This is a genomic window from Methylobacterium sp. E-025, from assembly GCF_022829705.1.
Lineage (GTDB): Bacteria > Pseudomonadota > Alphaproteobacteria > Rhizobiales > Beijerinckiaceae > Methylobacterium.
In genome coordinates this window covers 115,344-169,975 of sequence record NZ_JAKSYR010000102.1, presented here as the reverse complement: position 1 = coordinate 169,975, position 54,632 = coordinate 115,344, and the positions used below count along the sequence as shown (strand labels likewise).

56 protein-coding genes and 1 tRNA gene (2 of these 57 cut by a window edge) are annotated in these 54,632 nt (G+C 71.1%); 26 read left to right on the top strand and 31 right to left on the bottom strand.

Translation table 11 applies throughout. From position 1 onward, the window contains the following. Positions 1-141: the beginning of a lytic murein transglycosylase gene (locus MKK64_RS13040; protein WP_243935366.1), read on the bottom strand. 1,083 nt of this gene lie to the left of the window's left edge; the window shows 141 of its 1,224 coding nt (coding positions 1-141); it begins with the start codon at positions 139-141; its stop codon lies off the left edge, out of view. Positions 142-145: 4 nt separating this feature from the next. Then, positions 146-1,138, bottom strand: a complete 993-nt coding sequence (gene galE / locus MKK64_RS13035; protein ID WP_243935365.1) for a UDP-glucose 4-epimerase GalE — start codon at positions 1,136-1,138, stop codon at positions 146-148. Positions 1,139-1,299: 161 nt separating this feature from the next. On the opposite strand from galE, the gene MKK64_RS13030 reads away from it, so the two are divergent. Next, a complete protein-coding gene (locus MKK64_RS13030) occupies positions 1,300-2,166 on the top strand; it encodes a UTP--glucose-1-phosphate uridylyltransferase (protein WP_243935364.1) in 867 nt (288 codons plus the stop codon). Between the two features lie 491 nt (positions 2,167-2,657). Here the strand turns inward: MKK64_RS13030 and MKK64_RS13025 are convergent, their stop codons facing one another. Then, positions 2,658-3,560 (bottom strand): N-formylglutamate amidohydrolase, encoded by a 903-nt coding sequence (locus MKK64_RS13025; protein ID WP_147841821.1) that lies wholly within the window; start codon positions 3,558-3,560, stop codon positions 2,658-2,660. Positions 3,561-3,773: 213 nt separating this feature from the next. Between MKK64_RS13025 and cpdR the strand changes: the two genes are divergently transcribed. From cpdR to MKK64_RS13005, 4 genes are all read left to right on the top strand, one after another. Continuing rightward, positions 3,774-4,130, top strand: a complete 357-nt coding sequence (cpdR, locus tag MKK64_RS13020) for a cell cycle two-component system response regulator CpdR (RefSeq protein WP_147727374.1) — start codon at positions 3,774-3,776, stop codon at positions 4,128-4,130. Positions 4,131-4,216: 86 nt separating this feature from the next. Beyond that, the gene (grxC, locus tag MKK64_RS13015; RefSeq protein WP_243935359.1) at positions 4,217-4,486 is read left to right on the top strand and encodes a glutaredoxin 3; all 270 of its coding nucleotides are present in this window, start codon (positions 4,217-4,219) and stop codon (positions 4,484-4,486) included. Then, positions 4,479-5,336, top strand: coding sequence for a carbon-nitrogen hydrolase family protein (locus MKK64_RS13010; RefSeq protein WP_243935356.1), 858 nt, complete (start codon positions 4,479-4,481; stop codon positions 5,334-5,336). Before grxC ends, MKK64_RS13010 begins: the two co-directional genes overlap by 8 nt. A 4-nt stretch (positions 5,337-5,340) precedes the next feature. Continuing rightward, positions 5,341-5,811, top strand: coding sequence for a DUF1178 family protein (locus tag MKK64_RS13005; RefSeq protein WP_243935354.1), 471 nt, complete (start codon positions 5,341-5,343; stop codon positions 5,809-5,811). A 53-nt stretch (positions 5,812-5,864) separates the two neighbouring features. Here MKK64_RS13005 and MKK64_RS13000 read toward each other — a convergent pair whose 3' ends face one another. Both MKK64_RS13000 and MKK64_RS12995 read right to left on the bottom strand, forming a co-directional pair. Continuing rightward, entirely contained in the window at positions 5,865-6,353 is a 489-nt protein-coding gene (locus tag MKK64_RS13000) for a disulfide bond formation protein B (protein ID WP_243935352.1), read from the bottom strand. Then, positions 6,354-6,935: a YqaA family protein gene (locus MKK64_RS12995; RefSeq protein ID WP_147727379.1), complete on the bottom strand. Its 582-nt coding sequence runs from the start codon at positions 6,933-6,935 to the stop codon at positions 6,354-6,356. Positions 6,936-7,091: 156 nt separating this feature from the next. On the opposite strand from MKK64_RS12995, the gene MKK64_RS12990 reads away from it, so the two are divergent. Then, positions 7,092-7,176: transfer RNA gene (locus tag MKK64_RS12990), tRNA-Leu, on the top strand. 6 nt (positions 7,177-7,182) lie between these two features. Here MKK64_RS12990 and MKK64_RS12985 read toward each other — a convergent pair. Both MKK64_RS12985 and MKK64_RS12980 read right to left on the bottom strand, forming a co-directional pair. Beyond that, entirely contained in the window at positions 7,183-7,875 is a 693-nt protein-coding gene (locus MKK64_RS12985; RefSeq protein WP_243935348.1) for a glutamine amidotransferase-related protein, read from the bottom strand. 64 nt (positions 7,876-7,939) lie between these two features. Then, entirely contained in the window at positions 7,940-9,133 is a 1,194-nt protein-coding gene (locus MKK64_RS12980; protein ID WP_243935346.1) for a ceramide glucosyltransferase, read from the bottom strand. Between the two features lie 109 nt (positions 9,134-9,242). On the opposite strand from MKK64_RS12980, the gene MKK64_RS12975 reads away from it, so the two are divergent. Beyond that, positions 9,243-10,193, top strand: coding sequence for an NAD(P)/FAD-dependent oxidoreductase (locus tag MKK64_RS12975; RefSeq protein ID WP_243935344.1), 951 nt, complete (start codon positions 9,243-9,245; stop codon positions 10,191-10,193). Next, a complete protein-coding gene (locus MKK64_RS12970) occupies positions 10,190-11,095 on the top strand; it encodes a histone deacetylase (protein ID WP_405042385.1) in 906 nt (301 codons plus the stop codon). The genes MKK64_RS12975 and MKK64_RS12970 overlap by 4 nt, the downstream gene beginning before the upstream one ends. On the opposite strand, the gene MKK64_RS12965 is transcribed toward MKK64_RS12970, so the two are convergent. Beyond that, positions 11,089-11,667: a TetR/AcrR family transcriptional regulator gene (locus MKK64_RS12965; protein WP_147726499.1), complete on the bottom strand. Its 579-nt coding sequence runs from the start codon at positions 11,665-11,667 to the stop codon at positions 11,089-11,091. The two genes, MKK64_RS12970 and MKK64_RS12965, sit on opposite strands and share 7 nt — an antisense overlap. A 166-nt stretch (positions 11,668-11,833) precedes the next feature. On the opposite strand from MKK64_RS12965, the gene MKK64_RS12960 reads away from it, so the two are divergent. The 3 genes from MKK64_RS12960 (at position 11,834) to MKK64_RS12950 (ending at position 17,078) form a co-directional block, all read left to right on the top strand. Continuing rightward, a complete protein-coding gene (locus tag MKK64_RS12960; RefSeq protein WP_409567945.1) occupies positions 11,834-12,844 on the top strand; it encodes an efflux RND transporter periplasmic adaptor subunit in 1,011 nt (336 codons plus the stop codon). Between the two features lie 83 nt (positions 12,845-12,927). Beyond that, positions 12,928-14,010 (top strand): efflux RND transporter periplasmic adaptor subunit, encoded by a 1,083-nt coding sequence (locus MKK64_RS12955; RefSeq protein ID WP_243935582.1) that lies wholly within the window; start codon positions 12,928-12,930, stop codon positions 14,008-14,010. Between the two features lie 2 nt (positions 14,011-14,012). Next, positions 14,013-17,078 carry an efflux RND transporter permease subunit gene (locus MKK64_RS12950; protein WP_313898913.1) on the top strand — a complete coding sequence of 1,022 codons (3,066 nt, stop codon included), beginning with the start codon at positions 14,013-14,015 and terminating at the stop codon, positions 17,076-17,078. Here the strand turns inward: MKK64_RS12950 and MKK64_RS12945 are convergent. The 3 genes from MKK64_RS12945 to tsaA form a co-directional block, all read right to left on the bottom strand. Continuing rightward, positions 17,065-17,604 (bottom strand): MarR family winged helix-turn-helix transcriptional regulator, encoded by a 540-nt coding sequence (locus MKK64_RS12945; RefSeq protein ID WP_243935342.1) that lies wholly within the window; start codon positions 17,602-17,604, stop codon positions 17,065-17,067. The two genes, MKK64_RS12950 and MKK64_RS12945, sit on opposite strands and share 14 nt — an antisense overlap. Before the next feature lie 200 nt (positions 17,605-17,804). After that, positions 17,805-18,512 carry an SGNH/GDSL hydrolase family protein gene (locus MKK64_RS12940; protein ID WP_243935340.1) on the bottom strand — a complete coding sequence of 236 codons (708 nt, stop codon included), beginning with the start codon at positions 18,510-18,512 and terminating at the stop codon, positions 17,805-17,807. Beyond that, complete coding sequence (tsaA, locus tag MKK64_RS12935; RefSeq protein WP_409567944.1) at positions 18,509-19,048, bottom strand: tRNA (N6-threonylcarbamoyladenosine(37)-N6)-methyltransferase TrmO; 540 nt, start codon at positions 19,046-19,048, stop codon at positions 18,509-18,511. Before tsaA ends, MKK64_RS12940 begins: the two co-directional genes overlap by 4 nt. A gap of 113 nt (positions 19,049-19,161) precedes the next feature. Here tsaA and MKK64_RS12930 point away from each other — a divergent pair, with 113 nt between their 5' ends. Beyond that, positions 19,162-20,655, top strand: a complete 1,494-nt coding sequence (locus MKK64_RS12930; protein ID WP_409567943.1) for an AMP nucleosidase — start codon at positions 19,162-19,164, stop codon at positions 20,653-20,655. 9 nt (positions 20,656-20,664) lie between these two features. Here MKK64_RS12930 and MKK64_RS12925 read toward each other — a convergent pair whose 3' ends face one another. Together MKK64_RS12925 and MKK64_RS12920 are read right to left on the bottom strand one after the other, a co-directional pair. Beyond that, positions 20,665-21,825, bottom strand: a complete 1,161-nt coding sequence (locus MKK64_RS12925) for an alpha/beta hydrolase (protein ID WP_243935338.1) — start codon at positions 21,823-21,825, stop codon at positions 20,665-20,667. Between the two features lie 362 nt (positions 21,826-22,187). Continuing rightward, on the bottom strand, positions 22,188-22,568 hold the full coding sequence (locus MKK64_RS12920) for a winged helix-turn-helix transcriptional regulator (protein ID WP_147858081.1): 381 nt from the start codon (positions 22,566-22,568) through the stop codon (positions 22,188-22,190). A gap of 159 nt (positions 22,569-22,727) precedes the next feature. Between MKK64_RS12920 and MKK64_RS12915 the strand changes: the two genes are divergently transcribed. From MKK64_RS12915 to MKK64_RS12905, 3 genes are all read left to right on the top strand, one after another. Continuing rightward, positions 22,728-23,096 (top strand): DoxX family protein, encoded by a 369-nt coding sequence (locus MKK64_RS12915; protein ID WP_147728278.1) that lies wholly within the window; start codon positions 22,728-22,730, stop codon positions 23,094-23,096. Between the two features lie 80 nt (positions 23,097-23,176). Further along, on the top strand, positions 23,177-23,557 hold the full coding sequence (locus tag MKK64_RS12910) for a glutathione S-transferase N-terminal domain-containing protein (RefSeq protein WP_147728279.1): 381 nt from the start codon (positions 23,177-23,179) through the stop codon (positions 23,555-23,557). A gap of 63 nt (positions 23,558-23,620) precedes the next feature. After that, positions 23,621-24,196 carry a hemerythrin domain-containing protein gene (locus MKK64_RS12905; RefSeq protein WP_147728280.1) on the top strand — a complete coding sequence of 192 codons (576 nt, stop codon included), beginning with the start codon at positions 23,621-23,623 and terminating at the stop codon, positions 24,194-24,196. Between the two features lie 83 nt (positions 24,197-24,279). Here the strand turns inward: MKK64_RS12905 and MKK64_RS12900 are convergent, their stop codons facing one another. Then, positions 24,280-26,748 carry a PBP1A family penicillin-binding protein gene (locus MKK64_RS12900; protein WP_243935336.1) on the bottom strand — a complete coding sequence of 823 codons (2,469 nt, stop codon included), beginning with the start codon at positions 26,746-26,748 and terminating at the stop codon, positions 24,280-24,282. 114 nt (positions 26,749-26,862) lie between these two features. Beyond that, entirely contained in the window at positions 26,863-27,498 is a 636-nt protein-coding gene (locus MKK64_RS12895; protein WP_243935334.1) for an HdeD family acid-resistance protein, read from the bottom strand. A gap of 215 nt (positions 27,499-27,713) precedes the next feature. Between MKK64_RS12895 and MKK64_RS12890 the strand changes: the two genes are divergently transcribed. From MKK64_RS12890 to MKK64_RS12880, 3 genes are all read left to right on the top strand, one after another. Then, on the top strand, positions 27,714-28,937 hold the full coding sequence (locus tag MKK64_RS12890; RefSeq protein ID WP_243935333.1) for an HlyD family secretion protein: 1,224 nt from the start codon (positions 27,714-27,716) through the stop codon (positions 28,935-28,937). Continuing rightward, the gene (locus MKK64_RS12885) at positions 28,934-30,595 is read left to right on the top strand and encodes a DHA2 family efflux MFS transporter permease subunit (protein WP_243935331.1); all 1,662 of its coding nucleotides are present in this window, start codon (positions 28,934-28,936) and stop codon (positions 30,593-30,595) included. Before MKK64_RS12890 ends, MKK64_RS12885 begins: the two co-directional genes overlap by 4 nt. 183 nt (positions 30,596-30,778) lie before the next feature. Next, the gene (locus MKK64_RS12880) at positions 30,779-32,521 is read left to right on the top strand and encodes a pyrroloquinoline quinone-dependent dehydrogenase (RefSeq protein ID WP_409567942.1); all 1,743 of its coding nucleotides are present in this window, start codon (positions 30,779-30,781) and stop codon (positions 32,519-32,521) included. A gap of 10 nt (positions 32,522-32,531) precedes the next feature. On the opposite strand, the gene MKK64_RS12875 is transcribed toward MKK64_RS12880, so the two are convergent. From MKK64_RS12875 to MKK64_RS12855, 5 genes are all read right to left on the bottom strand, one after another. Next, on the bottom strand, positions 32,532-32,792 hold the full coding sequence (locus tag MKK64_RS12875) for a hypothetical protein (RefSeq protein ID WP_243935329.1): 261 nt from the start codon (positions 32,790-32,792) through the stop codon (positions 32,532-32,534). A 64-nt stretch (positions 32,793-32,856) separates the two neighbouring features. Further along, positions 32,857-34,185, bottom strand: a complete 1,329-nt coding sequence (locus tag MKK64_RS12870; RefSeq protein ID WP_243935328.1) for an O-antigen ligase family protein — start codon at positions 34,183-34,185, stop codon at positions 32,857-32,859. 123 nt (positions 34,186-34,308) lie between these two features. Beyond that, positions 34,309-35,214, bottom strand: a complete 906-nt coding sequence (locus MKK64_RS12865; protein WP_243935326.1) for an alpha/beta hydrolase — start codon at positions 35,212-35,214, stop codon at positions 34,309-34,311. A gap of 85 nt (positions 35,215-35,299) precedes the next feature. Then, positions 35,300-36,328 carry a transglycosylase SLT domain-containing protein gene (locus tag MKK64_RS12860; protein WP_409567954.1) on the bottom strand — a complete coding sequence of 343 codons (1,029 nt, stop codon included), beginning with the start codon at positions 36,326-36,328 and terminating at the stop codon, positions 35,300-35,302. 379 nt (positions 36,329-36,707) lie between these two features. Continuing rightward, positions 36,708-38,066 carry a CoA transferase gene (locus tag MKK64_RS12855; protein WP_243935325.1) on the bottom strand — a complete coding sequence of 453 codons (1,359 nt, stop codon included), beginning with the start codon at positions 38,064-38,066 and terminating at the stop codon, positions 36,708-36,710. Positions 38,067-38,154: 88 nt separating this feature from the next. Between MKK64_RS12855 and MKK64_RS12850 the strand changes: the two genes are divergently transcribed. From MKK64_RS12850 to MKK64_RS12840, 3 genes are read left to right on the top strand one after another with little or no spacing between them, the layout of a single operon-like run. Then, positions 38,155-39,777: an ABC transporter ATP-binding protein gene (locus tag MKK64_RS12850; RefSeq protein WP_243935323.1), complete on the top strand. Its 1,623-nt coding sequence runs from the start codon at positions 38,155-38,157 to the stop codon at positions 39,775-39,777. Positions 39,778-39,781: 4 nt separating this feature from the next. Beyond that, positions 39,782-40,999 (top strand): phosphopentomutase, encoded by a 1,218-nt coding sequence (locus MKK64_RS12845; RefSeq protein ID WP_243935321.1) that lies wholly within the window; start codon positions 39,782-39,784, stop codon positions 40,997-40,999. A gap of 11 nt (positions 41,000-41,010) precedes the next feature. Beyond that, on the top strand, positions 41,011-41,199 hold the full coding sequence (locus tag MKK64_RS12840; protein WP_243935319.1) for a DUF1192 domain-containing protein: 189 nt from the start codon (positions 41,011-41,013) through the stop codon (positions 41,197-41,199). A 10-nt stretch (positions 41,200-41,209) separates the two neighbouring features. On the opposite strand, the gene MKK64_RS12835 is transcribed toward MKK64_RS12840, so the two are convergent. The 4 genes from MKK64_RS12835 to MKK64_RS12820 form a co-directional block, all read right to left on the bottom strand. After that, positions 41,210-41,929, bottom strand: a complete 720-nt coding sequence (locus tag MKK64_RS12835; protein ID WP_243935318.1) for a cytochrome c biogenesis CcdA family protein — start codon at positions 41,927-41,929, stop codon at positions 41,210-41,212. Between the two features lie 10 nt (positions 41,930-41,939). Beyond that, on the bottom strand, positions 41,940-42,329 hold the full coding sequence (locus MKK64_RS12830) for a thioredoxin family protein (protein ID WP_243935317.1): 390 nt from the start codon (positions 42,327-42,329) through the stop codon (positions 41,940-41,942). A gap of 61 nt (positions 42,330-42,390) precedes the next feature. Then, on the bottom strand, positions 42,391-43,209 hold the full coding sequence (locus tag MKK64_RS12825; protein WP_243935316.1) for a quinoprotein dehydrogenase-associated SoxYZ-like carrier: 819 nt from the start codon (positions 43,207-43,209) through the stop codon (positions 42,391-42,393). Between the two features lie 146 nt (positions 43,210-43,355). Further along, the gene (locus tag MKK64_RS12820) at positions 43,356-43,658 is read right to left on the bottom strand and encodes a hypothetical protein (RefSeq protein ID WP_243935314.1); all 303 of its coding nucleotides are present in this window, start codon (positions 43,656-43,658) and stop codon (positions 43,356-43,358) included. Positions 43,659-43,906: 248 nt separating this feature from the next. Between MKK64_RS12820 and MKK64_RS12815 the strand changes: the two genes are divergently transcribed. The 5 genes from MKK64_RS12815 (at position 43,907) to MKK64_RS12795 (ending at position 47,368) form a co-directional block, all read left to right on the top strand. Then, the gene (locus tag MKK64_RS12815) at positions 43,907-44,533 is read left to right on the top strand and encodes a TetR/AcrR family transcriptional regulator (RefSeq protein ID WP_147727475.1); all 627 of its coding nucleotides are present in this window, start codon (positions 43,907-43,909) and stop codon (positions 44,531-44,533) included. An 83-nt stretch (positions 44,534-44,616) separates the two neighbouring features. Continuing rightward, positions 44,617-45,087 (top strand): DUF2852 domain-containing protein, encoded by a 471-nt coding sequence (locus tag MKK64_RS12810; protein WP_147842950.1) that lies wholly within the window; start codon positions 44,617-44,619, stop codon positions 45,085-45,087. Positions 45,088-45,212: 125 nt separating this feature from the next. Further along, positions 45,213-45,848 (top strand): uracil phosphoribosyltransferase, encoded by a 636-nt coding sequence (upp, locus tag MKK64_RS12805; RefSeq protein WP_243935311.1) that lies wholly within the window; start codon positions 45,213-45,215, stop codon positions 45,846-45,848. An 81-nt stretch (positions 45,849-45,929) separates the two neighbouring features. After that, the gene (locus MKK64_RS12800) at positions 45,930-46,940 is read left to right on the top strand and encodes an NAD(P)H-quinone oxidoreductase (RefSeq protein ID WP_243935309.1); all 1,011 of its coding nucleotides are present in this window, start codon (positions 45,930-45,932) and stop codon (positions 46,938-46,940) included. Between the two features lie 122 nt (positions 46,941-47,062). After that, positions 47,063-47,368 carry a hypothetical protein gene (locus MKK64_RS12795; RefSeq protein ID WP_147842947.1) on the top strand — a complete coding sequence of 102 codons (306 nt, stop codon included), beginning with the start codon at positions 47,063-47,065 and terminating at the stop codon, positions 47,366-47,368. A gap of 25 nt (positions 47,369-47,393) precedes the next feature. On the opposite strand, the gene MKK64_RS12790 is transcribed toward MKK64_RS12795, so the two are convergent. From MKK64_RS12790 to MKK64_RS12760, 7 genes are all read right to left on the bottom strand, one after another. After that, positions 47,394-48,275 carry a 3-hydroxybutyryl-CoA dehydrogenase gene (locus MKK64_RS12790; protein WP_147727480.1) on the bottom strand — a complete coding sequence of 294 codons (882 nt, stop codon included), beginning with the start codon at positions 48,273-48,275 and terminating at the stop codon, positions 47,394-47,396. 213 nt (positions 48,276-48,488) lie between these two features. Beyond that, positions 48,489-49,442: an electron transfer flavoprotein subunit alpha/FixB family protein gene (locus tag MKK64_RS12785; RefSeq protein WP_243935308.1), complete on the bottom strand. Its 954-nt coding sequence runs from the start codon at positions 49,440-49,442 to the stop codon at positions 48,489-48,491. Positions 49,443-49,508: 66 nt separating this feature from the next. Beyond that, a complete protein-coding gene (locus tag MKK64_RS12780) occupies positions 49,509-50,258 on the bottom strand; it encodes an electron transfer flavoprotein subunit beta/FixA family protein (RefSeq protein ID WP_147842944.1) in 750 nt (249 codons plus the stop codon). Positions 50,259-50,468: 210 nt separating this feature from the next. Then, the gene (locus tag MKK64_RS12775; protein WP_147728509.1) at positions 50,469-51,041 is read right to left on the bottom strand and encodes a cob(I)yrinic acid a,c-diamide adenosyltransferase; all 573 of its coding nucleotides are present in this window, start codon (positions 51,039-51,041) and stop codon (positions 50,469-50,471) included. Between the two features lie 47 nt (positions 51,042-51,088). Continuing rightward, on the bottom strand, positions 51,089-51,721 hold the full coding sequence (locus MKK64_RS12770) for an acyloxyacyl hydrolase (protein ID WP_147728508.1): 633 nt from the start codon (positions 51,719-51,721) through the stop codon (positions 51,089-51,091). Between the two features lie 131 nt (positions 51,722-51,852). Further along, positions 51,853-52,038 carry a twin transmembrane helix small protein gene (locus MKK64_RS12765; protein ID WP_147728507.1) on the bottom strand — a complete coding sequence of 62 codons (186 nt, stop codon included), beginning with the start codon at positions 52,036-52,038 and terminating at the stop codon, positions 51,853-51,855. A gap of 92 nt (positions 52,039-52,130) precedes the next feature. Next, a protein-coding gene (locus MKK64_RS12760; protein WP_243935306.1) for a TIGR02302 family protein crosses the window boundary here: on the bottom strand, positions 52,131-54,632 show its 3' portion. Its footprint extends 117 nt past the window's final position; 2,502 of the gene's 2,619 nt are visible here — the last part of the coding sequence; its start codon lies beyond the right edge, outside the window — the gene reads right to left on this strand; its stop codon occupies positions 52,131-52,133.

Genomic DNA, 54,632 nt, shown 5'->3' with positions numbered 1-54,632 from the left:
CGCATCCGCGCGGAGAGCCGCGACGAAGTCGGAAAACGTGTCCACCCGGCCGGCTTGCCCGACGGCGGCAGGCTCGGCGAGGGAGCCGCCTGGAGCGGCGGAGAGGCAGAGGGCCAGGAGCGCGGCGCGGATCGGGCGCACGGCCTCAGTGCCGGTTGCGCTTGGGCAGGGCGTCTTCCCAGTCGAGCGCCTGGCGCACGATCGCGTCGAGGTCGTCGTGCTTCGGGCGCCAGCCGAGCTGCTCGCGGATCCGCGACGCCTCGGCGACGATCCGCGCCGGATCGCCGGGGCGGCGGGGCGAGAGGCGCACCGGGAAGTCGCGACCGGAGACGCGCTTCACCGTGTCGATCACCTCGAGCACCGAATAGCCAGTGCCGTAGCCGCAATTCAGCGTCAGGCTCTCGCCGCCGGCGCGCAGGTGGTCGAGGGCGACCCGGTGCGCCTCGGCGAGGTCGGAGACCTGGATGTAGTCGCGCAGGCACGATCCGTCCGGCGTCGGGTAGTCGGTGCCGAACACCTCGAGATGCGGGCGCTGGCCGAGGGCCGCCTGCGTCGCGACCTTGATCAGGTGGGTGGCGTTCGGCGTGGACTGTCCGGTGCGCCCGCGCGGGTCGGCACCGGCAACGTTGAAGTAGCGCAGGATGACGTAGCTGAAGCCGTGCGCGGCCGCCGCGTCGCGGATCATCCACTCGCTCATCAGCTTCGAGCGGCCGTAGGGGTTGATCGGGTTGGTCGCGAGGTCCTCCGGCACCGGCACGGTCTCCGGCTCGCCGTAGACCGCGGCGGTCGAGGAGAAGATGATGTGCTTCACGCCGGTGCGCACCGCGGTCTCGATCAGCGCGCGCGTCTTTACCGTGTTGGCGAGGTAGTAGTGCAGCGGGTCGGCGACCGAGTCCGGCACGACGATGCGGGCGGCGAAATGAGCGATCGCGTCGACGCGGTTCTGCAGGATCGTCTCGGTGACGAGGCCGCGGTCGCCGACGTCGCCGCGCACGAGCTTCACCTCCGGCGGCAGGGCCCAGTCGAACCCGGTGGAGAGGTCGTCGAGGACGACCGTCTCCTCCCGCCCGGCATCCTGCAGGGCAAGAACCATGTGACTGCCGATATAACCGGCACCACCCGTGACCAGAACCGCCATCGTTGCCCCTGAAAGAAACCGCGCCAACCAGCAAGCGGAAGCTTGCTTTTAACCGATAATGCTCAATCGTGCCGCGCAACGGCGCGAAGCCGTCCGCTTGCCGTGCTAGTGTTGCCCGGAACGCCCGGCCCGTCCAACTCCCACGTTTGGGTTTTTGCTCGATGAAACCGATCCGAAAGGCCGTCCTCCCCGTCGCGGGCCTCGGCACCCGCTTCCTGCCGGCCACCAAGGCCGTCCCGAAAGAGATGCTGACGGTGGTCGACCGGCCGGTCGTCCAGCACGTGGTCGACGAGGCGCGGGAAGCCGGCATCGAGCACTTCATCTTCGTCACCGGCCGCGGCAAGGCGGTGATCGAAGACCATTTCGACATCGCGTTCGAGCTCGACCGGATGCTGCAGGAGCGCGGCAAGACCGCGGCCTACGAGGAGCTGAAGCGCGACCTGCCGGCCGCCGGCCAGACCAGCTTCACCCGTCAGCAGGCGCCGCTCGGCCTCGGCCACGCGGTGTGGTGCGCCCGCGAGATCGTCGGCGACGAGCCCTTCGCCGTGCTGCTGCCGGACATGCTCAGCCGCGGCTGCATGGGCCAGATGCTCGCCGCCTACGAGCGCCACGGCGGCAACGTCGTCGCCGTCGAGGAGGTCGCTCCGGAGGAGACGCATCAGTACGGCATCGTCAGCGTCGGCGAGACCTTCGGCCAGACCTTCGAGGTCACCGGCATGGTCGAGAAGCCGAAGCAGGGCACCGCGCCTTCGAACTTCATCATCTCGGGCCGCTACATCCTCCAGCCGGAGATCTTCGGCATCCTCGAGCATGGCGAGAAGGGCGCGGGCGGCGAGATCCAGCTCACCGACGCGATGATCAAGCTGATGGCCGAGCAGGACTTCTTCGGCATGCACTACGAAGGCCGCACCTACGACACCGGCTCCAAGCTCGGCTTCCTCACCGCCAACATCGCCTACGCGCTCGCCCGAAAGGACCTGGCCGGCCCGCTCAAGGCCGAGATCGCGAAGCTCCTGGCCGACGGTTAGGCGGCTGCGGACGTGCAGCCGGAGCGGGCGGGGTATGCGCAACCGGTAGGGGTATTCCGCTTGCGTTTTGTGCGCCGCAATTTACTTTGTGCATTGCGGGATCGCGATGGCGTCGCGGTCCGGCAGCCCTTCTTGGGCGTTTCCTCCCTAGACTTCGGGCCGCTCCTTCGGGGGTGGCCTTTTTTCTTGGTCGCAGGACTGCCCGACGTGTCTGGTCGGGCCCGGGGTCATCAGTTTCACGCAACCACGGTTCTGCACGCTTCTCGTCATTCCGGGGCGCCGAAGGCGGATCCGGGGATCCGGAACCGCAGGCCGTTCTCGATCCTGCCGTCGTCGGCTCTGGATCCCGGGTTCCGCTGTGCGGCCCGGGATGACGGGAACGGGCTGATCGGTCATGCCCGCTCGCGGGCGAGGATTCCCGGAGAACGATCGGCAACCTCGGAAGGACCTGCGGCGCCCTGCGCCCGATCCGACGAGTGGCCGTTATCGACCTATTCGGCGGCGATGCCGATCGGCGTCTCCGAGCCGAGATCGTCGGCGACCTCGACGATCGCCTCGCCGAGCGTCTTGGCCAAGTCGAAGAAGCCGGGCGTGATCGCGAGGCTCGCCTCGTTCATGTAGAGCGCCCGGTTGATCTCGATCTGCAGCGCGTGCCGGCCGATGTTCGGCTCGCCGTAATGCTCGGTGATGAAGCCTCCGGCATAGGGCTTGTTGCGTACCACCTTGTAACCGCGGGCGCGGAAGGCCGCCTCGAAAGCGTCGATCAGCGCCGGGTCGCAGGCGGTGCCGAAGCGGTCGCCGAGCACGAAGTCCGCCCGCGCATCGTGATCGCGCCCCAGGCTCGACGACGGCATCGAGTGGCAGTCGATCAGCATGCAGCGCCCGAATTCCCGCACCGTGCGCAGGATCAAGCCGCGCAAAGCCCGATGATACGGCTTGTACAGCCCGTCGATGCGCGCCACCGCCTCGTCCACCGGCATGCGCGCGGCATAGATCTCCTGCCCGTCCGAGACGACGCGCGGCACCGTGCCGAGGCCGCCGGCGACGCGCATCGAGCGCGTGTTGGCGAAGGGCGGCAGGCGGCCCTCGAACATCCGCGGGTCGAGCTCGTAGGGCTCGCGGTTCACGTCGAGATAGGCGCGCGGGAAATTGCAGCGCAGCAGCGGCGCGCCGAGCTCGACCACCTGGGCGAACAGCCGGTCGACATGCGCGTCCTCCGACCGGCGCAGCGACAGCGCGTCGAGCCGCGAGGCCTTCAGGAAGCTGTCCGGGTAGACCGACCCGGAATGGCCGGTGTTGAACACGAACGGCAGCGTGTGCCGCGTCGGCTCGTCCACGGCGAAGGCGGGCGAGAAGCCGAAGGCGTCTGTCTGATGCGGAAAGGGGAGCGTCATCGGCGGGGAGGCGCACCGTCGGGAATGGGAACGGCCAACGTCAAGGCCGCACTGTGGGGCGGCGGCGGCGGCCTGTCCACCGTGCCGGCGGGCTCCGGCATGGCCGCGCGGTGCGGCCTGTCACCTCGCAGGGGCGGCAAATCCTAACGTCTTGTTTACCGTTGGCTCCCTTTATGAAAAGAACGTTGCGATTCGAGGGTCCGGAACCGTCCGATGAAAATTCTCTTGGCGGAAGACGACAACGACATGCGCCGGTTCCTGGCCAAGGCGTTGCAGAATGCCGGCTTCGACGTGCTGTCGTTCGACAACGGCCTGTCGGCCTACAATCGCCTGCGGGAAGAGCCGTTCGAGCTGCTGCTGACCGACATCGTGATGCCGGAGATGGACGGGATCGAGCTCGCCCGCCGGGCGACCGAGCTCGACCCGGACATCAAGGTGATGTTCATCACGGGCTTCGCCGCCGTGGCGCTCAACCCGGATTCGAAGGCTCCCAAGGACGCGAAGGTACTGTCGAAGCCGTTCCACCTGCGCGATCTGGTCAACGAGGTCGAGAAGCTCCTCGCCGCTTGAGGCGGCCGGCGTGACGTTCCGGCCATAGGCGATCGGGACCGCCGACCCCTATATGGTCGTGTCATCCGCGGGACGCGAACACGCCCATGAATCCGGTTACGATCTACACGACGGCGTGGTGCCCCTACTGCTCGGCGGCCAAGAGCCTGCTCAAGGAGAAGGGCGTCGCATTCCGTGAAATCGACGTCGAGAAGACGCCCCCCGAGCGCGCCACCATGATGGCGCGCGCGGGCGGACGCACCAGCGTGCCGCAGATCTTCGTCGGCGAGACCCATGTCGGCGGCTGCGACGACCTCTACGCCCTCGACAAGGCCGGCGAGCTCGATGCGCTGCTGAAGGCCTCCGCGAATGCCTGAGACCCGCTTCGTCGCCGCCTGCGTGCAGATGCGCTCGGGTCGCGACCCGGGCGCGAACCGCGACGCGGCGGTGGCCGGCGTGCGGGAGGCGGCATCGCGCGGCGCGCAGTTCGTCCAGACCCCGGAGATGACCTCGCTGGTCGAGCGCGACCGCGCACGGCTCTTCGCGGTGGTGCGCGGCCAGGACGAGGACGAGACGCTGGCCGCGCTCCGCGACGCGGCACGCGAGACCGGGACGGTGGTGCAGATCGGCTCCCTCGCGATCCGCGCCGGCGAGAAGATCGCCAACCGCGCCTTCCTGATCGGTGCGGACGGCGCGATCGTCGCGGCCTACGACAAGCTGCACCTGTTCGACGTCGACCTGCCGAGCGGCGAGCGCTGGCGGGAATCCTCGACCTATACCGGCGGCGCCTGCGCCGTCGTCGCGCCGACGCCGTGGGCCGAGATCGGGCTCGGCATCTGCTACGACATCCGCTTCCCCGCCCTCTACCGGGCGCTCGCCGAGGCCGGCGCCTCGGTGCTGACGGCGCCGGCGTGCTTCACCCGGCAGACCGGCGAGGCGCATTGGCACGTGCTGCACCGGGCGCGCGCGATCGAGACCGGGTCGTTCATGATCTCGGCCGCCCAGGGCGGGACGCACGAGGACGGTCGCGAGACCTACGGGCACTCGCTCATCGTCGATCCGTGGGGCCGGGTGCTGGCCGATGCCGGCGGCGCCGAACCCGGCGTGATCCTGGCCGAGATCGACCTTTCCGCGGTCGCGGATGCCCGCGCGCGAATCCCCTCGCTGCAACATGGGCGCCCGTTCACGGTCGAGCGGGTCGGCTCCTCAGGAACCGCCCCGTCGTGACGGCATGATCCGGTACAGTCTCGTCTGCGAGGCCGGGCACGGCTTCGAGAGCTGGTTTCCCTCGTCCGAGTCCTTCGACACGCAGGCGGCGCGCGGCCTCGTGACCTGCCCGGCCTGCGACACGTCGCGGGTGGTGAAGGGCCTGATGGCGCCGAGCCTCGCCCGTACCGACCGCGGGCGCCCGGTGGGCGGCGCGGACGCGGATTTGCCCGTGCCCGTCGCACCCGCCCCGGTGCCGATGATCGCCGAGCCGGAGCGGCGCATCCGCGAGATGCTGCGGAGCCTGCGCGAGCACGTCGTCGCATCGGCCGAGCATGTCGGGACGCGGTTCCCGGAGGAAGCGCGCAAGATCCATTACGGCGAGACGCGGGAGCGCGCGATCTACGGGCAGGCCAGCCCGGACGAGGCCCGCGCCCTGATCGACGAGGGCATCGACGTCGCGCCCCTGCCGCCGATGCCCGACGATCGCAACTGATCGATCGCGCGGTCGAAGTGGCCGGGCGTTCGGAAGCGATCGCGTCGGATCGCTCAGGGCTTCGCTGCGGCCGTGCCGGCGATGCCGGCGAGCACGAAGGCGATGACCGCGTTCCAACCGGCGAGCGAGACGCCGAGCACCCGCATCGCCGCGGTCGAGCAGTCGACGACCTTCGTCGTCTGCAACGCGTTCAGAAAATCGCCGACGGCCGCCGGGTTCGCGCCCGTGCCGCCGCCGCAATCGGTCGGGCCCGGCCAGAACCCCCACTCCGCGCCGGCGTGGTAGGCACCGAGCCCGGCGCCGTAGAGCAGGCCGGCCGCGGCCAGCCCGAGGGTGAGGCGCGAGAGTCGCTCGGGCAGGAACAGCGCGAGGACGGCGAGCGGCACCGCCGCGTAGTACGGCAGGCGCTCGGTCAGGCAGAGCTTGCACGGTGCGTAGCCGTAGCCGAACTGCAGCACCAGGGCGGCGCCGACCGTGAGGATCGAGCCGATCAGGACGGCGAGCGCGGCGCGGCGCAGGCGCAGCAGGACGGCGTAGCTCATCTAGAGGATCACCTTGAACAGGACGAAGCCGAGGACGATCACCGCGACCGAGATCGCGACGACCGCGTTGAGATGGCGGTCGAGCACGCCGCGGATCTGGACGCCGTAGCGCCCGAGCAGCCCGGCGAGGATGAAGAAACGCGCGCCGCGGGTGACGATCGACAGCAGCGTGAACCAGAACAGGCTGTAATGGGCGAAGCCCGAGGTGATGGTCACGAGCTTGTAGGGGATCGGCGTCAGCCCCTTGAGCAGGATCACCCAGTGCCCGTACTCGGCATAGGATTGCTGGAAGGTCGCCGCCTTGTCCTGCAGGCCGTAGAGCCGGATCAGCCAGGTTCCGAGCGAGTCGAACAGCAGCGCGCCGATGGCGTAGCCGACGAGGCCGCCGAGCACCGAGCCGACCGTGGCGATCAGCGCGTAGAACCACACCCGGTCGGGCCGGCTCACCGCCATCGGCACCAGCATCGCATCGGGCGGGACCGGGAAGAAGGAGCTCTCGGCGAACGCCACGGCGCCGAGGACGTAGGGCGCGGAGGGCTTGCCCGAGAGTGCGAGTATCCACTCGTAGAGGCGGCGGATCATCGGGCCTGTCTGTGCATCGGGTTCCTCGGGGCAGGGCGCCCTTTGAGCACAGCCGGCCCGACCGCACCAGCGTGCCGGCGATCCGCCGCACGCCGTGCGCGACCTCGGGAAAGGGCTTGGCCCGGCCACGGGACCTGTGCGAAAAGGCTCCCCGTCGCGGGTATGGTGGAACTGGTAGACGCGGGCGACTCAAAATCGCCAGCCGCAAGGCGTGGGGGTTCGATTCCCTCTACCCGCACCAACCTTCTCATTCCTGCTCCAGGAATCGTCGGATCCAGCCCGCCACCCGGTGCCGGTCGTCCGGTGCGTCGAGCGAGGCGAGCGCCGCTTGCGCCCGCTCCGGATCGTCCTGCGCATCGGCATGGCCGGCGATCAGGGCGCGGGTGTAGTCGGGCTCGAATTCCAGGTGGAACTGCACCGACAGCGCGGCGCGGTCCCGGTATTCCAGCATCGCGTAGGGCGTGAAGGCGCTCGCCGCGAGCACGCGGGTCGCGGGCGGGGCCACGACGACCTTATCCTGATGGAACGCCGCCACCGCGATCCGCGTCGCGTCGTCCATGAACGGCGCCCGCTCCGTCACCGCGTAGCCGTGCAGGCCGAGGGCGCGCCCCTTCTCCGAACGGATCGCGCGGCCGCCATAGGCCTCCGCCATCACCTGATGCCCGAAGCAGATGCCGACGAGGCGCTTCTCCGGCGGGAGCGCGCGCAGGGCCGCGATCAGCGGCGCGATCCACGGCAGCGGATCGTAGACGCCGGCCGCCGAGCCGGTGACGGCGTAGCCGTCGAACGCCTGCCAATCGGTGGGCATCCGTCCTGCGCGGACGTCGAAGATCGTGCTGTCGTGCGCCGGCCCGATCATCCGGGCCGTCATCGCGCCGTAGGAGGGGAAGCGGTCGAGCCGCGCCGGAGGCGATCCGGCTTCGAGGATGGCGATGCGCACGTGACCGACCGCTGCTGATGATCCGCGACCGGCATCGCGCCGTTCGCGCCGCGATGCAACCGGGTCAGGCGGGGCGCGCCGTCCGCCCGACCCGTCGCGGCCGGACGACGGGCTTGAGGCGGATGTCCATGGCGTTGCCGCGCCAGACGATCGCGCGATGGGTCCAGGCCGCGCACCAGACCAGCGGGATCAGCGCGTCGCGCAGAACGAAGGCGAGGAGCAGGCGGGGGGCGTGGAACCAGCCGGCGCGCGTCGCCAGCCGGAGCTCGGCGGCGTAGCCCAGAGCTGCGAGAGCGGCGAGGCCGGCCGCCGCCGTCCAGGTTCCGGCCAGGAGCCCTGCGAGCAGGAACGGCAGCAGCGTGCCGCTGGCGATCTCGGGCGCGAAGAACAGCGGGAACGTCACCCGGCGCAGGCGCGCCCAGCGGATCTGGCGGGACCAGACCTCGGACGCCCTGCGGCGCCCCAGCGGCTGCTCGAACGGCGCCGCGACGAGGTGGACGCGGCGGCCGGCCGCGCGCACCAGCTTCGTCGCCGCCGCGTCCTCGGCGATCTCGGCGGCCAGCGCCCGGATGCCGCCCTGCGCCTCGAGGAACGGGCGATGCCAGAGCATGCTCTTGCCCTGCGCGAAGCCGAGCCCCACCGCCTCGCCGGCATATTGCCAGCGCGCCTGGAGGGTGTTGAGGAAGGCGCACTCGACCGCGGCCCAGATCCCGTCTGGCCGCGCGCCGATCGGCGTCGAGCAGACGAGGCCGGTGTCGGCGCGCCACGCCGCCTGCATCCGCTGCAGGTAGTCCGCCGGCATCAGCACGTTCGAGTCGGCGATGACGATCCAATCGTGTCGCGCCGCCTCCCAGCCCCGCACGCAGTTGTTGAGCTTCGGGTTGTCGCTGATGCGCTCGTCGCCGATCAGGATGCGGGCCGGAACCTGCGGATGTGCCGCGACCAGGCGGCGGACCAGCGGCAGCACCGGATCGGCGGCATCGGCGATGCAGAACAGGATCTCGTAGGCCGGGTGGTCGAGCGCGAAGCCGCGGGCGAGGGTCTCCTCGCTGAAGGTCTCGAGGCCGCAGACCGGGCGCACCAGGGAGATCGGCGCGCCGGCGGGGAACGTGGTCTCGCCGGGCGAACGGCCGATCCGCCGACCCGCCACGATCAGGCTCGCGAGGTGGACGATCGTCAGGAGCGCGCACGGCGCGAGGGCGAGCGCGGTGCCGTCGAGGGCCGGTAAAGGTGCTGGCGAGACCCATGCGGCACGCATCTCCGAACCGGCCTGTCCCGCGGCGTGCGGCCGCGCCGGCGGACTGCCCCTAACAGGGTGCGCATTTCAGCCGTATGACAGCCTCGGGCGCACCCAGGGGAGCGAAGCTTTGGCCGAAGGCGGAACCGTCGCGATCCTCGGAGCCGGCATGGCGGGCGGCGCCGCCGCCCAACGCCTCGCCCAAGCCGGCATCGCCGTCCGCATCTTCGACAAGGGCCGCGGCATCGGCGGGCGCATGGCGACGCGGCGCACCGGGACGGGCCAGCGCTTCGACCACGGCGCGCAGTTCTTCCGCGCCAAGGGCGACGCGTTCCGCGCGCAGTGCGCAACCTGGATCGCGTCCGGCGTCGCTGCGCCCTGGGGCGAGGACGGCCGCACCGTCGGCCTGCCTGGCATGCCGGCGCCGGTCCGCGCCCTGCTCGACGGCTTTCCGGTCTCACTCGAGACCACGATCATCCGCATCGCGCGCTCGGAGGCCGGCTGGATGCTGACGGATGCGGACGGCGTCGCCAGCGGTCCCTTCGCCGCCGTTGGCCTGACCTTCCCGGCGCCGCAGGTCGTGGCGTTGATTGCAGCGAGCGGTCTCGTCCTGGCCGGGCCGGAGCGGGCGACCTACGCGCCGTGCTGGTCGCTGCTCCTCGACCTCGACGAGCACCCCGGCTTCTCGGAGGCGCATCTGGCGTTCGCCGACGGTCCGATCGCGCTGATCGTGCGCGAGGAGACCAAGCCAGGCCGCGCGGCCGGTCACGCCCTGGTGGTGCATGCCGCGCCGGACTGGTCCCGCACGCATCTGGAGGATCCGCGCGAGGCGGTCCGGGCCGCGCTGATCGGCGCGCTCGAAGCCCGTCTCGGCCGGGCGGTCCGCCCGGCCTACGTCGCCGTCCATCGCTGGCGCTACGCCATGGTCGAGACGGCGCTCGGCGAGCCCTGCCTCTATGATCCGGCGCAGTGGCTGGGCGCGGCCGGCGATTGGTGCCTCGGCCCGCGGATCGAGGCGGCCTTCGACAGCGGCCGGGCGCTGGGCGAGCGCATCGTCGCGGACCTGAAGGGCGCGCGGTGATCCCGCCTATCGTGTTCCACCCGGCCTACGAGGCGAGCCTGCCGGCCGGGCACCGGTTCCCGATGCGCAAGTACGGGCGGCTCGCCGAAGTCCTGACGGAGCGCGGGCTGGCGCCGCGCGGGTTCGTGACGCCGGAGCCGGCCTCGCCCGAGCTGCTGCGGTTCGCCCACGATGCGGCTTACGTCGAGGCCGTCCTCGCTCTTTCGGTCCCGCGGGCGATCGAGCGGGCGATCGGCCTGCCGGTGGACGCGAGCGTCGTCCGCCGCTCGCGCGCCTCGGTCGGCGGCACGCTGCTCGCGGCTCGCCTCGCCCTCGCGCAGGGTCTCGCCGGAAGCGCTGCAGGCGGGAGCCATCATGCCCGGCGCGAGCAGGGGGCGGGGTTCTGCGTCTTCAACGACGTCGCGGTCGCCGCCCGCGCCCTGCAGGCCGAGGGTGCGATCCGGCGGGCGCTCGTGGTCGATTGCGACGTGCACCAGGGCGACGGCACCGCCGACTGCCTCGCGCGCTCGCCGGACCTCTTCACCCTCTCGATCCACTGCGAGAAGAACTACCCGACCGCCAAGATCGCCGGCGACCTCGACATCGGCCTGCCCGACGGGCTCGACGATGCCGGCTACCTCGCCGTGCTCGAGGCGCGGCTTCCGCCCCTCCTCGACGCGCTGGCGCCCGACCTCGTGTTCTACAATGCCGGCGTCGACCCGCATCGCGACGACCGCCTCGGCCGGCTCGCGCTCAGCGACGACGGGCTGCTTGCCCGCGACCGCTTCGTCGTCGGGCAGGCGCGCGCCCGCGGCATCCCGCTCGTCGCGGTGATCGGCGGCGGCTACACGCACGATGTCGACGCGCTCGCGGGCCGCCACGCCCTGGTGTTCCAGGCGCTGGCGGCCAACGCCCTCTACTGATCCGCGGGCAGCGCCCGCGCCTGGGTCTCGAGGGCGTCGAACAGGCAATTCAGCGCCGCGCCGTCGAGGCGGTGGAAGTCGAGCGAGCGGCTCAGCATCAGGCCGAGGATCGAGAAGGTCAGCGCCGCACCCTGGCCCGCGCGCCCCTCGATCGCGCCCATCGCCGCGAGCTGCTCGGCCAGGAAGTCGGAGAAGGCCGCCACGGCCTCGGGGTTGTCGGCCGACGCGATCAGCAGGGCATCCGGAAACCCGCATTCCTCGGCGTACATCTCGCGGGCATGGGCGATCACCGCCAGCGGCAGCGCGGCGGGCCCTCGCGGGCCGGCGGCAAGGCAGGCGGCGATGCCGGCGCGAAGCCGGCCGACCTTGCGGACCGCCAGCGCGGTCACGAGCGCATCCTTCGAGGCGTAGTGGTGCAGCACGCCGCCCTTGCTCAGCCCGGCTTCCACCGCGACGGCGTCGATCGTCAGCGTGCGGCTGCCGGAGCGCCGGAGCAGGGCTTCGGCCGCGTCGAGGATCACCTCGGCGCGATCCTGTCGCCGGCTACGCGTCTTCGCCGTCCCGTCGTCCATCAATACCGCCCGTGAAAACCGTCTGGACGGTCGGTAATATAGCGGATAAGTTCCGGCCGCGATAGATCGAGTCGGGACCATGCACGCCGTGAACCGAGGTTTTTCCATCGTCCTCGCGTCGACAATGCTGGCGGCGACCGCCGTCCGTGCCGATCCGGTGCCACTGATGGCGCAGACCCTGGTGCGCACGGTGATCGCGGCGGAAAGCCCGATCGCCGGCGACGTCATCTTCACCGGCGACGTCCAGGCGCAGGGGCAGACCCGCGTCTCGTTCCGCACCGCCGGCAAGATCGAGACCCGCCTCGTCGAGGTCGGCGACCATGTCGCGGCCGATCAGGTCCTGGCCCGGCTCGACCCGCGCGAGCAACGCTCGAACCTCGCCAACGCGCAGGCGGCGCTCGCCTCGGCCGAGGCGCTTTCGACCCAGGCCAAGCTCGGGTTCAAGCGCCAGGAAGCGCTGATGGCGAGCGGCTACACCACGCGGCCCTCCTACGACAACGCCGAGCAGCAGCTGCGCACGACCCAGGCCGCGGTCGATTCGGCCAAGGCGGCCCTCGGCACGGCGCAGGAACAGCTGTCCTACACCGAGCTGAGGTCGGGCGTGGCCGGCATCGTGCTCAGCCGCTCCCTGGAGACCGGGCAGGTGGTGCAGGCCGGCCAGTCGGTGCTGACGCTGGCGCAGGACGGGCCGCGCGATGCGGTCTTCAACGTCTACGAGGCCTTGCTGGCGTCCCCTCCGCAATCCGGCACCGTCGACGTGACGCTCCAGGGCGACCCGTCGGTGACCGCCGTCGGCAGCGTCCGCGAGATTTCGCCCAGCGTCGATCCGGCCTCCGGCACCGTCCGCGTCAAGGTCGGCCTCAAGCAGACGCCGCCCGCGATGACCCTCGGCGCGGTGGTGATCGGCCGCGGCCGGTTCCAGAGCCACGCGGCGATCGTGCTGCCGTGGTCGGCGCTCTACCGGTGGGAGGACAAGCCCGCGGTCTGGGTACGCGATCCCGCCGGCGGCACGGTGGCGCCCCGCATCGTGACGATCGACCGCTACGGCCCCGACAGCATCGCGCTGTCGAGCGGGGTCGCGTCGGGCGAGGAGGTCGTCATCGCCGGCATCCAGTTCCTTCGCCCCGGCCAAGCCGTGACGGTGGCCCAGCAGGTCGCGACGGGAGCCGCGAAGTGACGGTGTTCGAGCGTTTCTTTGCCGCCGCCTTCCCTTCCTCCTCCCGCGCAGGGGGGGGAGGGGGGCGGTTTCGGGCCCCTTCCATCCTCGTCGGAACGTCGCTGCTCGCGCTCGCCGCCTGCAAGCCCGCCGAGGAGGCGAAGGCGCCGCCGGTGCGGCCGGTCCTGTACGCCGTCGCCAAGCCGATCGCGTCGGTGCGGTTCGGGCCGTTCGCCGGCACGGTCGAGCCGCGCTACCAGTCGCAGCTCGGGTTCCAGATCGCCGGCCGGGTGGTGGCGCGCGACGTCACCGTCGGCGACCTCGTGAAGAAGGGGCAGCGGCTGGCTGCCCTCGACACCGTGGTGCCGCGCTTCGCGATGACCCGAGCCGAGGCCGACGTGGCGGATGCCAAGGCGCAATCCGAGAACGCCGCCGCCACCGAGGCGCGGACCCGGCGCCTGATGGAAGGCGGCAACGTCACCCAGGCGCAGCTCGACAGCACCGTCGCCAACCGCGACACCGCGCAGGCGCGGCTGACCCAGGCGCAGGCGAGCCTGGAAAAGGCCCGCGACCAGATGGGCTACACCGAGCTCCATGCCGACTTCGACGGCGTCGTCACCCAGCGCAACGCCGAGATCGGGCAGGACCTCACCGCCGGGCAGACGGTGGTGACCGTGGCGCGGCCCGAGGTGCGCGAGGCGGTGGTCGACATCCCCGACGACCTCGTCGCGGCCATGCCGAAGGACGGCCGCTTCACCGTGGCGCTGCAGAGCCCCCCCGAGATCACCGCCGTCGGCACCGTGCGCGAGACCGCGCCCTTCGCCGATGCGAGCACCCGCACCCGGCGCATCCGGATGTCGCTCGACAACCCGCCGCGCGCGTTCCGGCTCGGGGCGACGATCACCGTGTCGCTGGTGCGCAGGATCGCGCCGCGCTTCGTGCTGCCCGCCACCGCCATCCTCGGCGCCGACGGGCGCGATTCCGTGTGGATCGTCAACGCCGTCGGCGACGCGGCGAAGCGGTCCCCGGTCACGGTCTCGGACCGGAAGGGCGACTATGTCGGCGTCGCGAGCGGGCTGGCGGCGGGCGACCGCGTCGTCGTCGCCGGCGTCCACTCCCTCGCCGACGGCCAGACGATCCGCCTCGCGGATGCGCCCATCGTCGTTCCCGGCACGCAGGACTTCTGATCGTGGGTAGCTTCAACGCATCGGAATGGGCGCTCTCGCACCGCTCCTTCGTGTGGTTCCTCATGGCGATCTGCCTGGTGGCCGGCACGCTCGCCTATCGCGGGCTCGGCCGCGAGGAGGACCCGCCCTTCGCGATCAAGACGATGGTGGTTCAGGCGGTATGGCCGGGCGCCACCATCGGCGACACGCTCGAGCAGGTCACCGACCGGATCGAGAAGGAGCTGCAGCAGGTCGCGACCCTGGACTACGTCCGCAGCTACACCACGCCGGGCAACGCGACGGTGTTCGTGCAGCTGCGCGACACCACGAAGGCGTCCGAGATCCAGCCGTCGTTCTACCAGGTCCGCAAGCGCCTCGGCGACATCCAGGGCACCTTCCCGCAGGGGATGCAGGGGCCGTTCTTCAACGACGAGTTCGGCGACGTCTACGGCAACGTCTACGGCTTCACCGCCGACGGCCTGAGCCACCGCCAGCTGCGCGACTACGTCGAGGGCGTGCGCACCGAGATCCTGAAGGTGCCCAACATCGGCAAGACGCTGCTGCTCGGCACGCAGAAGGAGACGATCTTCCTCGACTTCTCGACGCGCAAGCTCGCCGGCTACGGCATCGACATCCAGTCGCTGATCAAGACGCTGCAGAGCCAGAACGCGATCTCGCCCTCGGGCGTCGTCCAGGCCGGGCCGGAGCGGGTCTCGGTGCGGGTGAGCGGGCAGTTCTCGTCCGAGACCTCGCTGGAGACCATCAACCTGCGGGTCAACGACCGCTTCTTCCGCCTGTCGGACGTCGCCGAGATCAGCCGCGGCTACGAGGACCCGCCGGCCGCGCTGTTCCGCGTCGACGGCAAGCCGGCGATCGGGCTGGCGATCGCCATGCGGCCGAACGCCAACCTGCTGCATTTCGGCGAGGACCTGAAGGCGCGCATGCGCCTGATCGAGGCGAAGCTGCCGATCGGCGTCGGCATCCACCTCGTCTCGGACCAGCCGCGGATCGTCGAGGAGGCGGTCGGCGGCTTCACCCAGGCGCTCCTCGAGGCGGTGGTGATCGTGCTTGCGGTGAGCTTCCTCAGCCTCGGCATCCGCGCCGGCCTCGTGGTCTCGATCTCGATCCCGCTGGTGCTCGCCATCGTCTTCGTCGTGATGCAGATCATGGGCGTCACCCTGCAGCGCATCTCGCTCGGTGCGCTGATCATCGCGCTGGGCCTGCTCGTCGACGACGCGATGATCACCGTCGAGATGATGGTCGCGCGGCTCGAGCTCGGCGATTCGCTGAAGAAGGCCGCGACCTTCGCCTACACCTCGACCGCCTTCCCGATGCTGACCGGCACCCTGGTGACGGTGGCCGGCTTCCTGCCGATCGGCTTCAACGGCTCGTCGGCCGGCGAGTACACCTACTCGCTGTTCGTGGTGATCGCCGCCTCGCTCCTGGTCTCGTGGGTGGTGGCCGTGCTGTTCGCGCCGCTGATCGGCGTGACGCTGCTGCCCAAGACCATGAAGAAGCACAGCCACGAGCCCGGCCGGATGGGGCGGCTGTTCCTGCGCGCGCTCGTCGCCGCGATGCGCTTCCGCTGGCTCACCGTCGCGGGCTGCGTCGCGCTGCTCGGCCTGTCGATGTACGGCATGACCTTCGTGCAGCAGCAGTTCTTCCCGGCCTCCGACCGCACCGAGATCCTGGTGGACTTCACCCTGCCGCAGAACGCGACGGTCACCGAGACGCAGGCCCAGATGGACCGGTTCGAGGCGACCCTGACGGGCGACCCCGACGTCGAGCGCTGGTCGTCCTATGTCGGCCAGGGAGCGGTGCGCTTCTACCTGCCCCTCGACCAGCAGCTCGCCAACAGCTTCTTCGGGCAGGTCGTCGTGGTGACGAAGTCGCTGGAGGCGCGCGACCGCCTGTTCCCCAAGCTCGAGGAGCGGGCGAAGCGCGACTTCGTCGGCACCGACGTGTTCGTGAACCCGCTCTCGCTCGGCCCCCCGGTCGGCCGGCCGATCCAGTACCGCTTGAGCGGGCCCGACCTCCAGGTGGTCCGCGCGAAGGCGCTCGCGCTCGCCGACATCGTCGCCAGGAGCCCGCATGTCGGCGTGCCGACCTTCGACTGGAACGAGCCCGGCAAGGTGCTGCGGGTCGAGATCCTGCAGGACAAGGCACGCCAGCTCGGCGTCACCAGCCAGGACATCGCCGGCATCCTCAACGGCGTCGTCGGCGGCACGGCGATCACGCAGGTGCGCGACTCGATCTACCTCGTCAACGTGATCGGGCGGGCGCAGGCGGCGGAACGGACCTCGCTCGACACCCTGCAGAGCCTGCAGGTGACGCTCGCCAACGGCTCGGTGGTGCCGTTGCTCGCCTTCGCGCGGATCGCCTACGACCTGGAGCAGCCGATCGTCTGGCGCCGCGACCGGGTCGCGACGCTGACGGTGCGCGCCCCGATTATCGACGCGACGCAGCCGCCGACCATCGTGGCGGCGCTCGCCGCCGACATCGACGCGTTCGCCGCGGCCCTGCCGGAGGGTTACGCGCTCGCCACCGGCGGCGCGGTCGAGGAGGCGGCCAAGGGCCAGGGCCCGATCGCCGCGGTGGTGCCGGTGATGCTGCTGACGATGGCGGTGTTCCTGATGATCCAGCTGCAGAGCGTGCAGAAGCTGTTCCTGGTGTCGAGCGTGGCCCCGCTCGGGCTCATCGGCGTCGTCGCGGCTCTGCTGCCCTCGGGCAAGCCGATGGGCTTCGTCGCGATCCTCGGCATCCTGGCGCTGATCGGCATCATCATCCGCAACGCGGTGATCCTGGTGAGCCAGATCGAGGAATGCGAGGCCGACGGCCTCGGGCCCTGGGACGCGGTGGTGGAGGCGACCCGCCACCGCATGCGCCCGATCCTGCTGACGGCCGCGGCGGCGAGCCTCGGCATGGTCCCGATCGCCCGCGAGGTGTTCTGGGGGCCGATGGCCTACGCGATGATCGGCGGCATCATCGCGGCGACCTTCCTGACGCTGTTCTTCCTGCCGGCGCTCTACGTCGGCTGGTACCGGATCCGGCCGCCGGCCCCGAGCCGCCCGGCCGCTACCGCGGCTTGATCGGCCGGCGCGGCGATGTCGGCGGCGCGGTCTCGTCAGGGGCGACCGCCTCGGGCGGGATCGCCACCGGCTTCGAGAACGCGCCGAGGTTGTTGACCAGCTTCGTCAGCAGGCGGATCGTCTCGGCGACCTCGTCCGCGCTGAGCGCGGCGAGGAAGTTGCGCTCGCGCTCCAGCGCCACGACGGTGATGCGGTCGTGCAGGTCGAGGCCGGCGGGCGACAGCGCCAGCAGGCGGCGGCGGGCGTCCTTCGCGTCGCCCTGGATCAGCACCAGGCCGCGGCTCTCCATCCAGGCGATGCTGCGGCTCACCACGGCCTTGTCGAGGGCCGACAGCTCGCAGATCCGGTGTGCGGTGATCCACGGCTCGGAGGCGAGCCGATACATGATCCGCCAGTCGGTCAGGCCGACCCCGAAATGCTGCCGGTAGAAGATCGAGGCGTTGTTGGTCAGCGTGTTCGACAGGTGCGTCAGCAGTGCCGGGACGTAGACGTCGGGATCGACGATGGCGGGCTCGTCCCGGCTCACCGCGGGGAATTCCTGTGCGCCGGCGATCGATCCACCCATTGACCATGCCCCGCCAAGACGTGCTCCTCCGTGCATCCGCTCGCGCGTTGCCGGATCGTCCCGGTATCCGGAATACTTAGACCCGATCGCACCCGTCGCGCACCTGCCGGCTGGAAACTTGTCTCCGCCGACACAACCTTTTTGGTCGTGCGCGGATCCGATCAGGGCGGCGTTGGGTCGCACAGGGCCGGCGCGAGCGCGCCGAGCACGGGCCGGTAGGCCGCAAGGTGGAGCCCGTCGCGCATCGTGCCGGGCTTGGCGAAGCCCGTCGCCCCGTCGCGGATCGCGGCGAAGGGATCGGCGAAGCGGCAGCCGAGCCGCGCGCACAGGGTTTTGAGCCGATCCGAGTAATCCGCGACCGCGAGCGGGTCGAGGCGCCCGTCAAGCGCGCGACCGATCGGCGGCAGCGCCGTCACGACGAGGCGATCCGTGTTCGCCGTCATTTGTTGGATGATCCGCGTCGCCGCCGCCTCGTAGCGCGCCGTCGCCGCGGCCTCGCGCGGGTGGTTCTTGGCCAGGATGTCGTTGGTGCCGATCGTCAGCACCGCCGCCCGCGGCCGGACCGGAAACCGCAGGGTCGCGACGAGGTCGGCGTAGACCGGCGCGCTGGCGCCGCTGACGCCGCCGTTCACCAGTTCCAGGCCGCAGGGTCGCTGTGCCGGCGTTTCCAACTCGGCGTGGGAGTCGCCGGCCAGGAAGACGTAGTCGGCGGGCGCCTCGTCGAGATGGACCTGCACCGCGGTGAGCCGGCCCTGCGCGTAGGCGCGGACGTTGACCGGCGCGACCGCGAGCATCCGCCCGATCAGGATGCCGGTGCCGACGAGGGCGAGGGCGAGGGCGGCGAGGCCGGCGGCGACGCGGCGCCTCATGCGCGGGCGGTTCCGGCCCGGTCCACCGTCGCGTCGGGCCGGGAATCGGTCGTCGCGTAGTAGGGCTTGATGTCGAGGAGCGGGGTGCCGTCGAGGCAGTCGAGACCGCGCACCGTCAGGGTCGGGCCGTCGCGTCCGAGCAGCTCCACCACCGAGAGCGCGATCGGGTTCGGCCGCGCCGGCGAGCGCAGCGAGAACGTGCCGCGGCTGCCGTCGGCGTGGCGCGGGCGCTGCACCAGCAGGCCGCGCTCGGCCCTGTCCATCCAGTACAGCAGGATCAGGTGGCTCGCGCCCTCGACGTTCTGCAGGCCCGGCGCGTAGCGCGGATCGACTGCGACGGTGCAGGCCGCGTCGGTCTGCAGCCCGTTTTTCGGGCAGTCTCCGCGAACCGTCCACGGCGTGCGGATGCGGCCGATGAAGTGGAGCCCGGCATCGGCGCGATCGGGGAGGGCGACGGCCTCCTCGCCCGCGCGGCGCGCGAACGCGTCGCCGGCGGCGTCCATGCTGGTCGCGTTCTTAGCATCCCGATCGGTCATCCGCCGGCTTTCGGGCAACGCGACGCCGACCGCAAGCCCCGCCTCGCGCGCACGGGCGCCGGGGTGTAGAGCCGGGCGGGACGGGCCAGGCAGGATCTGAACGGGGAACGCGCGTGATCGAGAACGAACTGCGCCCGATGGAGGCGGTGGCCGACGTCGCGACCGCCGTCGACCGGCTGGTCGAGCTGCATGCCGGCGCGACCCAGGCCCTGCGCACCGCGCTGACCCGCACGCTGGACGGCGGCAAGCCGCCGGACGCCGCCGAGCGGCTACAGTTCCGCTACCCGGAGCTTCGCGTGACCTACCGGCCCGCCGGCCCGGTCCCGCGCATCAGCCGCGCGACCGCCAAGATGCAGGCGCCGGGCACCTACAGCACCACCGTCACCAGCCCCGCCGACTTTCGCGCCTACCTGACGGCGCAGCTCGAGCCGCTGGTGGCCGATTACGGGGTCGGGCTCGAGGTCGGCCTGAGCGCGCAGGAGATCCCGTATTCCTACGTGCTCGAGCCCGGCACCGACCTCGGCGCGGGACGCGTCAGCCCGGCCGAGCTCGCGACCTGGTTCCCGGTGCCGCTGCTCTCGCTCGTCGGCGACGAGATCGCCGACGGGACCTGGCAGCCGATGGCCGACGAGCCGCGCCCGCTCGCCCTGTTCGACGCCGTGCGGGTCGATTACTCGCTCCGTCGCCTCGTGCACTACACTGGCTGCGACTGGCGCGAGGTCCAGCCCTGGATCCTGCTGACCAACTACCATCGCTACGTCGACCAGTTCGTCCGCCACGGGCTGGAGCGCCTCGCCTCCGGCGCGGAGGGCTTCACCAAGTTAGTCATGCCGGGGGGCATCACCGTGACGCGTGGCGAGGCCGCCTCCGCCGACCCGGCGGCGCTGATGGCCGCCTCGCCCTGGCACCGCTTCCAGATGCCGGCCTACCACCTCGCGTCCGAAGGTGCCGACGGCACCGCGCAGGGCACGACGCTGGTCAATATCGGCGTCGGCCCCTCGAACGCGAAGACGATCACCGATCACCTCGCGGTGCTGCGCCCGCATTGCTGGCTGATGGTCGGGCATTGCGGCGGCCTGCGGCAATCGCAGACCATCGGCGACTACGTGCTCGCCCACGGCTACATGCGCCGCGACCGCATCCTCGACGAGCTGGTGCCGCCGGACGTTCCGGTGCCGGCGCTCGCCGAGGTGCAGCTCGCGCTCCAGGCCGCGGCCGCGCAGGTCACGGGCGAGAAGGCCGACGCGCTGAAGCGGCGCCTGCGCACCGGCACGGTCGTCACCTACGACGACCGCAACTGGGAGCTGCGCTTCAGCCAGGAACGCCGCCGGATCAACCTCAGCCGCGCCATCGGCGTCGACATGGAGAGCGGGACGATCGCCGCGCAGGGCTACCGCCTGCGGGTGCCCTACGGCACGCTGCTCTGCGTCTCCGACAAGCCGCTGCACGGCGAGATCAAGCTGCCGGGCGCGGCCAACGCGTTCTACGAGCGAGCGGTGGCCGAGCACTTACTGATCGGGCTGGCCGCCCTCGACATCCTGCGCAGCGACCGCCACGGCCTGCACTCGCGCAAGCTGCGCAGCTTCGACGAGCCGCCGTTCCGGTAGGCCGCGCCGCTACTTCAGCCTGCCGGCGATCCATCCGATGATCGCGTCGGCGACCTCGCCGTTGTTGGTCTCCAGCATCATCATGTGGCCGTTGCCGTGGATGCCGTGCTCGGCCAGCGCCAAGCGGTCGGGCTTGGCGCCCGCCTGCTCGAGGAAGGCCCCGGTGCAGTCGTCCATCGTCGCGCGGAACGAGGCCTCGGCCGTCACGATCACGGCCGGCACGCGGGCGAGATTCGGCAGCTTGCGTGCCTGCTCGGCCTGGAGCCAGCAGCGGATTTGGCCGTGACGGAGCGGGGCCTCGGACTGCGCCACGACGAGGTCGGTCGGGGTCGAGACCGGCGGAGCGAAGGTGAGTGGCACGCGGGTGATGCCGTAGGGCCGGGCGCGCGCCTCGCTCACCTTCTCGTACCAGTCCGCTCCCCCCTTGAAGCGGATGTCGTAGAAGGTCGGCCCGTTCGGCTCGACCGCGACATGCGCCTTCACCAGGTCGGGGCGCCGGTCCGACACCGCCCATCCGAACACGCCGGCCTGCGAATGCGTCAGCAGGACGGACGGCCCGATCTTCTCGAGCAGCGCGATCAGCGCGGGGTCGACGAGTTCCTCGCTGCGCAGGGCGCTGGCGATGAACGGCACCTGCGAGAAGTAGAACTGGTCGAACGCCGCGTTGCCCCTCACGCCGGCCCCGCCCGGCCAGCGGGTGTGAAGCTTGGCCTGCGGAAACAGGTCGAAGCGCTCCTGCCCGGTGAAGATCGTCTCCAGGTCGTTCGGCGCGAGCCGCGCATAGGGGCCGTAGGCGTCCGGATCGTCGCCGGACCGGCCGCGGCCGACCTGATCGACGACGTAGACGGCAAACCCCTTCTCGACGAACCGATCGACCCAGCCGGGACGCCCGTCCGGCGTGCCGAGGAAGTTCACGCCGGTCTGCGCCGTGCCGTGCACCATCACCACGGGATAGGGCTGCGCCACCTCGACCGGCGCGTGATACTGCACGAACATCTGCCCGACGGCGGCACCCTTGCCCGCGACCGTCTCGTAGGCGCCGCCGACGAAGAAGTAGCCCTCGCGCTGCGCCGGCTTGAAGGTCGCCGGATGGTCGGGCGCAGGCTCGGCCAGAGCCGGTGACCCGAAGCTCAGCAGCGCCCAGGCGAGACCCAGGACGGGTTTCCGCATCGTGACCTCCCGCAGACGTTCTTGTTCGCGTCGGATCGGACGCTAGCAGCCGCCGGCGACCGCGTCAGGCCGTTTGGCTCGCGGACCGATAGGGCGACGGCCGTCTGTCGCCGAACCCGACCCTCGAAGGCACGGGCGCCACCGGCAGAGAGGATCAACGCGGCGGGGTCGCCGCCGCCGATGCGGCAGCGGGGGGCCTTCCGTTTCCGCTCGCATCGGGCTTCCTCGACATCCTGCGCGGTGACCGCCACAGCACGCGCCGCATGTCCCGGCGCCGTCCGATCATGCCGCAGGGGACGCCGTCGAGCGCTGACGGAGCCCGTCACCGACGCCAGTGAATCCACGGGTGCGATGGGGTGGCGTCAGGCCGCCTCCGCGCGCGCATCGTACGATGCCTGTGCGGCGTCGATCCGGGCGAGGTTGTCGAACGCCCATCGCCCGAGCGCCTGGATCGGCTCCGCGAGGGAATGCCCGATCTCCGTGAGTTCGTAGTCGACGCGCGGCGGGATGGTCGGCGTCACCGTCCGGGTCACCAGACCGTCCCGCTCAAGATGGCGCAGCGTGAGGGTCAGCATTCGCTGCGAAATCCCGTCGACGCCGCGCTTGAGTTCGCTGAAACGGCACGCGCGCTCACGCAACAGCATGATCACGAGCACGGTCCACTTGTCGCCGATGCGCGACAGCAGTTGCGAGACGCGCAGGCACTCGGGCGAGTGCTTCGGCTGGGACGCGGTCACATCCATGTAACCTCGGTATCCGGTTTGTGCCGTCTTGCGACGGCTCCGCGAATTCATATCATGACCCGGTCACTAAGCGAAACCGAGGCACGAGACGGAACCCCATGCATCGGCGCGCGCGACCGGCGATCGCTCCGGCTTCACCGTCCAGCAAGGAGATCGCGCATGTCGCAGACCCTCGTCGCTCCTGCAGCTGCGCCCGCGCGCGCTCGCGACATCACCGTCCCGATCCTGACGGCGTTGCTCGTCGTCGCCTTCCTGGAAACCGGCGGTGCCAGGCGCGGCGGCGTTCCGATCATGATCCAGTTCTTCGATCAGATCGGCCTCGGGCAATGGCTCAGGATCGTCACGGGCGTGATCGAAGTCGTCGGAGCCGCGACCCTCCTGGTGCCGGGCTACGGGTTCTTCGGTGCCGTCTGGCTCGCGGCGAACATGACAGGCGCGATCCTCGCCCACCTCCCGGTGCTGCCGTCCTCGCCCGCGCCGGCGATCCTGCTGCTGGTCGCGAGCCTCGCCGTCGCCCGGCTGTGCTGATGCCTCTCAGGATAGCGGCTGAAGTCGTTTGCTCCGGCCGCATCGACCTTTCGAGCCCGCATCGAACAGGAAACCCGACGATGACCGATACCCCGTTCAAGCCCGTCATCTACCTGATGGCCGGCTGCCCGTTCTGCTTCAAGGTCCGCCTGTTCCTCCTGGAAACCGGGCAGCTCGACCACGTGACCTTGCGGGAGTTCGTCCAAGGCACGAAGGAGCAGAAGGCGATCGGCAGCCTTCTCGCACGAACCGGAACCCGGGTCGCCTATCCGACGGCCGAGCTGACGCCCGGCGTCCTCACCGCCGAGTCCGATGCCATCGTCGCGCATTTCGCGACACGCGCGGGCGTCGCCGCAGACACCCTGCCGACCTACGCGTCGTATCTCGCCGGCGTCTTCAAGAGCCTCCAATTGCTCTACCGCGAGAACATGGAGCTGAAGAGGCGCCAACCGGCGGGCTGACGCGGAGGCGCGAACCCGGTCCCTCGCCCTTCCCACGAGTTCCGAAGCGAAAGCCTGCCCGCCATGACGGTCGAACCCATCCTGACCCTGGAAGGGATCCCCTTCCTGGACGACGCGACCCGGCCCAGGGCACCGGCCATCCCCGGCGTCACCCCGATGCAACGCGCCCGAGGGCGGCGCCTGGGCCTGTATCACCGGCACCACCTCGCCGAGCTTGCCGCCGTCCGCGCTGCGCTCGACCGGTTCCGGTCGGGGACCGGCACCGTCGAGGCCGTGTCCGAGGGCGTCGCGTCCCTGTCGATGGTCGCGAACTTCCGCGCGTTCGGCAACCTGTGCGGGCAACAATGCCAGATGCTCCAGATGCATCACGACATCGAGGAAGGCAGCGTCTTTCCGGCCATCAGGCAGGACGCAAGCATGAGCCCGGTCCTCGACCGCCTCGGCGCGGAGCACCGGACCGTTCACGCCCTGCTCGAACGCATCCTGCAGATCGCGCGCGCCATCGCCGTGGATCCGCGCCGGGACTACGCCCTCGCCCTGGGCAGGATCTACGAGACCTTCGAGCAGATCGTGATCTCGCATTTCGGCTACGAGGAGCGCGAGCTCGAGGAGGCGATCGGGTTCTACAACGCGTTATGAACGGCCGCCTCCAACCGGAGCGCTTCGTCGATCGCCGCGGGCCCGGATCGCATGCAAGGCCCCGGGTAAGCCGGCACGTTTCCTCAGCGGCGCCCGCCCCACATCCCGGTGCGTTCCGACCGCGCCTGCTCCTCCGCCGCGAGCAAGTCGGGCGGCGCGTCCTCGCTGGCGCGGGCGCCGCCGGCCGAGAGGATCAGCGCGGCGAGGTCGTCGCCGTCGATGCGGCAGCGGGTGCCTTGGGTTCCGCCGGCATCGGGCGCGCACACCACCTCGCGGCGGCGCAGGTAGCGCGCGAGCTGGCGGGCGAGGTGGCCGCCCTGGCCGTCGACGCCGGCGAGCCGCACGGTGCGGCCGCGGAACGACAGGGTCCCGGTGTCGATCACCTCGGGCACGCCGCGCGCCTCGGGGCCGGCGGCCGGCGCGGCGGCTGCGGGCGCGGGCGGCGCCGCTTCGGCCGGCTGCGGCTCGGCCTTGACCGCGGAGGGGCGCTTGCGGCCCTTGGCCATCTGCGCCGAGGCCCGCTGCACGAAATCGCGGAAGATCGAAGCCGGGACGTCGCCTCCGCCGACGCGGTTCATCGCGGAATTGTCGTCGTTGCCGACCCAGACGCCGACGACCATGTCGGGCGTCATCCCGATGAACCAGGCGTCGCGGTAATCCTGCGTCGTCCCGGTCTTGCCGCCGACGGCCAAGCCGGACACGCGCGCGCCCTTGCCGGTTCCGCCGTCGACCACCGCCTGCAGCGAATCGAGCATCATCGTGCGGCTGTCGCCCGGCAGGCCGGCGGCGGGCTTGGCGTCGGGGCGCAGATAGAGCGGGGCCGGCGCTCCGCCGCGGATCGCGTGGATGTCGAAGCTCTCCACCGGCGTGCGGTTGGCCAGAACGCCGGCATAGGCGCGTGTCATCTCCAGCAGCGTGACCTCGGCCGAGCCGAGCGCGAGGCTCGGCACGTTCGGCAGCTCGGACTGCACCCCGAGGGATTTCGCCGTCGCGATCACGGCCGGGATGCCGAGCTCCTCGCCGAGCTGGGCCGCCACCGTGTTGATCGAGAGCGCGAAGGCGGTCCGCAGCGGCACGGCGCCGCGGAACCGGTTGTTGGCGTTCTGCGGCTCCCAGTCGCCGATCTGCACCGGGCGGTCGACCAGCACGGTCTCCGGGGTCAGCCCGTTCTCGTAGGCGGTGAGGTAGACGAACAGCTTGAACAGCGAGCCGGCCTGGCGCTTGGCCTGGGTCGCGCGGTTGAACTGGCTGTCCTCGTAGTCGCGCCCGCCCACCATCGCGAGGATCGCGCCGTCCTTCGACATCGCGACGAGCGCGCCTTGGCCGATCTTCTTCTTGCCGCCCTCGGCGTCGAGGCGGCGTGCGACGATTCCCTCGGCGAGGCTCTGGAGGTCGAGGTTGAGGGTCGAGCGCACGGTGAGGTCGCCCGGCGCGTCTGTGAGCTTCTTGGCGTCGGCGGCGAGGAGGTCGAGAAAGTAGTTGCTGCCCGGCGGCGTCTCCGGCGGCGTGCGCAGCGTCACGGTCTTGGCCCGCGCCGCGTCGGCGGCCTCCGCGGTGATCGCGCCGGTCTCGACCATGGTCTGCAGCACCACGTCGGCGCGCTCCTTGGCGCCGCCGAAGTTGCGCGTCGGGGCGAGCTGCGAGGGCGCCCGCACCAGCCCGGCGAGCATCGCCGCTTCCGGCAGGGTCAGCGCCTTCGCACCCTTGCCGAAGTAGCGCCGCGCCGCCGCATCGGCACCGTAGGCGCCGGCCCCGAAATAGGCGGTGTTGAGGTAGCCGAGCAGGATGTCGTCCTTGCTCATCTCGGACTCGACCCGCAACGCCAGGAAGGCCTCCTGGATCTTGCGGCGCAGGGTCTTCTCCTGGTTGAGCGAGGTCAGCCGGACATATTGCTGCGTGATCGACGAGCCGCCCTCGCGCACCCCGCCGCCGACGGCGTTGCGCCAGGCCGCGCGCACCAGCCCGCGCAGGTCGATGCCCCAATGGCTGTAGAAGCGCCGATCCTCGATGGCGACGATCGCCTGGGCGAGATGCGGCGGAAGCTCCGCCTTGGTGATCGGCTGCCCGCGGAACGCGCCGCGGGTGGCGAAGACCCGGCCGTCGTCGGCCTCGACGGTGAGCGCGCGCTGGCCCTGGTCGATCACCACGCCGCCGAGCGGCGGCAGCGTCAGGAACGCGAACAGGACGTAGCCGGCCAGCGCAACGAGCGGCAACGCGACGACGGCGCCGGCGACCAGGAGGGCGGGGCGCAGCGAACGCCCGCGGATGGCGAAGCGCGACGGCGCGGACCCGGCGGTCGCCGGACCCGCGATGGGGGCGTCAGCCTCGGCCGGAGCTTTGGATCGGCGGCGTGCCGCGAGGCCCCCGACGAGCGATCCGGTGGCTCGCGCCGCCTCCCGGCCCCTGCGCCCGGCGCCGCGCGCGGCACCGGCTGCGAGGATGCCGAGCTGGCGCGCCAGCACCTTGGCGGCGGCAGCCGCCTCCCGCGCCGCGGCACCGGCATCGGGCGAGGCGTCGTCGGGGGGGCGTCGATCCGAATCGGGTGGAGGCATCGTGTTCCTGAACGGCGGCCCGTGCGACGCCACAGCTCCGCCGGCGCTGCCGTTCTAGAATGATCGGGCGGAGCGAAGCTATGCCGTGTGGCGTCCGCCGGGACGTCCGGTCTCTCAGACGCCGTGGCGGAAGGGCATCGGCGAGCCGGCCGCCTCGTGGCGGTCGCGCAGGCGGAAGCCGAGGACGACCAGCAGGACGCCGAAGGCGACGGCGTAGGCGCCGAGCCACCAAGTGAGCACCAGCGCCGACATGCCCGGCTCGACGAGCAGCACCGCACCGAACAGGATCGAGACCAGTCCGCCGAGGCCGAGCCACCAGCGTCCGAAATGCAGATGCAGGCGGAAGGCGGCCGCGATCATGAGCGCGCCCGTGACGATCGCCCAGATCGCGACGAGCAGGACGAAGGCCCAGACGGCGGCGCCGGGCACGAAGAAAGCCGCGACGCCGACCAGGATGTCGAGCAGGCCCTCGATCAGCAGGAAGCCCCAGCGCTCGTGGGCTTGTGCCGCCCGGACCGAGGCGACGATCGCGAACACGCCGTCGACGACCATGTAGGCGGCGAAGAACCACACCAGCGACAGGACGAAGGCGGCCGGCGCCACGAAGGCCATCACGCCGAACAGGATGGCGACGACGCCGCGCAGGGCGACGAGCCACCAGTTGCGCGCCAGCGTCCGGCTCATCGCGTCGAGGCGCGCGGTCCCGACGAGCGGGACGCCGGTCGGATGGGTTCGGGAGGAGAGGGCCATCGCATCGGCTCGCTGGTTATCGGTACGGTACTCCGGCGCGAAAACGCCGCACCGCAACACCCGTTCCCCTCGGCCCTGTTCCGCGGGGGCGAACGGCGCGGCGAAGCGCAGCGGAACTTTGCCGTCGCATCGCCTTTTTAGTCGGTGAGGCGGGTTATTCGTTCGCTCCGGCCGCTTCGGCAGTGTTCGGCGCGGGCGCAGGCGGTTTCTTTTCGATGCTAGACGATCAGCGCCAGGCGACGGCCCTGGACCCGCAGACGCGCCCCGACGACCGGGAGGCGCCCGACCGACGCGACATCATCGATCTCAAGCCGCAGGAGAAAGGTCCTGAGGCGGGCGTCGAGGCCGACGAGAGCAAGGCCGTGCCCGATCAGGACGCGTCGTCCGAGGGCGAGGACGACGAGAACCGGCCGGGTATCCTCAAGCGCCATCCGTGGTGGTTCGTCCTCGGCGGGATCGCGATCGTGCTCCTTGGGATCGCCGGGTTCTTCTACTGGCAGATCTACCTGCACCCTTACGAATCCACCGACGACGCCTTCGTCGACGCGCGCCAGTTCTCGATCGCGCCGAAGGTGTCCGGCTACGTCGTCGCGCTCTCGGTCACCGACAACCAGCACGTCGACACCGGCGCGACCCTGTTCCAGATCGACCGGCGCGATTACCAGGTCGCCCTCGAGCAGGCCCAGGCTCAGATCGCGTCGGCCAAGGCGTCGATTCAGAACGTCGACGCGCAGGTCGAGGCGCAGAGGGCGCAGATCGATGTCGCCAAGGCGCAGGTGACGCAGAACCAGGCGGCGCTCGACTTCGCGAAGGCGGATGCCGCCCGCTACAAGGATCTCGCCAGCCGCGGTGCCGGCACCGTGCAGCAATCGCAATCCTCGACTTCGACCCTCGAGCAGCGCCAGGCCGCGCTGACGAGCGCGAACGCCAGCGTGGTGCAGGCGCAGAAGCAGATCGGCTCGCTCCAGGCGCAGCGGGCATCGGCCGAGGCCAGCCTCGCCAACGCCGATGCGCAGGCGGCGCAGGCCGTGCTCAACCTCGGCTACACGACGGTGACGGCGGCGCAGCCGGGCCGGGTCGTGCAGCTCACCGGCGCGGTCGGGCAGTATGCTCAAGCCGGCCAATCGCTGGCGATGTTCGTGCCCGACGAGAAGTGGGTCGTCGCCAACTACAAGGAGACGCAGATCACCGACATGCGCCCGGGCCAGTCGGTGAGGATCGAGATCGACGCCTATCCCGACCGCAAGATCAACGGGAAGGTCGCCTCTGTTCAGCCCGGCTCGGGCACCGCCTTCAGCCTGCTGCCGGCGCAGAACGCCACCGGCAACTACGTGAAGGTGGTGCAGCGCGTGCCGGTGAAGATCGTCGTCGACGAATGGCCGCAGGACGTGTCGATCGGCCCCGGCATGTCGATCGTGCCGACGGTGCGGGTGCGATGAGCGCCGGGGCCGCCGCGGCGGGCGGCGGTTCGCGCAAGGCCGGCGGCAAGGATGCGGGAAAGGCAAAGGCGACGTCCGGCGGCCTGCCGCGCACCGCGGGCGGCCACAGCCCGTGGGCGGTGGCGCTCGTCGTCGCGCTCGCGACCTTCATGGAGGTGCTCGACACCACCATCGCCAACGTCGCGCTCCGCTATATCTCGGGCGGGCTTGCGGTCGGGCCGGACGAGGCGGCGTGGGTGGTCACGAGCTACCTCGTCGCCAACGCGATCGCGCTCACCGCATCGAGCTTCCTGGCCAAGCGCTACGGCCGCAAGGCGTTCTTCATCGCCAGCGTTGCGCTGTTCACCGTCGCCTCGATCGCCTGCGGCTTCGCCTGGGACCTGAACTCGCTGCTAGTGTTCCGCGTGATCCAGGGGCTCGGCGGCGGCGGCATGGCGCCCCTGGCGCAGTCGATCCTCGCCGACTCGTTCCCCCCCGCCAAGCGGGGCCAAGCCTTCGCGCTCTACGGGCTCGCGATCGTCGTCGCGCCGGTCGTCGGCCCGACGCTCGGCGGCTGGCTGTCCGACAACGTCTCCTGGCACTGGTGCTTCCTGATCAACGGCCCCGTCGGCGTGATCGCGCTGGCGCTGATGTGGTGGCTCCTGGAAGATTCCGAAGCCGCGGTGAAGGAGCGCAAGGCGCTGCGGAAGAAGGGCATCCGGTTCGACGTCGTCGGCTTCCTCCTGGTGGCGACCTTCCTCGGCTCGCTCGAGGTCTGCCTCGACGAGGGCCAGCGCAAGGACTGGTTCGGCTCGCCGCTGATCCAGGTCTTCGGTGTTCTCGCCGTGGTGTCGTTCGTCGCGATGATCCCGTGGCTTCTGAGGGCGAAGAACCCGGCCGTCGACCTGCGCCTTCTCGGCAAGCGCCAGTTCGGCTCGTGCTTCCTGGTCATGCTCGCCACCGGTGCGATCCTGATCGCGACGACGCAGTTCATCCCGCAGATCACGCAGGACTATTACGGCTACACCGCCACCATCTCGGGGCTCGTGCTGGCGCCCGGCGGCCTCGTCACCGTGGCGATGATGCTGGTGATCGGGCAGGTGTCCGGCTACTTCCAGCCGAAATGGCTGATCGCCACCGGCGCGACGATCGTGGCGCTGGCGATGTACGACCTGACCCGGATCTACGGCGATTCCACGTTCTGGTTCTTCGCCTGGTCGCGGATCTACATCGGCATCGGCCTGCCCATGATCTTCATCTCGATCACCGCCGCCTCGTACGAGGGCATCGAGAAGTCGCAGACCGACCAGGCCTCGGCCTTGATCAACGTCGCCCGCAACGTCGGCGGGTCGATGGGCGTGTCGCTGGCGCAAAACATCCTGGCCTATCGCAGCCAGTTCCATCAGAGCCGGCTGTCGGAGAGCGTCACCACAACGAGCCCGGCCTACCAGGAGACCATGCGGCAGGCGACGCAGTACTTCACGGTGCACGGCACTCCCGGCGTCGACGCGCAGGGGCAGGCCACCGCCTGGATCGGGCAGCAGCTCGCGACGCAGACGGCGTTCTTCGCCTACATCGACGTGTTCTGGGCGCTCTGCCTCGTCTCGGCTTCGGCGGTGCCGCTGGCGATGATCCTCAAGCGGGTCGAGCGCGGCGGCGACGCGCCGGCGGGGCATTGAGGGAACGCCCTCCGAGATCCGGTGCGGCCGCGGATCGATGCGCCGGCAACGTTCGTCCGGTTCGACAGTTCGCGGGATAACGCTTACCGGCTGCAACCAGAAGAAATCATCTCGGCCCTGCGCGCCGAGCGGGAGGAAGCCGGCGTGCCGCGTTCATCGAGGACGACATCGACCGTTGCCGCCGTGGCGCTCCTTGCGCTCGCCCTGCCGGCGCGGGCCGCCGAGCCCGCCGGCGAGTGGCGGACCTTCGGGCACGACCATTCCAACCGGAATTTCTCCGATCTCTCGGCGATCGACCGGAGCAACGTCGGGCGGCTCCGGCCGGCCTGGATGTTCCAGACCGGGGTGACCGGCTACTTCCAGGCCCAGCCGGTGATGGTCGACGGCGCGCTCTACCTCTCGACCACGCAGAACAACGTCGCGGCGCTCGACGCGAAGTCCGGCCGGGTGCTGTGGACCTACACCCACAAGCCGCGCACCGAGAAGATCTTCGGGCCGCCCTCGAACCGCGGCGTCGCCGTCTCCGGCGGCCTCGTGTTCCAGGCGACGATGGACGGGCGGGTGATCGCGCTCGACGCCAAGTCCGGAAAGGTCGTGTGGGACCACGAGGCGGTGCGCCCGGAGGAAGGCGAGTCCGAGACCGCATCGGGGCTGACGGCGCAGCTCGGCGGTAAGCCGGTGCAGGGCTCGAGCCGCCTCGGCTTCAAGATGCCGCCGCTCGTCGCCGACGGTCTCGTCATCGTCGGGGTGAGCGGCGCCGGCTACGGGCTCCATGTCGAGGACGAGAAGGGCGGCCTCGACGGCGGCTCGGTCGTCGGGATCGAGGGCGGCTACGGGCGCCGCGGGTGGCTCGCCGCCTACGACGCGAAGACCGGCGAAGAGCGCTGGCGCTGGTACGTCACCAAGGCCGACGGCTGGGAGGGCGGATACGTCGAGACCACCGCCGACGGCGTCCCGCTGCATCGCGACGTCGCCGCCGAGAAGGCGGCAGCGCCGGCCAACCGAGAGGCATGGCGGGTCGGCGGCGGATCGCTCTGGATGACCCCGGCCTTCGACCCGGATCTCGGCCTGATCTACCTCGGCACCGGCAACCCGGCGCCGCAGAATTTCGGGCTCTCGCGGCCGGGCGACAACCTCTACACGATGAGCCTCGTGGCGCTCGACGCGAAAACCGGCGCGCTGCGCTGGTACTATCAGCAGGTGCCGCACGACGAGTGGGGCTACGACGTGGCGAGCCCGCCGTTCCTGCTCGACCTGAACGGGAAGGACGGCCCGGTGAAGGCGGTCGCCTCCGCCAGCAAGACCGGCTGGATCTACGTCCACGACCGCGCCACGGGCCGGCTGCTCGAGCGCTCGGCCCCGCTGATTGCGCAGAAGAACCTGTTCGCTCCCCCGACCGCGGAAGGCACCGTGGTCGCGCCGGGACCCCTCGGCGCCGTGTCCTGGCCGCCGACGGCCTACGATGCCGCAAGCGGCCTCGCCTTCGCACAGGTCCGGCACGGGGCGACCACCTACACCGTCAAGACCGTGCCCGGCGGCCCCGGACGGCCGGAGATCCGCTACACCGAGACCGGCGAGGCGAAGGGCGAGCCGAGCTTCAGCACGCTCACGGCGGTCAACCTCGCCAAGGGCGGCACCATCGCCTGGTCGGTGAGGTCCGTGAGCCGGCTCGCCGGCGGCACGCTGGCGACGGCGGGCGGCCTGGTCTTCTCCGGCGAGGAGGACGGCCATCTCGACGCGCACGATGCCGGCACCGGCGAGATCCTGTGGCGGTTCCAGTGCGGCGCCGGCATCAGCGGCCCGGCGATCACCTACAGCCTCGACGGGAAGCAGTACGTCGCGGTGGCGGCCGGCGGCTCGTCCTTCACCAAGGCGTCCGGCTTCGGCACCGGCGACGCGCTGGTGGTGTTCGCGCTGCCGGACTGAGCGTGATCGCTCAGCCCTTCGGCCGCGCCTGCAGGATCGCCGCGCGGACGAACGGGCGCTTCAGCGCGATGCCGACATCCTCGCGCTCCATGAAGACCCGTGCGCCCTGGTGGTTGCGCACCGCCTTCATCAGGTTCAGCTGATAGCCCTGCTGGAACACGAAGATCGGCGGCAGCGGGTCGGCGAGGTAGGCGGCCACCGCGGCGTCGACCTCCTCCTCGACGATGTGGTGGGCGTTGCATAGGTCGCCGACGGTCTGGAAATCGATCATCCCATCGACATAGGGCGTCGCGCCCCGCCTGTCCCGGGCCGCGACCGCCGCCGTCGCGTTCGGGTCAGGCGACCGGGCGGTAGGCGGTGCGCAGGCGCAGGCCGAACACCGCGAGCATGGTCATGCCGCACAGGACGGTGTTGGCGTTCAGCAGCACGTTCTCGAACGAGGCCGAGATCACCGCCAGCATCCAGATGCGCAGGAAGAACAGCGTCTGAGCGTCGAGCGGCCGCCCGGCGCTGGCCCGCTGCAGGTCGCGGATCGGGGCCACGACGAGAGCGTTCAGGAGCAGCAGCGCGCCGGGCAAGCCCATGATCAGTGCGGCGTCGAGGAAGGAGTTGTGCGCCTGCGTCGCGGTCTGCACCCAGTCCGAGCCCGGGTCGGCGCCGCCGCCGTAGACGGTGCGGTCGGTCAGCCAGAAGGCGCCGTAGCCCCAGCCGCGGATCGGGTGCACGACGACGTGCTCGATCGCGAAAGCCCAGATCTCGTTGCGCGCGGTGAAGGTCGCGTCGGGAATGATCGCGTCCAGCACCGTTCGGATCGGCGGCAGCAGTACCGAACCGATGGTCGCGACGATGAGCAGCGCCACCGGGCCGACCAGCAGCAGCCCGCGCATCGTCCCCCCGCGCAGACGGCTGCACAGGACCGAGACCAGCAGGACGAGGGGCAGCACGGCCAGCGGCGTCTTCGAGCCGGCGAAGACCATGAAGACCAGCGCCCCCGCCGTGATGGTCCAGCCCAGGCCCCGGTGCAGCACGGCGGCGACGTAGAGGCCGCAGACCGCGATCATCGACATCGCCGAGCCGGCCTCGTTCTTGTGGGTGAAGATCCCGCGCCACAGGCCGATGTGGTTGTACTCGCCGGTGACGTCGAAGGCCGAGTGGATGGTGAGGTTGGGGACGAGCGCGACGCCGAGATAGCTCGCGGCCAGCACGATGCCGGCGGCGAGCGCCAGCGCGGTGGCGAACTGGCGCCCGTTGCGCGCGACCACGAGAACGCCCGCGGCGAGCAGCGCGACGATGCCGAACAGCACGATCCGGCGGATCGACAGCATCGGGTCGGTGGAGAGGAGGGTGGTGATGCCGAGCCAGCCGCCGAGCAGCAGCAGCGGCCAGGAGGCGAGGGGGCGCAGCCTGGCGAAGCCGAGCCGCCCGAGCACCATCAGCATCGCCGTGCCGAGGATGACGAACAGCGCCTGGGTGAAGAGGCTGCCGGTTTCCGGGTCGCTCAGGAGGCTGCGGTTGGCGAGGTCGCTGAACCAGAGATGGTTCCAGAGCAGGACCAGCACGACGGTGACGAACGGCAGGCGGACGGCGTCCGGGATGTCGCGTCCCGGCAGCGATCGCGACCGCCTGACGGCCGCCTCAGCCCTGATGCCGTGCGCCGCTGACACGAACCCGCCCTCACCGGCCATCCGCGGTCTGGAACCGCGCACCATCATAGTCCGGACGGAGCATGCCGTCGCCCCGAACCTGCCCGCGGTCTCGTCCGATCGCGGGTAACCTTGACGGAGCGATCAGCGCCGCCCGATCGTCATCGATTGCCGGCTCGTCGCCTGCGTCCGGAGGAAGGCCGCCATCTCGGCGAGCTCCGGCGCCTTCGACCGGAAGGTGACGGAGAGCGCGAGCAGGGTGTCGGCGTGGTCGAGCCCGGGATAGATCCGCTCCTGCACCGGCACGCGGGCGTTGCGCAGCGTCTCAGCGAGGCTCTGGGTGTTGCGCGGGCGGACGATCGTGTCGTCGGCGCCGGTCGCGAGGAAGGCCGGCGGCGCGCTCGGGCCGGCGAAGGTCACCGGCTGAGTCGCGCGCGGGTCCGGCGCCTGGCCGAACACCTTGCGCGAGGTGTCCTGGTCGAACGGCAGGAAGTCGTAGGGGCCGGACAGGCCGGCGACCGCACGGATCACCTTCGGGTCGACCCCGGCCGCCTTGAGGTAGCGGGTGTCGAGGCCGAGCATCACCGCGTTGTAGGCACCGGCCGAGTGCCCGGCGAGCACGATGCGGCGCGGGTCGCCGCCATAGGTTGCGATGTTGTCGCGGACCCAGGCGACGGCGGCTGCGCCGTCCTCGAGGAAGCCGGGGAAGGGCGCCTCGGGATAGAGCCGGTAGTCCGGCAGCACGGTGACGAAGCCCTGCGCGGCGAGCGCCTGTCCGACGAAGGCGTAATCCGCCTTCGAGCCGTTCTGCCAGGAGCCGCCGTAGAAGAACACCAGCACCGGCGCGTTCTCGGGCGCGTTCACGGGCGCGTAGACGTCGAGGCGACGCCGCGGGCCCTCGCCGAACGGCTCGTCCCGCAGCACCTGCCGGCCGCCGGAATCCCGCGGGCCGATCGCATCGAACAGGGCGAGCGGCGAGCAGGCGGCGATGCCGATTGCGGCGAGCGCGAGGCATGCCAGGCTGGCGAGAGCCGTGAGGATTCGTGTCATTCGATGTCCGATTGGGCCGCGAAGGCCAGATGCATGCGGCTCTGGGCGGATTCATGACCAGATCGCGCCGAACTCCGTCGGCGCGTCAGGTGCGCAGCACGATGCAGGCGCCGCCGACGCTGCGGATCCGGCCGCACAGCCCGTCGGCCGCCTGCCGGCTCTCGGCCGGGATGCGGATGCGGTAGAACGCGCGGGTGCCGCGATTGCGCAGGCGCGTGCCGATGATCATCGGGCGGACCTCGCCGACCACCTTGGCGTAGGTGGCGCGCGCCCGGGAGAAGGTCGCCAGCGCCAGCGACTTCGAGAAGTTGCCGGCGAGCTGGATGCCCCACGGCGCGGCCGGCCCTTCGTTGGCGCCGATGGCGAAGCGGTCGCCGCGCGACGGGATGCGCAAGGCGGCCGTGACCTGAAGGCAGGTCTGCGCCGGCTCGGGTGCGGTCTCGGCCTTCGCCGACTCGGGCACCCGGGCGTCCGCGGGCTTCGTCCCGCCGGGTTTGGCCTCGCCCGGCTTGGTCTCGGCGCTCTTGGCCTCAGCGCTCTTGGCGTCAGCGCTCTTGGCGTCAGTGCTCTTGGCCCCGCCCCCTTCCGGCGGCCCCATCTCGATCCGGGATGCGCCGCCGCGCCAGTCCTCGGCGGGCGCGCCGGTGATTGCGAGCACGTAGGCGCGGGTCTCGGCGGGCAGGCCGCCGCTGCCGGCAAGCCAGCTCGTCACTCGGCCCGGGCCGCCGTTGTAGGCGGCCGCCGCCAGGCCGAGATTGCCGAACTGCCGCTTCAGGTCGGCCAGCAAGTGGGCGGCATGCGGGATCGCCTGCTCGGGGTCGAACGGATCGGCCAGCCCGCGCTCGCGCGCCGTGCCGGGCATGAACTGGGCGACGCCCTGCGCCCCGACCGGGCTGACCACGCCGACGCGGAACGCGCTCTCGCGCCAGATCAATCGCGTCAGGAACGGCACCGGCAGCCCGCGCGCCCGCGCCGATCCCTCGATCAGCCGGCACAACGCCTGCTCGACGGTCTCGGTGGCGCCGTCGGAGGGGACGGCGTGTGCGGGCGTGGCGAGGAGGAGGGTGGTCGCCAGGAGGGCGAAGGCGGCGCGATGCCGAGGGGATTTGAGCAGCCCTCCGGCGATGCGAGCCCATGCGTTGCGCCAGGCATAGTCAAGAATGCTGGTGTGATACCGCTCCGAACACGCGCGTTTCCCTCCCCCCTCTGCGGGGGAGGGTGGGCCTCGCGTCAGCGAGGGTCGGAAGAGGGGAGCGACAGTGCCGGATGCGGCGCTCCCCTCTCCCGACCCGCTTCGCGGGCCACCCTCCCCCGCAGAGGGGGGAGGGAAGGGTGCTGAACGAGGGGCTATCTGAAAACACCTCACGCCACGAATGGGAACGGTCATGCCTCGCGATCGTGCCCCTTGCGGTCGCGTGCGCCGTGCGCCGCAAGACCGATCCATCCCACGTGCACCGTTCTAGCGCCCTGCAACCGGCGATCAATCCGCCGCGTCACGTCCAGGCGGGGCGGTCGGTGCCGAGGCGGCGCGCGGGCAGGGACCATCGGACCGGCGCGCCGGCGACCGCCAGGGGCGGGCGCAGGCGATGGGCCGGGCCCCACGGCGTCGCCTCGACGCCGGCATCGAAGTCGTCGTCGGCTTCCGGCGCGAACGCCTCCATCGAGCCCGTCCGCTCGGCGTCGAGGAGCAGCCGCGCCGTCCGGGCCAGCGAAAGGCGCGCCGCGCCGGCACGCCCGTCGCGCAAACGTCGCTCAAGGAGGCGGATCGCGGCGGCGGCCAGAAGGTAGCCGGTGGCGTGGTCGAGGGCCTGGACGGGCAGAGGCACCGGCCGGTCGGCGTTCCGCCACGCCTGCCCGGCCTCGGCGATACCGCAGCTCATCTGCACCAGGCTGTCGAAGCCGCGGCGTCCGGCCCAGGGGCCGGTCCAGCCGTAGGCGTCGAGGCTGACGTCGATCAGCCCGGGCGACAGGGCACGCCGTGCCGCGGCGCCGTAGCCGAGGCGGTCGAGCGCTTCGGGCCGGTAGCCGTGCACGAGGATGTCGGCGCCGGTGAGCAGCGCCTCGAACCGGTTGCGGTCGGCCTCGCGGCGAAGGTCGAGCCGGGCGCATCGCTTGCCTAGCGTCATATGGACCTCGACGCCGGGCTCGTTCCAGCCCGGCGGGTCGATCCGCAGGACCTCGGCGCCGAAGCCGGCCAGGAACCGGGTCGCCACCGGCCCGGCGAGCACCCGCGTCAGATCGAGGACGCGCAGGCCCGCGAGCGGCCGCGCGGGTTCGGGCTTCCAACTGGAGCGGGCCGCCGCGCCGGGATCGAAGGCGACGAGCGGCTCGGCCGCGACCGCCGCCCCCTGCGGATGCGCGGCCCAGGCCTCGACCGAGCGCATCTCGGCCGCGCAGCCGCCCTCCGCCACGATCGCCGCCTCCAGATCGGATTTGTCCCAGCCGGCGACGGCGGCCGCCATGCCCGCGCGGTCGGCTTGCGCGCCGAGAACGCGCTCGGCCGCCGCGCGGTGATGCGGCGCGTTGGTGTGGAGCCGGATCCAGCCGTCGCGGGTGCGGTAGTCGCCCGCCACCGGGTCCCACAGGTCCGGCAGCGTCCATCCGATCGGGCGGAGCGAGGTGCGGAACCACAGCGAGGCGAGGCGGCGGTCGACCGAGACGGCCGGCGTCGCGCCGACGGTGCCGACGAGGTCGGCGATCGCCAGCCCCGCCGCGGCGACGGAGCCGGCGGCGAGGTCGGTGACCGGAAAAGCCGAAGGCAGGGTCCCCGTCCCGGTGATCGTCCGCGCCGCGGTGCCCGCCGCGCTGCCCAACGCCGCACGGATCGTCGCCGCGAAGGTCTCTGCCGACATGCCGCCCCCCTGTTGGCCCCCGGGTGGTTCGCCGTCGGGCCGCCGCCGCGCTATAGAGACCGCACCTGCCCCGGAACGAACGCGATTGATGCCCGAGCCGCTGCTTTCCGTCGAGGATCTCTCGGTCGCCTTCCGATCGCGCGAAGGCGAGAGCCGCGCCGTCGATGGCGTGTCGTTCACGATCCTGCCGGGCGAGACCGTGGCGCTGGTCGGCGAGTCGGGATCGGGCAAGTCGGTCACCGCGCTCTCGATCCTGCGGCTCCTCGACGGCGCCGCCCACCATCCGGGCGGGCGGATCGTGTTCAAGGGGCGCGACCTGCTCGCCCTGCCGGAGCGCGCGATGCGCAAGGTCCGCGGCGCCGACATCACCATGGTGTTCCAGGAGCCGATGACCTCGCTGAACCCGCTCCACACCATCGAGCGGCAGATCGGCGAGGTTCTGGGATTGCACCGCGGCCTCTCCGGCAAGGCGGCGCGGGCGCGCATCCTCGAATTGCTGGAGCTGGTCGGCCTGCGCGATGCCGCGCGCCGCATGGGCGCCTATCCGCACGAATTGTCCGGCGGCCAGCGCCAGCGGGTGATGATCGCGATGGCGCTCGCCTGCGAGCCGGATCTGCTCGTCGCCGACGAGCCGACCACGGCGCTCGACGTGACGGTGCAGGCGCAGATCCTCTCGCTGCTGGCCGACCTGCAGAAGCGGCTCGGCATGGCGATGCTGTTCATCACCCACGACCTCGGCATCGTCGAGCGCATCGCCGCGCGGGTCTGCGTGATGCTGAACGGTCGGATCGTCGAGGCCGGCCCGGTCGCCGCGGTGTTCGCCGACCCGCAGCACGCGTACACGCAGCGCCTGATCGCCTCCGAGCCGAAGGGCCGGGGCAACCCGGTCGCGGCGGATGCCGAGGCGCTGGTCGAGGCCGGCCCGCTGAAGGTGTGGTTTCCGCTCAAGGAGGGCTGGCTCCGGCGCACCGCCGGCTACGTCAAGGCGGTCGACGGCGTCGCCCTGCGGGTCCGTGCCGGCGAGACCGTCGGCGTCGTCGGCGAATCTGGCTCGGGCAAGACTACGTTGGGCCTCGCGCTGCTGCGGCTGACGGCGTCGGAGGGGCCGATCGTCTTCCTCGGCCGCGACATCGAGACCTACGGCGTCGCGGCGATGCGGCCCCTGCGCAAGGACATGCAGGTGGTCTTCCAGGACCCCTACGGCTCGCTCTCGCCGCGGATGTCGGTGGCCGACATCGTCGCCGAGGGGCTGGTGGTGCAGGGCGTGCCGAAGCGCGAGCATCGCGCCATCGTCGCGCAGGCGCTGATCGATGTCGGGCTCGATCCGGCGGCGATGGACCGCTACCCGCACGAGTTCTCCGGCGGCCAGCGCCAGCGCATCGCCATCGCCCGGGCGATGGTGCTCGACCCCCGCTTCGTCGTCCTCGACGAGCCGACCTCCGCGCTCGACCGCTCGGTGCAGTCGCAGATCGTGACCTTGCTGCGCGACCTGCAGCGCACCCGCGGCCTCGCCTACCTCTTCATCAGCCACGACCTCAAGGTGGTGCGCGCGCTCGCAAACTACGTGCTGGTGATGCAGAACGGCGTGGTGGTGGAAGAGGGACCGGCCGACGAGATCTTCTCCCGGCCGAAGACCGCGTACACCCGCACCCTGTTCTCGGCGGCCTTCGCGCTGAAGAGCGACACCGTCGCCGACGTCGAGCCGGTCTAGGACGATGGCGCGGGCACTGCTCATCGTCCTCGATTCCGTCGGCATCGGCGGCGCGCCGGACGCCGAACGCTACGGCGACGCCGGCTCCGACACGGTCGGCCACATCGCCGAGGCCTGCGCCGCGGGGCGGGGCGACCGTACCGGCCTACGTTCCGGCCCGTTGCGCCTGCCGCATCTGGCCGCCCTCGGCCTCGGCCTCGCCTGCGAGGCCGCCACGGGTCGGATGCCGCCGGGGCTCGCGCCGCCCGGCGCGCTCGCGGGCGCCTGGGGCCACGCCGTCGAGACCGCGGCCGGAAAGGACACGCCGTCCGGGCATTGGGAGATCGCCGGCCTCGCCATGCGCGAACCGTGGGGATACTTCCCGGATACGCGGCCGGCCTTTCCCGAGTCGCTGACGCGCGACCTGATCCGGCTGGGGGACCTGCCGGGCATCCTCGGCGACCGCCACGCCTCCGGCATCGCGATCATCGATGCGCTCGGCGCCGAGCACGTCCGGACCGGCAGGCCGATCTGCTACACGTCCGCCGACAGCGTCTTCCAGATCGCGGCCCACGAGGACGCCTTCGGCCTGGAGCGCCTCTACGACCTGTGCCGGATCGCGCGCGAGCTCTGCGACGCCTACCGGATCGGCCGGGTGATCGCCCGGCCCTTCGCCGGGACGGCCGAGGCAGGCTTTCGCCGGACGAGCCACCGCCGCGACTTCTCCGTCGCGCCGCCGGCCGACACCCTGCTCGACCGCCTCCAGGCCGCGGGCCGCGACGTGGTCAGCGTCGGCAAGATCGGCGACATCTTCGCCCACCGTGCCACCGGCCGCGAGATCAAGCCGGGCGCCAACATGGCGTGCCTCGACGCCGCGCTCGATGCGCTCGGAAGCCTCGCCGATGGCGGGCTGGTCTTCGCCAACCTCGTCGACTTCGACAGCGAGCACGGCCACCGCCGCGACGTGCCGGGCTACGCCGCCGAGCTGGAAGCGTTCGACGCCCGCGTTCCCGACATCCTGGCGACGCTTCGCCCGGGCGACCTCTGCCTCGTCACCGCCGACCACGGCAATGACCCGACCTGGCACGGCACCGAGCATACCCGCGAGCAGGTGCCGGTCCTGGCCTTCGGGCCGGGGATCGCGCCGGGCCCGCTCGGGCGGCGCGCGACGTTCTCCGACATCGGCGCCACCGTCGCCCGCCATCTCGGCCTGCCGCCCGGCGCCGGGACGCCGGCCTTGTGAGGAGTTTTGCGATGCGGGACGACGACGAGCGTGTGAAGCGCCCGGTGTACCACGAGATCGGGCAGGGGCTCGACACCCTGTCGGTGGACGAGATCGATCACCGGATCGCGCTGTTGCAGGACGAGATCCGGCGGCTCGAGGCGGCCCGGACGGCCAAGCAGGCGGCGCTCGGCGCCGCGGACGCGTTCTTCAAGCGCTGAGGCGGCGCGTTCAGTAGCGCGTCGTGAGCGCGTTCAGCCAATCCGGCGAGGCGTCGACCAGCACCGCCTCGATCCGCTTGTCGGCGCCGAGCACGATCACCAGCCCGGTGGCGACGAGGATGAGACCGAGCGCCGCCTTCATTCCCTTGCCGGCCCGCATCAGCCGGTCGCGCCAGCGCATCAGGACGGATCGCGAGAGGGCGCCGAGGATCAGGAGCGGCAGGGCCGCGCCGAGGCCGAAGACCAGCATCGTCAGGCCCACCGCCCCGAGGTCGCGTCCCTGCGCGGCCAGGATCGAGGCGGCGCCGAGCGTTGGGCCGACGCAGGGGCTCCAGACGGCGCCGAGCAGCAGCCCGACGCCGAGCTGGCCCCACAGGCCGGTGGCGGAGAACCCGCCGAAGCGCGCCTCGGTCCAGTTCGCGACCGGCCCGGCGGCGACCGCGAGGCGCGTCTGCGCCGACGGCACCAGCAGGACGATCCCGACGAGGATCAGCAGGATCGCGGCGACGCGGCGGAACACGTCGCCGTCGAGCCCGAGGCCGAAGCCGATCGTGGCGACGAACAGGCCCATCGCGACGAACGACAGGGCCAGCCCGCCCGCCAGCGCCGCCGGCCCGTAGCGATGCTCGGACGCCGCCGCCCCGAGCACCAGCGGCAGCAGCGGCAGCACGCAGGGCGAGAGCGTCGAGAGCAGTCCGGCGAGCAGCGCGAGGCCGAGGCTGACGAGCATCGCGTTCGGCCTAGAGGGTCTTCTCGACCAGCCCCTCGATCCATTCAGGCTGCGTCTCGCCGACCGAGCGGCCGGCCTCGACGGCGCCCTTGTAGGCGATCAGCGTGCTCTGCATGCGGACGTCGAGCTTGCGCAGCAGGTCCTTCTGGCTGTCGAAGTCGATGTCGAAGATCTGCAGGTCCTTGAAGCGCGGGTCGGCGCTGAGCTTGGCCAGGATCGGCTTCTGCGTCTTGCAGATCGGGCACCACGGCGCGCTGACCTCGACGAGGATCGGCTTGCCGGCCTTCTGCGCGGCGTCGAACGCCTCCTGCGAATAGGGCTTCATCTCCCCGGCCTGCGCCTGGGCGAAGGCCAGCGGCGCGAGGGCGAGGAGGGCGATGAGCGTACGGCGGCGTGTCATGAGCGTCGGATCCCCGGTTGGCGAAAGCCCGGCCCGCTCGGGCCGGGCGCGTCGTCGTCGATCAGTTGCTGACGGCCGGCACCGGGAAGGTGTGGTCGAACGTGCCGCCCTGGCTGTCGGTGGCCGCGACCGTGATCGGCGCGCTGCCCTCGGGGCGCATCTCGAAGCCGATCACCGGGTTCGACGAGATCGAGATGTCGCCTTCCAGCGTAAAGACGTTGCGCGCGCCCTGGCTGACGCTGATCCGGTCGAGGTAGCGGGCGGGCGTGTACTCGCGCGAAACCTGGTTCATCTGCATGCCGGAGAAGTTCGGGTGGCGGATCATCAGCGTCGCCGGCATCGCCTTGTCGGCGGTGAGGTCGGAGAACTTCATCCGCATGTCGCCCATGCCCTTCATCGCGTCCGCGTCGGTCATCCCCATCGGCGCCGAGCAGCCGCCCGATGCCTTCACGAAGATCTCGGACGCGACGAGGCGCCCGTCCTTGGTCTCGGCCACGGCGTGGACGTTGGAATAGGTGTTGACCCGCACCCGCATCTTCAGCTGCGCCGGGTCGCCGGCCGGCCCGAAGTCGACATGGGCGGCGAGCGGTGCCGGGTTGTCGTCGATGATGAGGTACAGCCCCTTCACCTGGTCCTTCCTGGCGACGGTGAGCGTCACCGGGACCAGGGCGGCGTCCTCGGCGCGCACCGGCATGTCGATCGACACAAGCTTGCCGGGCTCGACCTTTCGGTCGCCGAACACCTGCTTCTGCAGCTCCTGCCAGCGTGCCGCGCGCTCGGCGTCGCCGTCGCCGGCCGCCGCGAAGGCGACACCGGCCGAGGCCAGCACGGGCAACGCGACGGCGAGGCCGACGACGGTCTTTCGGATGATGTGGCGCATGGCGTTTCCTCGTAATCTCTTCGTTCGTTGCATCGGTGCTCTTGATGGCACCGCCGTCACGATAGACTTATAGAGGAGATTGCCGAATTTCCCCGGTCAAAACATAGTGCGCCGCGCGTCGTGCCGAGCCGCCGGCACGGTTGCGCCTAAGATGCGTTCGGCTTGCGGAGCACCCGCTCGTCCGCGACGAGCCGCTCCAGCTCGGCCTCGCCGATTGCATCCATCGGCGCGCGGATGCGGATCGCCCGCGTCGGCTCGCCGGCGCGCATCACCAGCACCACGGTCTCGATGTCCGGGCAACCGGGGTCGGCACAGGCGATCTCGTTGACGGTGATCGCATCCTCCGGGCCGAGCCCGAGGGCATCCGAGCATGCGACCTTCAGAAGCTTGGCGCGCTGAGCCTGCTCGGCCGAGCGCGCCCGCCACGCCTTCAGGCTGACGAAGGCCATGCTCTCGATTCTCCGTTCCGCGCCGAGGGGGCCGCACGGCATCCCGAGCCCTGCCGATCACCGGATGAAACACTGTTGCATCGGGCGTGGCTGTCAAGCCTCACGCCCGCGTCCATCGTCGACTGGTAGACGCAACGATGTCGGGGAAAGCCGGATTTCTGGTAAGCTCGCACGATCGCCGAAACAAACGCGACGCTCGCTCGTAAACGTCGCGCGCCCGCGTCCGGGGTGCAGGTGAGGAGTACCCGGTGCGACCCTGGCGAGACGGACCCGCTGATCGACGTGGCTACCACCACGGCAACCTGAAGGAGGCGCTGATCGAGGCCGCGCGCCGCTTCATCGCCGAGCGCGGCATCGGCGGCTTCACCCTGGTCGACGCCGCCCGCCTCGTCGGCGTCACCCCGGCCGCGCTCTACCGGCATTTCCGCGGCCGCGAGGCGTTGCTCGAGGAACTCGCCGGTCGCGGCTTCGCGGATCTGGCCGAGCGGCTGGCGCGCGCGCTCACAGCCCGCGGTACCCCGCTGGAGCGCTTCACCCGGATGGGCGAGGCCTACCTCGCCTTCGCGGAGGAGGAGCCGGGCTACTACGCGGCGATCTTCGAGACCCGCGGCGTCCACGCCCCGAACGAGGCCGGGCCGCGCCCGAGCCCGTTCGACCTCCTGGTCGAGGCGTTGCAGGCGACCTTCCCCGACGGGTTCGGCGGCGTCGCCCCGCGCTTCATCGCGCTGGAGGTCTGGGCGCTTTCGCACGGGCTAGCGACCCTCGCGGCAGCGGGACACCTGCCGAAGGGGCCGGGCATTCCCGACAAGTACGAGCTTCTGCGCGCCGGCGTGCTCGCCCTCGTCCACGGCGCCGGAGCGGGCAAGCCGGGGTGATGCGCATCGCGCGTCGCACCCCTTGAAAGGCCTGCGGGCCGCCCGCATGTTAACGCTGTTCACATGAACAGCGGAGCCTTACCGTGAGCACTTCCACTTCCTCCCCCTGGGCGAGCGGCAAGGTCAGCCGCTGCGGCCCGTTTCCGCGCCGCTCGATCGAGATCGGCGCGATCGTCGTGAGCTTCATCTACTGGTGGCCCGTCGGCCTCGCCCTCGTGGCGTGGAAGATCGCCGGGTATCCGGCCCTCGGGGAACTGCGCGACTACGCCAAGCGCGGCGCCGCGGGCTGGGAGGGCGGCACCGCCCGAGCCTCGCGCTTCGCCCGCGCGTTCGAGGCCTCGAACCGCCGCGGAACCACCGGCAACTGGGCCTTCGAGGAGTATCGCAAGGCCGAGCTCGACCGGCTCGACGCTCAGCGCCGCGCCCTGCAGGAGGAGAGCCGCGCCTTCGCCGAGTTCGTCGAGGAGCTGAAGCGCGCCAAGGATCGCGACCAGTTCGACGCCTTTATGGCCAAGCGCCGCGCCGACGGGACCGACAAGTCCTTCACCGCCTGATCCCGACGCGCGACCGACGAGATCGAGGGCCTTCCGTGCGAGCGGAAGGCCCTTTTTCGTGGGGTTCGCGTTGCGCCCGGGATCGCCGTTCGGCAAAGCGGGAGGGCACGCGTCGGGAGGACAGGATGAGCCAGGCAACGGTCACGGTGGTCGACCACCCCCTCGTCCAGCACAAGCTGACGCTCCTGCGCGACAAGAACCGCTCGACGCAGGGTTTCCGCAACCTGCTCAACGAGATCGGGATGCTGCTCGCTTATGAAGTGACGCGCGACCTGCCGCTGGAGCCGGTGAAGATCGAGACGCCGATCCAGACGATGGAGGGGCGCCAGATCCAGGGCAAGAAGCTGGTCCTCGCCCCGATCCTGCGCGCCGGCGTCGGCTTCCTCGACGGGATGCTGTCGCTGCTGCCCTCGGCTCGCGTCGCGCATGTCGGGCTTTACCGCGACCCGGAGACGCTCGAGGCGGTCGAGTACTACTTCAAGGCGCCGTCGGACCTCGCCGATCGCACGGTGCTGGTGCTCGACCCGATGCTCGCCACCGCGAATTCCGCCATCGCCGCGCTGACGCGGCTGAAGGCTCGCGGCGCGCAGGACCTGCGCTTCGTCTGCCTGCTCGCCGCGCCGGAGGGCGTCGCCCGGCTTCAGGCCGCTCACCCCGACGTGCCGATCTGGACCGCAGCGATCGACAGCCACCTCAACGACCACAGCTATATCGTGCCGGGCCTGGGCGATGCCGGCGACCGGATGTACGGCACCCGCTGAGACGCGCGGGCCTTGGACCCGGGCTTGCCAACGGAGCGTCCGGCGGCAACTAGGGGCGAACCCTCGCGAGGAGACCGCCCGATGACGACGACGCTGCCCGAGACCATGCGCCAGGTCTGCTTCAACGGAGCCGGCGGCCCCGAGGTGATCGGCATCGAGACGGTGCCGCTGCCGAAGGCCGGGCCGGGACAGGTGCTGATCGAGGTGGTGTCGGCCGGCGTCAACCGTCCGGACGTGATGCAGCGCGGCGGCAAGTATCCGCCGCCGAAGGGCGCCACCGCGGTGCCGGGCCTCGAGGTCGCGGGCCGTATCGCGGCGCTCGGCGAGGGCGTGTCCGGCCTGTCCCTCGGCGACGAGGTCTGCGCGCTGGTGATCAGCGGCGGCTACGCCGAGTTCGCGGTGGCGGAGGCCGGGCATTGCCTGCCGAAGCCTGAGGTGCTGTCGCTCGTCGATGCCGGCGGCATCCCCGAGACGTTCTTCACGGTCTATTCCAACGTGGTGCAACGCGGGCGGCTCGCCGCGGGCGAGACCTTCCTCGTCCATGGCGGATCGAGCGGCATCGGCTCCACGGCGATCCAGATCGCCAAGCACCTCGGCGCCCGCGTGCTGACGACGGCCGGCTCGGCCGAGAAGTGCGCGTTCTGCGAGTCGCTCGGCGCTGACGCCGCGATCAACTACCGCGAGGCCGACTTCGCCGAGGAGGTCCAGCGGCTGACCGACGGCAAGGGCGTCGACGTCATCCTCGACATGATCGGTGCGAGCTACCTCGCCAAGAACCTCGCCTCGCTCGCGGTCGAGGGTCGCCTCGTACTGATCGCCCTGATGGGCGGCAACAAGGTCGAGGCGCTCAACATCACGCCGATCATGATCAAGCGGCTCACCTTCACCGGCGCCACGCTGCGGCCGCGTCCGAACGCCGAGAAGGCGGAAATCGCCGACGGGCTCCGCCGCGACGTGTGGCCGGAGCTCGATGCCGGCCGCATCCGCCCGGTGATCCACGCGACCTTCCCCCTGGAAGAGGCGCAGAAGGCGCATGCTCTGATGGAGTCGAGCGCCCACCTCGGCAAGATCCTGCTCGTCACCGGCCGCTGAGGCCGAGCGCGGCCGTATCGGGAGGAACTCCCGGCGACGGACCGGCGTTTGCCGGGTCGAGAACGCGTGCCGCCCTTCGGCACGCGGCGACGCCCTGACGGCGTATCGGTGAGGTCCTTGGAATGGTCGAGAAGCTTCCCAATCAGAACGCGCGCCAGGGCGAGCGCGGCAAGTCGGTGCTGTGGGTGCTGGTCGGCAGCCTCGTGCTGCTCGCGGTCGCCACGATCGGCCTGCTGACGTGGAACGGAGCCAACGCGCCGAAGGATTATGCCAGCCAGAGCCAGGACGCATCGCGCAAGGAGATCACCGGGTCGGTGACGGGCTCGAGCAATGCGCCGGCGTCGAGCAACAGCGGTGCCGTTCCGGCCGGCAACCCGACCTACCCGCAGCCGGCCCAGCCGAGCGCCAACGGCAACCAGCCCAAGTAGGCGATGAAAGCGACCCGGCCCGCGCTCAGCGGGTCGGGACCGGCGTCTCGCCGCGATAGTCGTAGAAGCCGCGCTTGACCTTGCGGCCAAGCCAGCCGGCCTCGACGTACTTCACCAGCAGCGGGCACGGTCGGTACTTCGAATCCGCCAGACCCTCGTAGAGCACCTGCATCACCGAAAGGCAGGTATCGAGGCCGATGAAGTCGGCGAGCTGCAGCGGGCCCATCGGGTGGTTCGCGCCGAGCCGCATCGCGGTGTCGATCGATTCGACCGAGCCGACGCCCTCGTAGAGCGTGTAGATCGCCTCGTTGATCATCGGCAGCAGGATGCGGTTGACGATGAAGGCTGGAAAATCCTCCGACATCGTCGAGGTCTTGCCGAGCTTTGCGATGAACGCCTTGGCCGACTCGTAGGTCGGGTCCTCCGTGGCGATGCCGCGGATCAGCTCGACGAGCTGCATCACCGGCACCGGGTTCATGAAGTGGATGCCGATGAAGCGCTCCGGCCGGTCGGTCGAGGCGGCGAGCCGGGTGATCGAGATCGAGGACGTGTTGGTGGCGATCAGCGCATCGGGCCGCAGCGACGTGCACAGCGTCGAGAAGATCTGCCGCTTGGTCGCCTCGTTCTCGGTCGCGGCCTCGATGACGAGGTCGCAGGGGCCGAGGTCGTCGTAGCTGCGGGCGGCGACGATGCGCTCGCGGACGTCGCGGCGCTGTCCCTCGTCCATCGTGCCCTTCGAGACCTGGCGCGCGAGGTTGCCGTCGATGTTGGCGAGGCCAGCGTTCAGGCGATCGGGATCGCGGTCGTTCAGCAGAACGTCGAGGCCGGCCGCTGCGCAGACGTGAGCGATGCCGCTCCCCATCTGCCCGGCACCGATGATGCCGACCCGCTTGATATCGATGCCCATCTGTCGATCCATGCCCCCGACGCCGACGACCGAAGCGGTTGTCGAGCTGCCCTACGCCGCACGGCCCACCATCCGACGCGAAAGCTGGAAGGACTGTGCGGCGTTTCTTTTAGACCCTTCGTCAGCCCAAGTGGAACCCGTCGCGCACGCGATCGCGCGACGGGTTCGACCGGGTGACCCGATCCGACGACCTTCGGATCGCGACGAACGACTTCAGTTGCCCTTGGCCTTGCCGATCTCGGCCTGCAGTTCCGGCACGATCTGGAACAGGTCGCCGACGAGCCCGTAATCCGCCACCTGGAAGATCGGCGCGTCCTCGTCCTTGTTGATCGCGACGATGACCTTCGAATCCTTCATGCCGGCCAGGTGCTGGATCGCGCCGGAGATGCCGACGGCGACGTAGAGGTCGGGCGCGACCACCTTGCCGGTCTGGCCGACCTGCCAGTCGTTGGGGGCGTAGCCGGCATCGACCGCGGCGCGGGAGGCGCCGACGGCGGCGCCGAGCGAGTCGGCCAGCGGCTCGATCAGCTCCTTGAACTTGTCGGCCGAGCCGAGCGAGCGACCGCCGGAGACGATGCTCTTGGCCGCCGCCAGCTCCGGCCGGTCGGACTTGGCGATCTCCTCGCCCTTGAAGGTCGAGCCGCCGGCAGGGGGCGCCGCCGCCGTCACCGCCTCGACGGGGGCCGCCGCTCCGCCCTCGCCGGTGGCCTTGAAGGCGGCGGTGCGGACGGTGATCACCTTCTTGCCGGCGCCGGCCTGGACGGTCTGGATCGCGTTGCCGGCATAGATCGGGCGCTCAAACGTGTCGGGCGACACGACCGCCATGATGTCGGAGATCTGCGCGACGTCGAGCAGGGCGGCGACGCGCGGCAGGATGTTCTTGCCGGTGGTGGTCGCCGAGCACACGATCGCGTCGTAGGGCTCCGCGATCGCGACGATCAGCGCGGCGACCGGCTCGGCGAGGTCGTGGTCGTAGGCCGCGTCCTCGGCCAGCAGCACCTTGTCGACGCCGTCGAGCTTGGCCGCCGCGTCGGCGGCGGCCCGGCTGCCGGCGCCGACGACGAGGGCGTGGATGGGGGCGCCGAGCTGCTTGGCGGCGGTGAGCGCCTTCAAGGTGCCGTCCTTGATCTCGGACTGGCCGTACTCGACGAGGAGGAGGGTGGTCATCGGTTCAAACCTCGGATCTCGGATGAGGCGCGCGCTCGACCGGATGCGGGAGCGCGCGCTGCGGGACTAGATGACGTTGGCCTCGGTCTTCAGCTTCTGCACGAGCTCCGCGGCCGAGCCGACCTTGATGCCGGCCGAGCGACCCGGCGGCTCGGCGGTCTTGAGGACCTTCAGCTTCGGGGTGACGTCGACGCCGAGGGCGTCGGGCGCCATCTCCTCGAGCGGCTTCTTCTTCGCCTTCATGATGTTGGGCAGCGAGGCGTAGCGCGGCTCGTTGAGGCGCAGGTCGGTCGTGACGATCGCCGGGAGCTTGAGCGACACCGTCTGCAGGCCGCCGTCGACCTCGCGGGTCACGTCGAGGCTGCCCTCGCCGGCCTCGATCTTGAAGGCGAAGGTGCCCTGCGGCCAGCCGAGCAGCGCGGCGAGCATCTGGCCGGTCTGGTTCGAATCGTCGTCGATCGCCTGCTTGCCGAGGATCACCAGCTCCGGGTTCTCCTTCTCGACGATCGCCTTCAGGATCTTGGCCACCGCCAGCGGCTCGCAGACCGTGTCGGTCTTCACCAGGATCGCGCGGTCGGCGCCCATGGCGAGCGCGGTGCGGAGCGTCTCCTGGGCCTGCTGCGGGCCGATCGACACCGCCACGATCTCGGTGACCTTGCCCTTCTCCTTCAGGCGGATCGCCTCCTCGACGGCGATCTCGTCGAAGGGGTTCATCGACATCTTGACGTTGGCGAGCTCGACCCCGGAGCCGTCGGCCTTGACGCGGATCTTGACGTTGTAATCGACGACCCGCTTGACGGGCACCAGAACCTTCATGGCGGTCTACTTCCTCCGCGGCCGGATTGTTGTGATCGGCGAATTTCGGAGCGCCTTCGCAGGCGGCTCGCACAGGGCGCGGACCGTAACGGCCACATTTCCGCCTTGTCAACGCGGCGCGCGCACGCGCTTTCGAAAAGCCGCGGACGGTCGGCGAAGGGAATTCGGATCGGCGGTACGGCGGCGGGAGCGGATCGGCCCGGGCCCGCCCTAGCGGTTCTTGCCGGGCACCCAGAGCACGTCGTCGGCGCCGTCGGCGTTGGCCGCGCGGCTCGCCACGAACAGGAAGTCCGACAGGCGGTTGAGGTACTTCAGCGCTTCGGGCGAGACGATCTCGCCCTCGGTCGCCGCAAGCGCGACGGCGAGCCGCTCGGCCCGGCGGCTGACGGTGCGGGCGAGGTGGAGCGCGGCGGCGGCCGGCGAGCCGCCGGGCAGCACGAAGGACTTCAGCGGCGCGATGTTGGCGTTGAGCGCGTCGATGTCGGCTTCGAGCCGCGCCACCTGCGAGGCGACGATCCGCAGGGGCTCGTAGGCCGGCGGCGCGTCGCTCGGGGGCGTCGCAAGGTCGGCCCCGAGATCGAACAGGTCGTTCTGGATAGCGCCGAGCATCGCGTCGATGCGCGGCTCGGCGTGCTGGCGGGCGAGGCCGACGCAGGCGTTGGTCTCGTCGACGGTGCCGTAGGTCTCGACCCGCAGGTCCGCCTTCGACCGGCGCTGGCCGTCGGCCAGGGCGGTGGTGCCCTTGTCGCCGGTGCGGGTGTAGATGCGGTTGAGGGTGACCACGGGTGCGCCGACGCTTTCAGATCAGAAGACGTAGCCGAGCTTGCAGATCAGAAGGTGTAGCCGAGCTTGCCGCCGAAGTTGGTCAGGCCGCGGTTCTCGCCGCACAGGCCGGCATTCGACATGTGCTCGACGGTCGCCATGATGCTCCAATGCTCGGTGATGCGGAAGCCGAGCGCCGCGGCCTCGCGGAACAGCGGCGAGCAGCCGAGCGAGTTGAAGCCGTACGGGGCGAGCGCCTTCGGGCCGGTATAGCCGTTATGCGCGGCGCCACCGAAGAAGCCGTCGATGAAGACGCGGCGGTCGAAGGTCTCGGGGAAGAGGTCGACCGACCAGGTCGCGCCGAGATAGGCGTAGCTGGTCCGGCCGCCGGTGTTGTAGCTGCCGCCCACCGTCGGGCGCGGCACGAAGGCCTGCCAGAACGGATCGGCGCTCACCAGCGGCTTCGAGAACAGGATCTCGCCGTTGACGTTCTGCTTCTCGAAGCCCGGGAGCTTGCCCTCGGCGCTGCCGGGATCCTGCACGGCGCCGCCGATCCGGACTTCGGAGACGATGCTGAGGGGCTGCACCGGCGGCGCGTAGGCCGCGGGCCGCGGCGCGTACCCGAGATCGGCTGCCGCGACGGGCGAGGCGATCGCGAGGGCAAGAGCGCCAGCGACGAGACGATGCGAGGAGGACTTCATGCGGGGCGGATCCGGTTGAACCCGGAATTCCTAGCATGGGCCGGCCTGCCGGGGGCGCCGTTTCATCCGGCCCGCGCGCGAATGCGCCCCGGTGCGGCCCGGCGGTCACAGTCCCGGGCCGCCCCGATCCATCAGGCCGAGCGCCACCAGGCCACGCCCATGATCACCAGAATCGCCACGAACTGCAGCAGCACGCGCAGGCGCATCAGGCGCTGGGACAGGTTGGCGTCGCCCCCGCGCATCATGTTGGCGAGGCCGAGGAGGAGGATGACCGCGACCGCGAGGCAGGCGACGAGGACGACGGAGTTGCCGGACATGGACGGACGATCTCGACTGCGAGCGATTCAGCCCTTGTAGGCGCTTCGCCGGGCGAACGGCAGGGGCGATGCGACGCGGGCCGCGCCCCGGCTCAGTTCCGGCGCAGCAGGCGCTCGAAGTAGTCGAGCTCCTCCTGCGAGCGGGTCGGGTCGCCGAGCTTGCGCCGCAGCTCCTCCATGATCCGGCGCGCCCGCTGCACCGCCGATTCGTCGGCGGTCGGCACGCGCACGCGGCCGTCGCTCATGTCGCGCCCGCGGGTCGGGCGGCCGAGCGGGTCGTCGTCCTTGGCACCGGCCTGTCCCTGCTGGCCGGGCTGCTCGCCGTCGGGCTTGTCGCCCTGGCCCTCGCCCTCGGCTTCGGCCGATTCCTGCATCTGCTGCTGCATGCCGTCGGCACCGCGCTTGAGCCCGTCGAGGGCGCGGCCCTGCGCGTCGACCGCGTCGCCGTCCTGGCCGTCCTTCAGCGCGTTCTCGGCCTCGCGCATTGCATCCTCGGCATCCGAAAGGCCTTCCTCGCCCTTCATGCCGTTCTCCTTCATGCGGTTCTGCAGGTCCTGCAGGCGCTGGCGCAGGGCCTGCTGGCGCTCGCCGACCCCGCCCTGCTGGCCCGGCTGCCCCTTGCCTTGCTGGCCCTGGCCCTGCTGCCCCTGCTCGCCTTGACCTTGCTGGCCCTGGCCCTGCTGGCCGGGGCTCTGCTGCCCCTTCTGCCCGGGCTTCTGCCCCGGCTGACCGCGGCTTGGCGGACGCTGGCCCTGCTCGCCGCCGGGCCTCTCCTGGCCTTCCTTGAAGGTCTCGTCGCGCAGGCCCTGCTGCTCGCGGGCCATCTGGTCGAGCTCCTTCATCTGCTTCTGCATCTCGCGGGCGGTCGGGTCGGACTTGCCGCCCTGCTCGGCGCTCTGCAGGTTCTCCAGGATGTTGCGCAGCTGCTCCATCAGGCGCTGCGCCTCGGCCGTGTCGCCGCGCTTCATCGCCTCGGCCATGTCCTTGAGCATCTTGTCGAGGTCGTCCGGCGTCACGCTCTTCGATGGCTGGCCCTGCTTGTCGCGCGAGCCCTGGTCGCGCGGCTGCTTGCTCTGCTTCTCGGCCAGCTGCTTCATGAACTTGTCGAGGGCCTGCTTGAGGTCCTGGGTCAGGCGCTGGATCTCGTCGTCGGGCGCGTTCTTCTCGATCGCCTCCTTGAGCCGGTCCTGCGCCTGCCGGAGCTTCTTCTCGGCGTCGGAAAGGTCGCCGTCCTCGATCTTGAGGGCCATCTCCCAGAGCAGGTCCGCGACCTCGGTGAGCGCGGCATCGTTGCCGGCCGCCCGCAGGCGCCGCGCCGCGGTCTTCAGGCCGAGGAACACCCCCGGCTGCGGCGTGAACATCTCGGGCGCGACGAGCAGTCCGTCGAGCGCCATCTGCACGCGGGCGCGGCCCTCGTCCGGCGTCACCACGAGGCGACGGCGCTCCTCGGCCAGCGCCCGCGCCAGCGGATCGCGGAAGGGGCGGGCGGGCAGCACCATCTCGATCGTCGGCGTGCGGCCCTCCTGGCCGGCCTCGTCCTTGACGAGATAGGTGAAGCGCACCTTCGCGCCCGACCATGGGTTGTCGGTCAGGTCCACGAGCGTCTTGGTGTCGGTCTCGCCGCTCGCATCGCCCGGCAGCGCCAGGGCGATGCGCGGCGGCGGCACAAGCGAGCGCGTCCCCTCCAGCGGCTCGACGATCCCCTCGGCCGAGGCGATGCCGTAATCGTCCTTGGCGCGGTAGCTCAGGTTGAAGGTGCCACGCCCGTTCACCTCCGGGCCGTTGACCGCGTGGACCTCGGGCGGGGTGTCGGGGATCGCCTCGACGATCAGGCGCTGGGTCTGCCCCGGCGCGGCGATGGTGAGCTCGGCCGTCGGCCCGACGATCTGGAACCGGTCCTCGCGCAGGTCGGGTCGCGGCTCCTTGCCGGGCACGGCCTTGAGCCCGGCATTCGGCGTCAGCACGGTCTGCGCCGGGCTCTCGCCGGCGATGCGCACGATCAGCTGTGAATTCACCGGCACGCGCAGGCGCTGCTCGCCGCCCGACATCGCGACCGCGAGCGGCGGAAGCCGGGTGTAGAGCGGCGGGTCGATCCAGCCGTCGATGCGGTAGTTCGGGCCGGCCGAAGCGGCCTCGCGCCAGTCGAAGGCGCTGCCGAGGCGCTCGCGCCATTCCGGGCCGGCGACGAACAGGCTCGCCACCGCCGCGACCACGAGGCCGGCGCGCAGCGCGAATGGGTCGTGGCGCGGCATGCCGGGCCGCGGCCGGCCGACGCGCAGCGTCGCGACGGCGCTCGCCGCGCGCGCCTGATGCAAGGCCCAGAGCGCCCGCGTGTCGGGATCGGTGGTGCCGACGGCGAGCGTGTCCTCGATCGTCGAGGCCGAGGCGTGAACCAGCGTCGCGTCGCGCGCCGCCGCCTCGCGGTCGATGCGGGCGAGCGCGGCGCGCCGGTCCGTCCGGCGCAGCCGAGCGAGTGGGGCGAGCACGGCGACCAGCGCGGCACCGAAGGCGACGAGGCCGACGATGCGCCAGGTGGCGGAGAGATCGAGCCAGAGGCCGAGCCAGGAGACGGCGAGGAAGGCCAGGACGACGCC

Coding starts and splice junctions, on each gene's coding strand:
- MKK64_RS12820 (WP_243935314.1), bottom strand. CDS start 43,658: ATGGCCTTCGTCAGCCTGAAGGCGTGGCGGGCGCGCTCGGCCGAGCAG.
- MKK64_RS12840 (WP_243935319.1), top strand. CDS start 41,011: ATGCGGGACGACGACGAGCGTGTGAAGCGCCCGGTGTACCACGAGATC.
- MKK64_RS12835 (WP_243935318.1), bottom strand. CDS start 41,929: ATGCTCGTCAGCCTCGGCCTCGCGCTGCTCGCCGGACTGCTCTCGACG.
- MKK64_RS12825 (WP_243935316.1), bottom strand. CDS start 43,209: ATGCGCCACATCATCCGAAAGACCGTCGTCGGCCTCGCCGTCGCGTTG.
- MKK64_RS12900 (WP_243935336.1), bottom strand. CDS start 26,748: ATGCCTCCACCCGATTCGGATCGACGCCCCCCCGACGACGCCTCGCCC.
- MKK64_RS12830 (WP_243935317.1), bottom strand. CDS start 42,329: ATGACACGCCGCCGTACGCTCATCGCCCTCCTCGCCCTCGCGCCGCTG.
- MKK64_RS13030 (WP_243935364.1), top strand. CDS start 1,300: ATGAAACCGATCCGAAAGGCCGTCCTCCCCGTCGCGGGCCTCGGCACC.
- MKK64_RS12780 (WP_147842944.1), bottom strand. CDS start 50,258: ATGAAGGTTCTGGTGCCCGTCAAGCGGGTCGTCGATTACAACGTCAAG.
- MKK64_RS12940 (WP_243935340.1), bottom strand. CDS start 18,512: ATGAGGCGCCGCGTCGCCGCCGGCCTCGCCGCCCTCGCCCTCGCCCTC.
- galE (WP_243935365.1), bottom strand. CDS start 1,138: ATGGCGGTTCTGGTCACGGGTGGTGCCGGTTATATCGGCAGTCACATG.
- MKK64_RS12920 (WP_147858081.1), bottom strand. CDS start 22,568: ATGGATGTGACCGCGTCCCAGCCGAAGCACTCGCCCGAGTGCCTGCGC.
- upp (WP_243935311.1), top strand. CDS start 45,213: ATGAGCCAGGCAACGGTCACGGTGGTCGACCACCCCCTCGTCCAGCAC.
- MKK64_RS12785 (WP_243935308.1), bottom strand. CDS start 49,442: ATGACCACCCTCCTCCTCGTCGAGTACGGCCAGTCCGAGATCAAGGAC.
- MKK64_RS12850 (WP_243935323.1), top strand. CDS start 38,155: ATGCCCGAGCCGCTGCTTTCCGTCGAGGATCTCTCGGTCGCCTTCCGA.
- MKK64_RS12770 (WP_147728508.1), bottom strand. CDS start 51,721: ATGAAGTCCTCCTCGCATCGTCTCGTCGCTGGCGCTCTTGCCCTCGCG.
- MKK64_RS12895 (WP_243935334.1), bottom strand. CDS start 27,498: ATGGCCCTCTCCTCCCGAACCCATCCGACCGGCGTCCCGCTCGTCGGG.
- MKK64_RS12915 (WP_147728278.1), top strand. CDS start 22,728: ATGTCGCAGACCCTCGTCGCTCCTGCAGCTGCGCCCGCGCGCGCTCGC.
- MKK64_RS12890 (WP_243935333.1), top strand. CDS start 27,714: ATGCTAGACGATCAGCGCCAGGCGACGGCCCTGGACCCGCAGACGCGC.
- MKK64_RS13025 (WP_147841821.1), bottom strand. CDS start 3,560: ATGACGCTCCCCTTTCCGCATCAGACAGACGCCTTCGGCTTCTCGCCC.
- tsaA (WP_409567944.1), bottom strand. CDS start 19,048: ATGACCGATCGGGATGCTAAGAACGCGACCAGCATGGACGCCGCCGGC.
- MKK64_RS12845 (WP_243935321.1), top strand. CDS start 39,782: ATGGCGCGGGCACTGCTCATCGTCCTCGATTCCGTCGGCATCGGCGGC.
- MKK64_RS13005 (WP_243935354.1), top strand. CDS start 5,341: ATGATCCGGTACAGTCTCGTCTGCGAGGCCGGGCACGGCTTCGAGAGC.
- MKK64_RS12795 (WP_147842947.1), top strand. CDS start 47,063: ATGGTCGAGAAGCTTCCCAATCAGAACGCGCGCCAGGGCGAGCGCGGC.
- MKK64_RS12925 (WP_243935338.1), bottom strand. CDS start 21,825: ATGCGGAAACCCGTCCTGGGTCTCGCCTGGGCGCTGCTGAGCTTCGGG.
- MKK64_RS12875 (WP_243935329.1), bottom strand. CDS start 32,792: ATGATCGATTTCCAGACCGTCGGCGACCTATGCAACGCCCACCACATC.
- MKK64_RS12995 (WP_147727379.1), bottom strand. CDS start 6,935: ATGATCCGCCGCCTCTACGAGTGGATACTCGCACTCTCGGGCAAGCCC.
- MKK64_RS12965 (WP_147726499.1), bottom strand. CDS start 11,667: ATGGACGACGGGACGGCGAAGACGCGTAGCCGGCGACAGGATCGCGCC.
- MKK64_RS12865 (WP_243935326.1), bottom strand. CDS start 35,214: ATGACACGAATCCTCACGGCTCTCGCCAGCCTGGCATGCCTCGCGCTC.
- grxC (WP_243935359.1), top strand. CDS start 4,217: ATGAATCCGGTTACGATCTACACGACGGCGTGGTGCCCCTACTGCTCG.
- MKK64_RS13000 (WP_243935352.1), bottom strand. CDS start 6,353: ATGAGCTACGCCGTCCTGCTGCGCCTGCGCCGCGCCGCGCTCGCCGTC.
- MKK64_RS12910 (WP_147728279.1), top strand. CDS start 23,177: ATGACCGATACCCCGTTCAAGCCCGTCATCTACCTGATGGCCGGCTGC.
- MKK64_RS12765 (WP_147728507.1), bottom strand. CDS start 52,038: ATGTCCGGCAACTCCGTCGTCCTCGTCGCCTGCCTCGCGGTCGCGGTC.
- MKK64_RS12905 (WP_147728280.1), top strand. CDS start 23,621: ATGACGGTCGAACCCATCCTGACCCTGGAAGGGATCCCCTTCCTGGAC.
- MKK64_RS12800 (WP_243935309.1), top strand. CDS start 45,930: ATGACGACGACGCTGCCCGAGACCATGCGCCAGGTCTGCTTCAACGGA.
- MKK64_RS12790 (WP_147727480.1), bottom strand. CDS start 48,275: ATGGGCATCGATATCAAGCGGGTCGGCATCATCGGTGCCGGGCAGATG.
- MKK64_RS12885 (WP_243935331.1), top strand. CDS start 28,934: ATGAGCGCCGGGGCCGCCGCGGCGGGCGGCGGTTCGCGCAAGGCCGGC.
- MKK64_RS13010 (WP_243935356.1), top strand. CDS start 4,479: ATGCCTGAGACCCGCTTCGTCGCCGCCTGCGTGCAGATGCGCTCGGGT.
- cpdR (WP_147727374.1), top strand. CDS start 3,774: ATGAAAATTCTCTTGGCGGAAGACGACAACGACATGCGCCGGTTCCTG.
- MKK64_RS12855 (WP_243935325.1), bottom strand. CDS start 38,066: ATGTCGGCAGAGACCTTCGCGGCGACGATCCGTGCGGCGTTGGGCAGC.
- MKK64_RS12960 (WP_409567945.1), top strand. CDS start 11,834: ATGGCGCAGACCCTGGTGCGCACGGTGATCGCGGCGGAAAGCCCGATC.
- MKK64_RS12980 (WP_243935346.1), bottom strand. CDS start 9,133: ATGCGTGCCGCATGGGTCTCGCCAGCACCTTTACCGGCCCTCGACGGC.